The organism is Nocardia sp. NPDC058499 (assembly GCF_042719915.1).
Taxonomy (GTDB): domain Bacteria; phylum Actinomycetota; class Actinomycetes; order Mycobacteriales; family Mycobacteriaceae; genus Nocardia.
Genome location: NZ_JBHXMZ010000004.1, coordinates 228,057 through 270,527 on the forward strand (window position 1 = coordinate 228,057; position 42,471 = coordinate 270,527).

47 protein-coding genes and 1 riboswitch (1 of these 48 cut by a window edge) are annotated in these 42,471 nt (G+C 67.0%); of the genes, 25 read left to right on the forward strand and 22 right to left on the reverse strand.

Annotation, left to right across the window (positions count from 1 at the left end; genetic code table 11):
• The 3 genes from ACFWPH_RS14670 to ACFWPH_RS14680 form a co-directional block, all read right to left on the reverse strand.
• On the reverse strand, positions 1-233 hold the 5' portion of the coding sequence (locus tag ACFWPH_RS14670) for an XRE family transcriptional regulator (protein ID WP_378751125.1). The gene continues 91 nt to the left of window position 1, outside the view; only the first 233 of its 324 coding nucleotides appear in the window; the start codon lies at positions 231-233; its stop codon lies off the left edge, out of view.
• Positions 230-580 (reverse strand): type II toxin-antitoxin system RelE/ParE family toxin, encoded by a 351-nt coding sequence (locus ACFWPH_RS14675; protein ID WP_378751756.1) that lies wholly within the window; start codon positions 578-580, stop codon positions 230-232. Before ACFWPH_RS14675 ends, ACFWPH_RS14670 begins: the two co-directional genes overlap by 4 nt.
• 135 nt (positions 581-715) lie before the next feature.
• Positions 716-1,144 carry a pyridoxamine 5'-phosphate oxidase family protein gene (locus ACFWPH_RS14680; protein WP_378751127.1) on the reverse strand — a complete coding sequence of 143 codons (429 nt, stop codon included), beginning with the start codon at positions 1,142-1,144 and terminating at the stop codon, positions 716-718.
• 143 nt (positions 1,145-1,287) lie between these two features.
• Between ACFWPH_RS14680 and ACFWPH_RS14685 the strand changes: the two genes are divergently transcribed.
• The 3 genes from ACFWPH_RS14685 to ACFWPH_RS14695 all read left to right on the forward strand — a co-directional run bounded on the left by ACFWPH_RS14685 (position 1,288) and on the right by ACFWPH_RS14695 (position 3,225).
• Entirely contained in the window at positions 1,288-2,088 is an 801-nt protein-coding gene (locus ACFWPH_RS14685) for a class I SAM-dependent methyltransferase (RefSeq protein ID WP_378751129.1), read from the forward strand.
• An 89-nt stretch (positions 2,089-2,177) separates the two neighbouring features.
• Positions 2,178-2,666, forward strand: coding sequence for a cupin domain-containing protein (locus ACFWPH_RS14690; protein WP_378751131.1), 489 nt, complete (start codon positions 2,178-2,180; stop codon positions 2,664-2,666).
• 88 nt (positions 2,667-2,754) lie between these two features.
• Entirely contained in the window at positions 2,755-3,225 is a 471-nt protein-coding gene (locus ACFWPH_RS14695; RefSeq protein WP_378751133.1) for a PPOX class F420-dependent oxidoreductase, read from the forward strand.
• Between the two features lie 16 nt (positions 3,226-3,241).
• Here the strand turns inward: ACFWPH_RS14695 and ACFWPH_RS14700 are convergent, their stop codons facing one another.
• The 3 genes from ACFWPH_RS14700 to ACFWPH_RS14710 all read right to left on the reverse strand — a co-directional run bounded on the left by ACFWPH_RS14700 (position 3,242) and on the right by ACFWPH_RS14710 (position 5,795).
• Positions 3,242-3,991, reverse strand: coding sequence for a DUF2332 domain-containing protein (locus ACFWPH_RS14700; protein ID WP_378751135.1), 750 nt, complete (start codon positions 3,989-3,991; stop codon positions 3,242-3,244).
• 267 nt (positions 3,992-4,258) lie between these two features.
• The gene (locus ACFWPH_RS14705) at positions 4,259-4,843 is read right to left on the reverse strand and encodes a hypothetical protein (RefSeq protein WP_378751137.1); all 585 of its coding nucleotides are present in this window, start codon (positions 4,841-4,843) and stop codon (positions 4,259-4,261) included.
• 238 nt (positions 4,844-5,081) lie between these two features.
• Positions 5,082-5,795, reverse strand: coding sequence for a GntR family transcriptional regulator (locus tag ACFWPH_RS14710; RefSeq protein ID WP_378751139.1), 714 nt, complete (start codon positions 5,793-5,795; stop codon positions 5,082-5,084).
• Positions 5,796-5,894: 99 nt separating this feature from the next.
• Here ACFWPH_RS14710 and ACFWPH_RS14715 point away from each other — a divergent pair, with 99 nt between their 5' ends.
• Genes ACFWPH_RS14715 through ACFWPH_RS14735 form a run of 5 tightly spaced genes read left to right on the forward strand, consistent with a single transcriptional unit; the run spans position 5,895 to position 10,976 of the window.
• Positions 5,895-6,581 (forward strand): phosphonatase-like hydrolase, encoded by a 687-nt coding sequence (locus ACFWPH_RS14715; protein WP_378751141.1) that lies wholly within the window; start codon positions 5,895-5,897, stop codon positions 6,579-6,581.
• 34 nt (positions 6,582-6,615) lie between these two features.
• Positions 6,616-7,575: a phosphate/phosphite/phosphonate ABC transporter substrate-binding protein gene (locus ACFWPH_RS14720; RefSeq protein WP_378751143.1), complete on the forward strand. Its 960-nt coding sequence runs from the start codon at positions 6,616-6,618 to the stop codon at positions 7,573-7,575.
• A gap of 4 nt (positions 7,576-7,579) precedes the next feature.
• The gene (gene phnC / locus ACFWPH_RS14725; protein WP_378751145.1) at positions 7,580-8,398 is read left to right on the forward strand and encodes a phosphonate ABC transporter ATP-binding protein; all 819 of its coding nucleotides are present in this window, start codon (positions 7,580-7,582) and stop codon (positions 8,396-8,398) included.
• Positions 8,395-9,987 (forward strand): phosphonate ABC transporter, permease protein PhnE, encoded by a 1,593-nt coding sequence (gene phnE, locus ACFWPH_RS14730; RefSeq protein ID WP_378751147.1) that lies wholly within the window; start codon positions 8,395-8,397, stop codon positions 9,985-9,987. The genes phnC and phnE overlap by 4 nt, the downstream gene beginning before the upstream one ends.
• Complete coding sequence (locus tag ACFWPH_RS14735) at positions 9,963-10,976, forward strand: zinc-binding dehydrogenase (RefSeq protein ID WP_378751149.1); 1,014 nt, start codon at positions 9,963-9,965, stop codon at positions 10,974-10,976. Before phnE ends, ACFWPH_RS14735 begins: the two co-directional genes overlap by 25 nt.
• Positions 10,977-10,983: 7 nt before the next feature.
• Here ACFWPH_RS14735 and ACFWPH_RS14740 read toward each other — a convergent pair whose 3' ends face one another.
• On the reverse strand, positions 10,984-11,280 hold the full coding sequence (locus ACFWPH_RS14740) for a HigA family addiction module antitoxin (RefSeq protein WP_378751151.1): 297 nt from the start codon (positions 11,278-11,280) through the stop codon (positions 10,984-10,986).
• Between the two features lie 110 nt (positions 11,281-11,390).
• Complete coding sequence (locus ACFWPH_RS14745) at positions 11,391-13,067, reverse strand: bifunctional metallophosphatase/5'-nucleotidase (RefSeq protein ID WP_378751153.1); 1,677 nt, start codon at positions 13,065-13,067, stop codon at positions 11,391-11,393.
• Positions 13,068-13,256: 189 nt separating this feature from the next.
• Between ACFWPH_RS14745 and ACFWPH_RS14750 the strand changes: the two genes are divergently transcribed.
• Complete coding sequence (locus ACFWPH_RS14750; RefSeq protein WP_378751155.1) at positions 13,257-13,811, forward strand: dihydrofolate reductase family protein; 555 nt, start codon at positions 13,257-13,259, stop codon at positions 13,809-13,811.
• Positions 13,812-14,003: 192 nt separating this feature from the next.
• Positions 14,004-14,387, forward strand: a complete 384-nt coding sequence (locus ACFWPH_RS14755) for a nuclear transport factor 2 family protein (protein WP_378751157.1) — start codon at positions 14,004-14,006, stop codon at positions 14,385-14,387.
• Positions 14,388-14,444: 57 nt separating this feature from the next.
• On the opposite strand, the gene ACFWPH_RS14760 is transcribed toward ACFWPH_RS14755, so the two are convergent.
• Together ACFWPH_RS14760 and ACFWPH_RS14765 are read right to left on the reverse strand one after the other, a co-directional pair.
• Entirely contained in the window at positions 14,445-16,613 is a 2,169-nt protein-coding gene (locus tag ACFWPH_RS14760; RefSeq protein WP_378751159.1) for a glycosyltransferase family 39 protein, read from the reverse strand.
• Positions 16,610-17,863 (reverse strand): glycosyltransferase, encoded by a 1,254-nt coding sequence (locus ACFWPH_RS14765; RefSeq protein ID WP_378751161.1) that lies wholly within the window; start codon positions 17,861-17,863, stop codon positions 16,610-16,612. The genes ACFWPH_RS14760 and ACFWPH_RS14765 overlap by 4 nt, the downstream gene beginning before the upstream one ends.
• 92 nt (positions 17,864-17,955) lie before the next feature.
• Here ACFWPH_RS14765 and ACFWPH_RS14770 point away from each other — a divergent pair, with 92 nt between their 5' ends.
• Genes ACFWPH_RS14770 through ACFWPH_RS14780 form a run of 3 tightly spaced genes read left to right on the forward strand, consistent with a single transcriptional unit; the run spans position 17,956 to position 19,358 of the window.
• Complete coding sequence (locus ACFWPH_RS14770; RefSeq protein WP_280414760.1) at positions 17,956-18,108, forward strand: CopG family transcriptional regulator; 153 nt, start codon at positions 17,956-17,958, stop codon at positions 18,106-18,108.
• Positions 18,109-18,136: 28 nt separating this feature from the next.
• Positions 18,137-18,511, forward strand: a complete 375-nt coding sequence (locus ACFWPH_RS14775) for a VOC family protein (protein WP_378751164.1) — start codon at positions 18,137-18,139, stop codon at positions 18,509-18,511.
• Entirely contained in the window at positions 18,501-19,358 is an 858-nt protein-coding gene (locus ACFWPH_RS14780; protein WP_378751166.1) for a class I SAM-dependent methyltransferase, read from the forward strand. Before ACFWPH_RS14775 ends, ACFWPH_RS14780 begins: the two co-directional genes overlap by 11 nt.
• A gap of 81 nt (positions 19,359-19,439) precedes the next feature.
• Here the strand turns inward: ACFWPH_RS14780 and ACFWPH_RS14785 are convergent, their stop codons facing one another.
• Positions 19,440-20,429: an isopenicillin N synthase family dioxygenase gene (locus tag ACFWPH_RS14785; protein WP_378751168.1), complete on the reverse strand. Its 990-nt coding sequence runs from the start codon at positions 20,427-20,429 to the stop codon at positions 19,440-19,442.
• A 33-nt stretch (positions 20,430-20,462) separates the two neighbouring features.
• Positions 20,463-21,944 carry an MFS transporter gene (locus ACFWPH_RS14790; protein WP_378751170.1) on the reverse strand — a complete coding sequence of 494 codons (1,482 nt, stop codon included), beginning with the start codon at positions 21,942-21,944 and terminating at the stop codon, positions 20,463-20,465.
• A gap of 73 nt (positions 21,945-22,017) precedes the next feature.
• Here ACFWPH_RS14790 and ACFWPH_RS14795 point away from each other — a divergent pair, with 73 nt between their 5' ends.
• The gene (locus ACFWPH_RS14795) at positions 22,018-22,755 is read left to right on the forward strand and encodes a TetR/AcrR family transcriptional regulator C-terminal domain-containing protein (RefSeq protein WP_378751172.1); all 738 of its coding nucleotides are present in this window, start codon (positions 22,018-22,020) and stop codon (positions 22,753-22,755) included.
• A gap of 303 nt (positions 22,756-23,058) precedes the next feature.
• On the opposite strand, the gene thiD is transcribed toward ACFWPH_RS14795, so the two are convergent.
• The 3 genes from thiD to ACFWPH_RS14810 all read right to left on the reverse strand — a co-directional run bounded on the left by thiD (position 23,059) and on the right by ACFWPH_RS14810 (position 24,824).
• Positions 23,059-23,898, reverse strand: coding sequence for a bifunctional hydroxymethylpyrimidine kinase/phosphomethylpyrimidine kinase (gene thiD / locus ACFWPH_RS14800; RefSeq protein ID WP_378751174.1), 840 nt, complete (start codon positions 23,896-23,898; stop codon positions 23,059-23,061).
• 119 nt (positions 23,899-24,017) lie between these two features.
• Complete coding sequence (locus ACFWPH_RS14805) at positions 24,018-24,206, reverse strand: hypothetical protein (protein ID WP_378751176.1); 189 nt, start codon at positions 24,204-24,206, stop codon at positions 24,018-24,020.
• 60 nt (positions 24,207-24,266) lie between these two features.
• A complete protein-coding gene (locus ACFWPH_RS14810; protein ID WP_378751178.1) occupies positions 24,267-24,824 on the reverse strand; it encodes a TetR/AcrR family transcriptional regulator in 558 nt (185 codons plus the stop codon).
• A gap of 31 nt (positions 24,825-24,855) precedes the next feature.
• On the opposite strand from ACFWPH_RS14810, the gene ACFWPH_RS14815 reads away from it, so the two are divergent.
• From ACFWPH_RS14815 to ACFWPH_RS14825, 3 genes are all read left to right on the forward strand, one after another.
• Entirely contained in the window at positions 24,856-26,112 is a 1,257-nt protein-coding gene (locus tag ACFWPH_RS14815) for a KasA/KasB family beta-ketoacyl-ACP synthase (protein ID WP_378751181.1), read from the forward strand.
• A gap of 127 nt (positions 26,113-26,239) precedes the next feature.
• Positions 26,240-26,632, forward strand: coding sequence for a YciI family protein (locus tag ACFWPH_RS14820; protein ID WP_378751183.1), 393 nt, complete (start codon positions 26,240-26,242; stop codon positions 26,630-26,632).
• Entirely contained in the window at positions 26,629-27,879 is a 1,251-nt protein-coding gene (locus ACFWPH_RS14825; RefSeq protein WP_378751185.1) for an RNA polymerase sigma factor, read from the forward strand. Before ACFWPH_RS14820 ends, ACFWPH_RS14825 begins: the two co-directional genes overlap by 4 nt.
• Before the next feature lie 163 nt (positions 27,880-28,042).
• On the opposite strand, the gene ACFWPH_RS14830 is transcribed toward ACFWPH_RS14825, so the two are convergent.
• A complete protein-coding gene (locus tag ACFWPH_RS14830; RefSeq protein WP_378751187.1) occupies positions 28,043-28,396 on the reverse strand; it encodes a nuclear transport factor 2 family protein in 354 nt (117 codons plus the stop codon).
• A gap of 117 nt (positions 28,397-28,513) precedes the next feature.
• Here ACFWPH_RS14830 and ACFWPH_RS14835 point away from each other — a divergent pair, with 117 nt between their 5' ends.
• Together ACFWPH_RS14835 and ACFWPH_RS14840 are read left to right on the forward strand one after the other, a co-directional pair.
• Positions 28,514-29,293 carry a helix-turn-helix domain-containing protein gene (locus ACFWPH_RS14835; RefSeq protein ID WP_378751189.1) on the forward strand — a complete coding sequence of 260 codons (780 nt, stop codon included), beginning with the start codon at positions 28,514-28,516 and terminating at the stop codon, positions 29,291-29,293.
• A gap of 114 nt (positions 29,294-29,407) precedes the next feature.
• Positions 29,408-30,031, forward strand: coding sequence for an NAD(P)-dependent oxidoreductase (locus ACFWPH_RS14840; protein WP_378751191.1), 624 nt, complete (start codon positions 29,408-29,410; stop codon positions 30,029-30,031).
• Between the two features lie 48 nt (positions 30,032-30,079).
• Here ACFWPH_RS14840 and ACFWPH_RS14845 read toward each other — a convergent pair whose 3' ends face one another.
• The 3 genes from ACFWPH_RS14845 to thiC all read right to left on the reverse strand — a co-directional run bounded on the left by ACFWPH_RS14845 (position 30,080) and on the right by thiC (position 33,580).
• Positions 30,080-31,228 carry a GTP-binding protein gene (locus ACFWPH_RS14845; protein WP_378751193.1) on the reverse strand — a complete coding sequence of 383 codons (1,149 nt, stop codon included), beginning with the start codon at positions 31,226-31,228 and terminating at the stop codon, positions 30,080-30,082.
• Between the two features lie 23 nt (positions 31,229-31,251).
• The gene (locus tag ACFWPH_RS14850) at positions 31,252-31,848 is read right to left on the reverse strand and encodes a hypothetical protein (RefSeq protein WP_378751195.1); all 597 of its coding nucleotides are present in this window, start codon (positions 31,846-31,848) and stop codon (positions 31,252-31,254) included.
• A gap of 103 nt (positions 31,849-31,951) precedes the next feature.
• Entirely contained in the window at positions 31,952-33,580 is a 1,629-nt protein-coding gene (gene thiC, locus ACFWPH_RS14855) for a phosphomethylpyrimidine synthase ThiC (protein WP_378751197.1), read from the reverse strand.
• Positions 33,570-33,695, reverse strand: a riboswitch (TPP riboswitch). It overlaps the preceding gene by 11 nt.
• Positions 33,696-33,927: 232 nt before the next feature.
• Between thiC and ACFWPH_RS14860 the strand changes: the two genes are divergently transcribed.
• Complete coding sequence (locus ACFWPH_RS14860; protein WP_378751199.1) at positions 33,928-34,506, forward strand: Uma2 family endonuclease; 579 nt, start codon at positions 33,928-33,930, stop codon at positions 34,504-34,506.
• Here ACFWPH_RS14860 and ACFWPH_RS14865 read toward each other — a convergent pair.
• The 3 genes from ACFWPH_RS14865 to ACFWPH_RS14875 are packed head-to-tail and all read right to left on the reverse strand — an operon-like array spanning position 34,489 to position 36,961.
• Complete coding sequence (locus ACFWPH_RS14865) at positions 34,489-35,340, reverse strand: exodeoxyribonuclease III (protein WP_378751201.1); 852 nt, start codon at positions 35,338-35,340, stop codon at positions 34,489-34,491. The genes ACFWPH_RS14860 and ACFWPH_RS14865 overlap by 18 nt on opposite strands.
• A 33-nt stretch (positions 35,341-35,373) precedes the next feature.
• The gene (locus ACFWPH_RS14870; RefSeq protein ID WP_378751203.1) at positions 35,374-36,381 is read right to left on the reverse strand and encodes a GNAT family N-acetyltransferase; all 1,008 of its coding nucleotides are present in this window, start codon (positions 36,379-36,381) and stop codon (positions 35,374-35,376) included.
• Positions 36,371-36,961, reverse strand: a complete 591-nt coding sequence (locus ACFWPH_RS14875; RefSeq protein ID WP_378751205.1) for a peptide deformylase — start codon at positions 36,959-36,961, stop codon at positions 36,371-36,373. Before ACFWPH_RS14875 ends, ACFWPH_RS14870 begins: the two co-directional genes overlap by 11 nt.
• 243 nt (positions 36,962-37,204) lie before the next feature.
• On the opposite strand from ACFWPH_RS14875, the gene ACFWPH_RS14880 reads away from it, so the two are divergent.
• The 5 genes from ACFWPH_RS14880 to ACFWPH_RS14900 all read left to right on the forward strand — a co-directional run bounded on the left by ACFWPH_RS14880 (position 37,205) and on the right by ACFWPH_RS14900 (position 42,327).
• On the forward strand, positions 37,205-37,549 hold the full coding sequence (locus tag ACFWPH_RS14880) for a DUF3263 domain-containing protein (protein ID WP_280414477.1): 345 nt from the start codon (positions 37,205-37,207) through the stop codon (positions 37,547-37,549).
• A 90-nt stretch (positions 37,550-37,639) separates the two neighbouring features.
• Positions 37,640-38,224: a LytR C-terminal domain-containing protein gene (locus tag ACFWPH_RS14885; RefSeq protein WP_378751207.1), complete on the forward strand. Its 585-nt coding sequence runs from the start codon at positions 37,640-37,642 to the stop codon at positions 38,222-38,224.
• Between the two features lie 125 nt (positions 38,225-38,349).
• On the forward strand, positions 38,350-39,042 hold the full coding sequence (locus tag ACFWPH_RS14890) for a superoxide dismutase family protein (protein ID WP_378751209.1): 693 nt from the start codon (positions 38,350-38,352) through the stop codon (positions 39,040-39,042).
• A gap of 25 nt (positions 39,043-39,067) precedes the next feature.
• Positions 39,068-40,237 carry a glutamate--cysteine ligase gene (locus ACFWPH_RS14895; RefSeq protein WP_378751211.1) on the forward strand — a complete coding sequence of 390 codons (1,170 nt, stop codon included), beginning with the start codon at positions 39,068-39,070 and terminating at the stop codon, positions 40,235-40,237.
• Between the two features lie 650 nt (positions 40,238-40,887).
• On the forward strand, positions 40,888-42,327 hold the full coding sequence (locus tag ACFWPH_RS14900; RefSeq protein WP_378751213.1) for a DUF5933 domain-containing protein: 1,440 nt from the start codon (positions 40,888-40,890) through the stop codon (positions 42,325-42,327).
• Positions 42,328-42,471: the final 144 nt, after the last annotated feature.

A 42,471-nucleotide genomic window follows, 5' to 3' on the forward strand; every position in this document is an offset into this window, starting at 1 on the left:
TCGCTGGCAGTGATATCCGCGCGTTCTAATGCGGAAACCCGTTCCTGGCGAACGTGCATTCGGTCCGCGATTTGGGCTTGGGTGAGTCCCAGGCGTTTACGCATTTCCGCGAGCCGGGTGGCGCGGCTGAGTGCGACCATGTGCTGAGCGCCTTCTTCGACCTCGACTCGATCGTTCTCGTCGGGGAAGAACTCGGCCAGGAAGCTCGCCTTGTCATAAGAATGTGTGCTCATGAGCGTTTCCTATCTTCCAAGTACTCGGCGTACCGGAGCTCGGCTTCCGGTATTGCCTCTCGGTACCAGTTCGTCCATCGTCCAGCCTTATCGCCTGCTACTAGCAGTACGGCATTGCGGTCCGGGTCGAAGACGAAAAGAATTCTGATCTCGCTGGCACCGGTCGATCCCGGACGCAATTCTTTGAGGTTGTGCAGCAGTGGGGAGCCCTTGATCCGGTCCACCAGTGGCCGACCCAGTGCAGGACCTTCGTCCAGTAGAGCGGCTAGTGCCTGGCCTACAAGAAGGGCGCTTGCTCGGTCTTCGTGTCTCAGTCGATGTAACCATTCGCGCACGTCATCGACCATCTCCAGTCGAAAGCTCACTTATCCATCCTACACCGGGCAGTATATACGCGTACTATCTCGGCTCGTGTGGGCCGCCTGGTTTGTCGCTGAGTCGACGGCGGTGATCTTGATTCCTCTGGTCGGGCAGGTGCGTGGTCAGAGCGCGTAACGGTGCACTTTATCGGGGTGGATGACCACGCGGAGCAGGTCGCCTGCGAGTATCTCGGCGAGTGTGCCGGCTCGGGACTGGTCGTTGAGGTCCCAATAGCGCTGGGCGAGCCGGGAACACAGGTCGTGCGCGCCGCCGGGCTCTACGGTGGCGCTGCCGGAGATGGACACCCAGCGTTCGAGCTCGCCTACCGGTGCCGCGACGACGATCGAGGCGCGGGGGTCGCGGCGCAGCCGGCGCACCTTCAGCGAGTCCGGTTCCGTGAAGAGCTGGATAGTTCCCTCGGTGGTGGCCTCGAACCATACGGGCCGGGGTTGCGGCGGCTGGGTGGCCCCGGCGACGGACAGGAAACCGTGCAGGGGGCGTGCGAGGAATTCGAGATCGGCGGCGGTGAGGTGGCCGGAGTCGTCGCTCATGGCAGCGAGTCAACGGCATTTGCCGGCCTGAATCCATAGGTGGAACGCCAGACGATCTGTGTGATCGTCCATGCGCGGGGGTGCGCACGGTCCGCTGCTGCGGGGTGTAGCCGGAATAGTTGAAAACCATTATCGTTACGGCTATGTCTGTCAACGACCGCTCCACTCGGGCCTTCGATACCGCCGCCACCGATTTCGACCGCCTCGGTGAGTATCTGTGGCAGCCGATTGCCGCGGCGACGTTGGAGAACACCGCCCCGGCGTCCGGTGAGCGTGTGCTCGACGCCTGCTGCGGTACCGGTGCGTCGGCGCTGCCCACCGCGGAGCGCGTCGGGACGGCCGGACAGGTGGACGCGGTCGATTTGTCCGCAGCGTTGATCGATGTCCTGCGGCAGCGGGCGTCCGGCTATCCCCAGCTGCACCCGCATATCGGTGACGTCACCGCCTGGCCGCACGACGGCTACGACCTGGTGCAGGTCGTGCTGGGGATTTTCTTCTTCCCGGATATGACCGCCGGAACCGAATACCTGATCGGCCGGGTGCGTCCCGGTGGCCGGGCCGGGTTCACGATCTGGCGTCGTGGTGCTGTCGAATCCGCGGGTAAGCATCTGGGTGCGGCGGTTGCCGCGGTCACCGGCGCGACACCGCCACCGCCGCGGCCACCGCATCTCGTCGACGAGCTCAACCAACCGGACCCGTTCCGCGACTGGCTCGACGCCCGCGGACTCACCGAGGTCACCGTCACCGAGCACGAACTCCGGCTTCCGATGACGCCCGAGATCGCCTGGCTGCTCGTCACCGGCTCCGGATACGCCGGTGCCCTGGCCGAACTCGACGAGGGGCAACGAGCTGCGGTCCGCGATGCCTACCTGTCCTCTCTCGACGCCGCCGGAATTCGCGAACTCGACGCCACCACCCTGACCGGCGTCGGCACTCGTCGGTAGCTGCGTTCGCCTGCCGCGTCGCCGACGGCCCGTTAAAGTCGGTGGGGCCGGCGGAATCGCCGGTGCGGCAAGACGAAAGAGGGCTGATCATGACAGCGATCGGTCGTGGTGGCGTCCGTAATCCGTGGACGCAGCCGACATACGGTTACTACAACACCCGATTCGAGCAGTCGCTCACAGTGCAGGACACCGCCGGGCAACTGACCATGATGCGGATGACCCTCAACCCCGAATCCGCGCCACCGCTGCATTTCCACACCCGGGAAGACGAATTCTGGACGGTGGTATCGGGACGGGTGCGGTTCTGGCTCGGCGGATCGACCTTGGAGAGCTGCGCGGTGCAGGAAGCCGACCCCGGCGCCTTCGTATTCGGTCCACGCAATGTCCCGCACACGTTTCAGACGATCACCGAAACCGCCGAGGTGCTGATCGGTAATACCCCGGGCGCGCTGGAGGGGTACTTCACCGGCGTCGGTTCGGCGGACGCCCGTCACGACGACGCGAACACCAACGTCCTGGAGGACTACGGTGTTTTCTTCATCGGCCCGGCACCGGTGTGGAGCGACTGGAACAGCTGATCTCGGTTACCTGTCGGTGGCTCGGGTGAGAATCCGTCCATGCCCGCCGGACGGAACTCGTCCGGTCCATGACAGTGAGGAGTGGATGATGGCCGAGATCATTCGCGATGCCGATCAGGATGTCGACAGCATAAAAAGGCTGACCGGGAGCGGCAGGGGTCGTACTGCCGAAATCCCCGACAGCCATATCGATCTGCTCGACAAGGTGAGCTTCGCTCACCTCTCTACGCTCGGTCCGGACGGGGCGCCACAGTCACACCCGGTGTGGTACGACGCCGCGGACGGACAGCTGCTCATATCCACCGGCACCGACCGGCAGAAATACCGCAATATCCGGCGCGACCCACGAGTCTCGGTCTCGATCCTCGATCCCGACGATCCCTACCGCTACCTGGAAGTGCGCGGCCGGGTGGTCGATATCGAGCCGGACCCGCAGAAGGCTTTCCTCGACAGGTTGGCGCGTAAGTACCTGGATCGGGACACCTACCCGTATGCGGAGCGGCGCGGCGTCGAGCGGGTGATCCTCCACATCCGGCCCGACCACGTAGTGGCCGGTTGAGTCAGGAGTCCGTCAGCTAGCTCAGCATGCGGCCGCGGGACCAGCAACGGCCGATGGCCTCGGTGTGCAGGGTCGAACCGTCGAAGATCGCCAGGCCGATGATGCTGTGGCCGGAAGCGTGCCGATCGCCGAGTGTCGGGACGGCCGGGGCCACGCCGACGCCTTCGGCCGAAACCCAGGCCACCGCGCGACCGGTGGCCGATTCGTCCAGTCGGTGCAGGAAGCGCAGGCGGCGTTCCCGCGGGAAGCGGGACAGGCTCCATGTCGTGGTGACGACGGGCAGGGTGTTCGCAGGTATCCGGGCGATGGCGTCGGGTAGCAGGTCGATGGGGTCGCCGTGCAGGAGTAGCGGAGTGGTCGCGGTGGTCAACGCGATATCGGCGTCCAGCCGAGCCAGATGTTCGGGCCGGTCCGGCGAGACGGAGTTTCGAAGCTGATGCGCTACAACCGGGTCGGTCACGTCGATCGGATCGTTGTCGATACCGATCCGGGTGCGGACCGGAGGCATGGTCTGCATGGGGACGAGGCGTCGGCCGACGACCGCGGACGACAGTTGGACAGGAGAATGCGGGTGGCCCAGCAGGTGGCCGTTGCGGTATGTGATGCCCACGCGATCTACGGTCAGGTCGAAACCGGCACCGCAACCCACGCTTATGAGCCCGACAGTGCTCGCGCTCACCCGGCGGGCCGCTTCGGTGACGGCCGGATACAACACGGCTCGGGCCTCGGTCGACGTGGGCGCGGTCTTGCTTGCGGTTCGACTCATGTATGTGAATCGTATCCTTGAAACAACGGTTGAGACCTGAGCGGAGAAACTCGGCGGAATCTCCGGTCAAGTCTCCAACTCATGGTGGTTACCGAGTCGAACCGCCGGCGCCGATATGTCGGGCATCCGGATCCTGGCGTGGGGTCCGATCACTCTCGGCGTCGGTTTCTGTGGGGCTTCGGCCGGGCCCACGGTCGGCAGACCCGGCCGTACTCCAAAGAGTCATCACAAGACGAACCGTTGAATAACGGCGCGATATCTAAGGCGTTAGAACGCGCTGCCGGTGCCCGGCAGGCCCGGCAGCCCGGCCATCGGCAGGGGCAGGTGCGGCAGCGACGGCAAGTGCAGCGCGGGGATCGCCGGCAGCAGAGCCGGCGGGGGCGGCGGGATATACGGGTTGGGCATGTTCCAGGTCTGGTTCTGGGTGCCGCCGCCGTTGTTGTGTCCATGGCCGGCCGGCCCGTCGTGGTCGCGTCCCCCGTCGTACCCGGCGTGCGAATCGCGGTTGCCGCGGTCGGTGTGGCCGCTGTTGAACTGGTCGTTCCAGCCGTCGTAGTTCTGCCGGTTGTGGTCGCGGTATCCATAGTGGCCGTTGTCGTCCCAGCCGAAGTCGTTATCGCCGATGCCGTAGTCGCCGGGTGTGCTGTCGCCCAGCCGGTTGTCGCCGAAGTTGTGGCCGCCGTCGTTGTCGCGACCGCCGGAACTATGGGAATCGCGGTCGCTGATCTGTGCCGCGCCTGCCGGGTCCGCGAGGGCGGTGCCGGTGACGGCCAGGGGTGCGAGGGCGATAACCGCGATCGCGGCGATCCGGGCGGCGATGCGGCGGGTGCGCTGTTCGGGGTTTCGGTTCATCGGTGGTGTCCTCACTCGTCGCGCCCCGTGTGCCTCGGGCGGTTACACCTTCGGGCGCGGTTATCGATACATTCAGTACCGTACCGCTAGATAACGGCACATTCAATAGGCGCGTGTGGGCGGGCTGGTAAGCGGGGTTGTCAACGGCTTCGGCCGTGCCGATATGGGCAGTCGACCGGCCCATATCGGCCCACCGGGCATCAAGGGCAATGCCGTGGATCGCTCGTGCTGGGCCGGTTCAGGGGGTTTGGATGGCGGTGAAGGTCATGCGGTCGCCGCGGTAGAGGGAGCGGCGGTGTTCGATGGGGATCCCGGCCGGGTCGTAGGAGACGCGTTTGAGCAGGAACATCGGGGTACGGGTGTCGACGGTGAGCAGGGCGGCTTCCCGGGCGTCGGGCAGGGTTGTTTCGATGCTGTCCACCGCTTTGGCGAAAGCGATTCCGCGGCTGGCGATCTCGGCGTACAGCGACTGGGTGTAATCGAAGGTGTCGATCAGCCCGGGGTAGCGGTAGGCGGGGAGCCGGGTGGTTTCGAGACCGAGGTGTACACCGTCGGTGGTGAGGACACGTTCGAGCTGGATCACCGGATCGCCCGGGGCGATGGCGAGTTGGCCGGCGAGATCCGCGTCGGCGGTGAGCCGGGTCCAGCCGACGAGGATTCGGGTGGCGGTGCGGCCTTCGGCGCGGGCGGCTTCGGTGTAGGAGCCCAGAGCAAGGGGGAGAACGAGTTTCGGGCCGGCCACCAGGGTGGTTCTACCCTGGCGTTCGATCCGTCCGGCGACGAGTAGTTCGCGCAGCGCCTGCCGCACCGTTTCCCGGGCCACATCGAAGCGCACCGCGAGATCGCGTTCGGAGGGGACCGTGTCGCCGACGTCCAGCCCGTCGAGCAGCTCTTCGATGCTCGCGCGCACGATCTGGTGTTTGAGAACCCGGGGTTCGACGGTCGACGTCACGGTCCAACCCTACCGCGATGGTGGTCTATACCAGCTGTTAACCCAAGGTTCGCTCAACGGCAGCCCTCTGGTCTATACCAGCATGGCATTCTCGGTCCCGTGCAAGACAACAGCGATATCGCCCTGGCAGTACTGGATATGGCCGGCACCACGGTCGCCGACGACGGCGCCGTGATCGCGGCCTTCGACGATGCCGCCACCGCGGTGGGCCTGCCGGCGACCGGCCCCGAGCGCGACCACGCCCGCCGCTACGTGCTCGACACAATGGGGCAATCCAAAATCGTGGTGTTTCGTGCACTTTTCGGCTCCGAGCACAAGGCAGCCGAAGCCAACGCGGCCTTCGAATCCGCCTACGAACGCTACGTCGACGAAGGCGCGATCACGCCGATTCCTGGTGCCGCAGAAGCCATCGCGAAATTGCGCGCGGGCGGTATCAAAGTAGCGTTGACAACCGGATTCAGCCGTTCCACCCAGCGCCGCATCCTCACCTCCCTCGACTGGACCGAAGTAGCCGACCTGGTGCTGGCCCCCGCCGACGCCGGCCGCGGCCGCCCCTACCCCGACCTGGTGCTCACCGCATTGCTCCGCGCCGAGGTCGACGATGTCCGCCGAGTGGCAGTCGTCGGCGACACCGCCAGCGATATCACCTCCGGCCTCCGCGCCGGCGCCGCCATCGTGGCGGGCACCCTCACCGGCGCGCACAACGCGCAGACCCTGCGCGAGGCCGGGGCCACCCACCTCCTCGACACCGTTGCCGAACTTCCCGACCTGCTCTTATCCGCCTGATCCCGTTCGACCCCGACTCCTCCGAGGACGTTCCATGTTCTTCCGCCGCAGTCATACCGTGGCCGCCGTACTCGCCGGCCTGGCACTCACGTTGTCCGCCTGTTCCGGCTCCGATTCCGAGGCGCTGAACGAACAGGGCTATCCCGAAACCCTGACGCTCGCCGCCATCCCGGCCGAGAACTCCACCGACCTGAAGGCCAGCTACGAACCGGTGATCGCCCTGCTGGAGCGCGAAACCGGCTCGGAGATCGACTTCGTGCAGGCCTCCGACTACGCGGGGGTGGTCGAGGGACTTATCGCCGGCAATGTCGACCTCGCGTTCTTCGGCCCGTTCGCCTACGTCGTGGCCGGGGTGAACGGCGCGGAGATGACCCCGCTGGGTGCGGTCGTGCAGGACAAGGGCACACCGCCCGGCTATCAGTCCTACGGCCTCGCCCGCGCCGACAACGACCAGGTCAACGAACTCGGCGACTTCAAGGACAAGAAGGTCTGCTTCGTCGACCCGAGTTCGACGTCCGGATTCCTCTATCCCACAGCCGGGCTGATCGAGAACAAGGTGATCGAGTCCGGGGCGGAGGCGGATCTTTCCGCCGGTCTGCAGCCGATCTACGCCGGCGGCCACGACGCCTCCGCGCTCGCCATCGCGGCCGGTGACTGCGATGCCGGGTTCGCGTTCGACACCATGGTCGACAAAACCTTGATCGAGAAGGGCGACCTGAAACCGGATCAGCTGAAGACGGTCTGGAAATCGGAAACCATCGCCGGCTCCCTGTTCGCCGCGAACAACGATCTGGGCACCGAAACCGTCGACAAACTGCGCACCATCTTCACCGAGAAGGTCAATGCCGACTACATGCTCGGCGAAGGTCTGTGCACCGGCGATTGCCGGATCACCGACGAACGGGTGTGGGGCGTCGTCCCCGCCACCGACGCCGACTACAACGGCGTACGCCACGTCTGTGAAGTAACCGGCTCCGAGAAGTGCAAGGGCTGATTCGATGCCTCCCGCGCCGCACCGTCCGACCGTCGCCGGCGACGACACCGTCATCTCCGCGCAATCGGTCACCAAGAAATTCGGCGAAACCACCGCGCTCGACGAGGTGTCGTTCGAGGTGCATCGCAGCGAAATGGTTGTTCTACTGGGACTTTCCGGCTCCGGTAAATCGACCCTGCTGCGCTGCCTGAACGGCCTGCACCCGGTGAGCTCGGGCCGGGTCGAGGTCGGCGGGACCCGCGTCGACCTCGCCTCCGGGGCCCGCCTGCGCGCACTCCGGCGCGACGTGGGATTCGTCTTCCAGCAATTCAACCTGGTCGGGCGGCTCAGCTGCCTGGAGAACGTGCTCATCGGCGGGCTCGGCCGGATCGCGCTGCCCCGCTACGGTGCGCTCACCTACCCGAAACGGATGCGGGCCGAGGCGCTCCAGCATCTGGACCGGGTCGGGCTGGCCGATCTCGCCGAACGCCGTGCCGATACGCTCTCCGGCGGCCAGCAGCAGCGGGTCGCGATCGCCCGCACCCTCATGCAGCAACCCAAGGTGCTGCTCGCCGACGAACCCGTGGCCTCCCTCGACCCCGAGAACGCGGGTGTGGTGATGGATCTGCTGTTCCGGGTGTGCATCGAGGAGAAGCTGACGGTGCTGTGCACCCTGCACCAGGTGGATCTGGCGATGGGCTGGGCGCACCGGCTGATCGGGTTACGAGGCGGGGCGAAGGTGCTCGACCGCCCCGCGGTGGGTCTGTCCCGGGACGAGGTCATGGAGATCTATCAGCGGGTCGAACCGGCGGTGGCCGGGGCGAACGCGGTCGAACCGCGATGAATGCGCTGCTCGCCCCGACCCGGCCGGCCGCGAAACCACCGGTACCGAACACCATTCGCACCGTGCTGCTGCGGGCCTGCGCCGCGGCCGCGGTCCTGGCCACCCTGGCCGGTGCCTGGTACATCGATTTCGCGCCGGCCACCCTGATCGACGGTCTCGACGAGATTGCCGCGCTCCTGGAACGGATGCTGCCGCCGCGGCTCGACGACCCCGGCCGCATCTCCTCCCTCGCCGTCGAAACCCTGCTGATGGCGATACTCGGCACCGTACTGGCCGCGCTGGTCTCGGTGCCGCTGGCGTTCCTCGCCGCCCGTAACACCACTCCTCATCCCGTGGTCTACGGTGCGGCGAGGGCCGTCATCACGTTCTGCCGGGCCATGCCGGATCTGCTGTTCGCGGCGCTGTTCGTCCGCGCGCTCGGAATCGGTGTGCTGCCCGGCATTCTCGCGCTGGCGCTGCATTCGATCGGGATGCTCGGCAAACTGTTCGCCGATGCCATCGAGCAGACCGACCCGGGCCCGCGCGAAGCGGTCCGTGCGACCGGCGCCGGATACTTCCGGGAAATGCTGAACGCCGTGGTCCCGCAGGCGATTCCCTCCTGGATCAGCACTTTCGTCTACCGCATCGATATCAATCTGCGGATGTCGGTGGTACTCGGTTTCGTCGGCGCGGGCGGTATCGGTTTCGCCCTCCAGGACGCGCTGCGCGGCCTGATCTACCCGCGCGCGCTCGGCATCGTCGCCGTGATCCTGGTGATCATCGCGGCCATGGAAGTCCTCACCATCGTCATTCGCCGCACCCTGTTGACCCCGTCGAAGGCGGGTCCGCGCCGAGACCGGCAGACACGCTGCGCCTTCGGTGCGCTCCTCGCATTCACCTGCCTGGCGTCGCTGGTCGTCCTCGATATCGACCCGTTCGCGCTGTTCACCTGGCCGTGGCCGTCGTTCGAGGTATTCGGCCGGATGATCCCACCGGATTTCGGCGCGCTCGGCGCCGACCTGTTCGACGCCGCCCTCCAGACCATCGCCATCGGCCTGGTGGCGACCGCGATCGGGGTGGTGCTCTCGATCCCGCTCGGGATTCTCGGTGCCGCCAATGTCGCACCGCATCCAGCGCTGTACTGGCTGGCCCGAACCTGGATCCTGGTGGTGCGGGCGGTACCGGAACTGATCATCGCCGTGGTGTTCGTGGCGGCGCTCGGCCTCGGCCCGATCGCCGGAACCTGCGCGCTGGCCATCGGATCCATCGGTTTCCTGGGCAAACTCGTCGCCGACGCGGTCGAGGAGATCGACCCCGGGCCTATGGAGGCGGTACGCGCGGTCGGTGGCGGCTGGTGGAAAACCCTGTTCGCCGCGGTCGTCCCGCAGGCCGTCCCGGCGTTGATCGGTTCCAGCCTCTATCTGCTCGACGTCAATATCCGCACCTCGACAGTGCTGGGCATCGTCGGCGCGGGCGGTATCGGATACCTGCTGTTCGAAGCCATCCGGACACTGAACTTCGATATCGCGGGCGCGATCGTCCTGGTCGTCTTCGTCATCGTCTACACCATCGAAAGGCTTTCCGGATGGATACGCTCACTCGTCGTCTGACCCGCGCCGCCGTCTGGTCCGCCGACGGGGTCCGGGTCCGCGACGTCGAGCTACCCACTCCCGGCCCGGGGGAATTACTGGTCCGGGTGGACCTGGCCACCGTCTGCGGTAGCGATTTGCACACCGTTTCCGGGCGCCGCCCGGCGCCGTCACCGTCGATCCTCGGACACGAAGCGGTCGGACACGTGGCGGCCGCGGGCCCCGGAGCCGAACGGGAGATCGGTGAGCGGATCGTCTGGTCGGTCACCGCAACCTGCGGCCGGTGCGGGCGCTGCCGGCGCGGCTTCACCGCCAAATGCGAGCAGGTGCGCAAGGTCGGGCACGAGGCGTTCACGGGTGATTGGCCGCTGTCCGGCGGATACGCCGAACACATCCTGCTCCCCGCCGGAGTCAGCACGGTCACGGTTCCGGAGCAGGTTCCCGACGCGGTCGCCGCACCCGCGGGATGCGCGACCGCGACCGTCATGGCCGTGCTCGAGGCGGCCGGCGATATGGAAGGTCGCCGCGTCCTGATCTGTGGTGCGGGCATGCTCGGTATCACCGCTGTCGGAGCCTGTACGGAACGGGGTGCAGAGGTGCTGATCAGTGACCCGCACCCGCAGCGACAGCAACTTGCGGCGCGATTCGGCGCGACCCCGGACCCTGGCGGGACGGTGGATATCGCACTGGACTTCTCCGGTTCACCCGACGCCGTGGCAGGCGCTCTCACCCGTCTCGACCTCGGCGGACGGCTGGCGCTGGCCGGCTCGGTGACCCCCGGCCCCGCCGTCGCGTTCGACCCGGAGGCTGTGGTCCGCGGCTGGCTGACCATCACCGGTGTGCACAACTACGAACCCCGCCATCTCATCCGGGCCGTCGAATTCCTGGCCCGGACACACGGCGCCATGCCCTGGAACGAGCTGGTCGCCGACCCGGTCGCCCTGGATGCGATCGGCGCGGTTCTGGAACCCACACCGCGGGGAGTGCTGCGCGCATCGATCACCCCGTGAATGGGTATCAGGCCGACAGTGGAACGATCCGATCCAGGGAATCCCCGAGCTTGTCGGCGGTTACGTCGAGATCGTAGCGATCCTGCAGGTTGAGCCAGAATCGAGCGCTGTTACCGAACACTTTCCCGGGCCTCAGCGCGGTATCGGCAGTGATGGAACGCTTGCCGTGCACGATCTCGTTGATCCGCCGGGGCGGAACTCCGGTGATGACGGCCGGCCGGTGCTCGGTGATCCCGAACGGCTCCAGGAAATCTGCGACCAGGATCTCGCCGGGGTGGATGGGCGAAGCCAGTGGATTGTTCATCTCGTGTACCTCATGGGGTGGGTGCGGTCAGTGGTAGTCGGTTATTTCGACACGATGTGCAGCGCCGGTATGCCGGGCGAAACAGATCCTGTACTGGTATCCCGGCCGGGTCAGCGGCGCTGGATCCGGGGTTCGGGGGGTGACACCGGCCCGCGGTCCCGAAGATAGGTTTGCAGGGCATCGAGGTCGGTCGGGCCGACCGTGGTGTCGGTTCCGTGGGTGAAGGTCGTGAAACCGTCGCCGCCAGAGGCGAGGAAATTGTTGGTGCTCACCCGGTAGACCGCGACTTCATTCAGCGGGTTGCCGCCGATGCGGACCGAATCATCGATCACCTTTTCGCCGGGCGGTGCGGTGTCGTTGTAGGTGTAGGAGAGACCGGATACGGAGAGCACTGCGGGTTTGCTCGCGTTGGCCCACTGCTGTTCGAGCAGGTCGAGGATCTGACGGCCGGTGAGGGTGAGGGTGACTACCTGGTTGCCGAAAGGCTGAGTTTCGTAGATGTTTCCGTAGGTGATGGGGCCGGGGTCGATATCGGCGCGGACGCCGCCCGGGTTCATGAATGCCGCCACGGCCCGGGCGGATTCGCCGGTGACTGCGAGCATGGCGTCGGCGATCACTGCGCCCAGTGGGGATTCACCGGTCGCGCTCGCGCGGGCCAGGGGTGCGGTGGCGGTGCCGACCACTCGTCCGGCGCGATGAGCCGCCTGGCTCGCGAAGAAATCGATCAGTCCGGTGACCGCGGGGTCGGGTTCGATATCGCGGGTGACCACGCGGTTCACGGCGTCGGCGGTGACTCGGCCGTCGTCGAAACGCAGGGTGATATCAGTGATGAGCCGACCGTAGGAGGAGCCCTGGGTCACCACCTTGCCGTCGAATTCGCAGACGTAGGGCTGATGACTGTGGGCGGTGAGGATGACCTGCACGGCCGGGTCGGTGCGGGCGGCGAGCGCGGGGACGTCCGGGCTGATCTCGGCGCATCCGTTGTAGTCGGTGGTTCTCGCCGGGGTGCCCTGGCTGCCACCGTCGTGGACCAGCGCGACCACGGTTTCCGCGCCGGCAGCCTTCATTTCCGGGACGTAGCTGTTGATGGCTTCGGCCTGGTCACCGAAGGTGTAACCACGGATACCCTCCGGGAAGACGAGGTTCACCGTATCCGGAGTTACCGTGCCCACCACGCCGATCTTGTGCCCGCCGACCTCCAGCATGGTCCAGGCCCGGACCTCCGGCGGCGGCTCGCCGCGGGCGTCGGTCAGGTTGGCGGCCAGGAAATCGAAATCCGCGCCGGTGAACGGTGCACCGGGAGAGCAGCCATCCAGGGCGCAACCACCCTTGCTCAGCCGCGCCAATTCGAGCACGCCGTGGTCGAGTTCGTGATTGCCCACCGCCGAAACCTCGGTTCCGATCTCGTTCAGGAACGCGATGGTCGGTTCGTCATGGAAGAGCGAGGACACCAGCGGACTGGCGCCGATGTTGTCGCCGGCCGACAGGACGGCGCTGTCCGGATAGGTCGCACGCAACCGGTCCAAGTGGGTAGCGAGGTAGGCAGCCCCGCCTGCGGTGTATTCGCCGATCGAGCCGTTGCTCGCCTCCGGCGGTGCCAGATGCCCGTGCAGGTCGTTGAAACCGAACAGATGCACTTCGCCCGGTCGGGCCGCGGGGAGGTCACCGGTCGAAACCAGCGGTACGGCGCCGGGCGGCGCGGGTTCACCGTTCCCGGAACACCCGGCCAGCAGGACGACACTCAACGCGACAGCGCACCCGGACGCGGCCCGACGCAGAACGCTCATATCGCCCCACTCTGACAGCGCAGTTCGGCCATCGGACAACGCCACGGTGAACTCCTGCCGCCGCCGCGTCGATAAGTGGCTGCCGTCCGGCGATGATTTCCGTCCTCCGGCCTCGTCGGCATTGGATGGAGGCAATCGGTGAGCCCGGTTGCCCTGATGTCCGATGTACGACCGTTGCCAGGAGGTGTCATGCGCACGCTCGCGATCACCCAGAATATCACCGTGGACGGTGCGATCGAAATGCTCGATGACTGGTTCGACCCGCAGGAACAGGGGGACGACAAGGAGCTACTCGACGAGACCCACCGCCAGGATCGGGCGGCCGACGGATTTCTGGTCGGCCGGCAGACCTTCGAGGACCTGCGTGGTTACTGGCCGCAGCAGACCGAAGATCCCACCGGCATCACCGAATACCTGAACACAGTGCAGAAGTATGTGGTCAGTTCGACTCTCACCGACCCGGGCTGGGAGAACTCGACGATTCTGACCGGCGATGCGGTCACCGAGGTCGCCGCGCTCAAACAGCGTCCGGGGGCCGATATCGTTGTCACCGGCAGTATCACGCTATGCCATACGCTGATCACGGCCGGGCTGGTGGACGAGTATCGGCTGTTCACCTATCCCGTGGTTCAGGGCCGGGGGCGCAGACTCTTTCCGGACGGGTACTCGACCCCGGCGTTGCGGCTCACCGACAGCAAATCCTTCCGGTCCGGGATCACCTACACCTGCTACGCCGCGCGCTGAATTCGGGAGCCACTCCGCGCCTCGAGGTCGGGGCGTGTCCAATCCACAGATTCTTACGGGCGTTTTCATCAGCAGTTGGAGAGCGGGTTCCGAGTTGCGCTCATCCGGCGCGCGGGACGCGATGTTGGACTACCCTGGGCACGCATTACGGAAAAGCGTTACCCACGTGGGTAACTCGGCAAGGAGTGGTTGATGGCGGTACGGAAACTGGCGGAGGAATACTACGAGCTCATCGACTCCGGGCGGCTCGACGAGGCGGCCGCGCTGATGACCGATGATGTGAAGCTGACCTTTGCGAACGCCGAACCGGTGACCGGCCGGGATGCGGCGACCGCGTCCATCCAGTACGTACTCGACCAGACCACGAAGATCGAACACAAGGTGGTGCACTGGATCGAACCGCATCCGGCGACCGACGGTGTCACCGAGGTGATGTTCGAGATCCGGATCCACTACTGGCTGAAGAGCGGTAAAGAGGTCGATATCCCGGGCGCGGTGTACGCGACGGTGAACGCGGACAACAAGATCACCGAACAGCGCCTCTACGGTGATCTCACCGAGGTTTTCGCCGGCTGATCCCAGCCCCGGCACAGGCGGCCCCGGGCGAATATGCCCGGGGCCGCCTGTCGTTGCCTACTTCGGTGCGGTCAGGTCGTAGACGGTTATGCCGTCGACCTCCTGTGCGGTGAAATGCTCCTGCACCCACTGCGTGATGTCCGCACCCGTCCCGGTCCGGCCGCCGGGTCCGCCGCCGCTACCGGCGAGGAAGTAGTGGATCTGCCCGGATTCGACGTAGTGCCGGAACTGTTCCAGGGTGGGCGAGGGGTCGCTGCCGTTGAAACCGCCGATCGGCATGACCGGCTCTTCGGTGGCCAGCTGGTATCCGGCCGCGCTGTTGGCGGATACGGTGGCCGCGGCCCAGGTGTAGGCCTCGGCGTTGTCCGTCAGCAAGGCGACCAGGGCGTCGCTCGGTTCGCTCGCCCCCATCACGCCGCCGCCGGGGCTACCGCCCATCCCGCCGGGCCGGCTCATTCCGCCGTTGCGTGAGGTCCCGTCGCCCGCGGGCGCGCCGTCGCCGCGGGCCGCGCCGGTGATCCCATCGGTCGGGTCGGCAGCGCCGTCGCCGGTGCTACCCGCAGTCCCGGAATCCCCGGTCCCGGTGCCGTGGGTTCCGCCGGGCACAGCGGGCAGGCCGGCCGCCCCGCCCGGCCCGCCGTCGGTTCCGTCCGCCGCACCGGGTGTTCCGTCGGGTATACCCGGCACCCCGCCCGGTCCGGTACCGCCGTTCGGCATACCCGGTGGCCGCATACCCCCGAACATCCCGGTGCTCGGGCCGGCAGTCGGGATCGGACCGCTGTGGGTGGAATTCAGTGTGTCGACGGTATAGGCGGTCGGGCCGGCCAACCCCACCGCCGCGGCGAGCAGGGCTGCCGCCACAGCAGCGCGCCGGGGGAGCGGTAGCAGGAGCACGAGGGTCGCGATGATGCCGCCCACCAGGATCGTCCAGCGCAGCCACGGCAGGAAATCCGCACTGCGCGACAGCAGCAGCCACGCGGTCGCAGTGGTCGCCCCGACCGCAGCGGCCGCCGCCGTACGCACCCACCAGCGCGACCGGTTGCGCCAGAACAACACCGCACCGATACCCACCAGCGCAGCGAGCGCGGGCGCCAGTGCCACCGTGTAGTACTGGTGGAAAATTCCCGCCATGAAGCTGAACACCAGTCCGGTGATCAGCAGCCACCCGCCCCACAGCAGCACCTGGGCCCGCGCGGCGTCGGTACGTGCCGCCCGGCCGCGCAGCAGCAGACCCGTGACCAGCGCGATCAGTGCCGCGGGGAGTAGCCAGGCGATCTGCCCGCCCTGGGCGTGATCGAACATCCGGGTTATCCCGGTCTGCCCCCACATTCCGTTTCCGCCCGGCGGTAATTCGCCGCCCGGGCCCACGCTGCCGGTCTCGTTACCGTTCAACCGGCCCAGCCCGTTGTAGCCCAGGGTCAGCTCGATAATCGAATTGTTCTGCGAGCCACCGATATACGGCCGGGAATCGGCCGGCCACAGCTCCACCGTCAGCAGCCACCACCCGGCCGCGACCACCATGGCCGCGCCCGCGGCGAACAATTGCGCGACCCGCTTACCGAGTTTCGGCGGGCCCGCGAACAGGTAAACCAGCGCGAGCACCGGCACCACCAGCATGACCTGCAACTGTTTGGCCAGGAAACCGAAACCGATACAGGTGCCGGTGAGCACCAGCCAGCGCCAGCGGCCGTCGTCCAGTGCGCGCGTCATCGCCCACACCGCGGCGACCATCAGCAACACCAGCAGGGCATCGGGATTGTTGAACCGGAACATGAGGGCGAACACCGGTGTCACTGCCATGACGAGACCGGCGATGAGTCCCGCGGCGGGGCCGAACGAACGCCGGACGGTCGCCCAGAGCAGCGCGACCGTCGCCAGGCCCAGCAGGACCTGCGGCACCAGCATGCTCCAGCTGTTCATGCCGAACAGCCGGACCGACAGTTCCATCACCCACAGCGAGGCCGGTGGTTTGTCCACGGTGATGGAATTCGCGGCATCGGAGGAGCCGAAGAAGAACGCCTTCCACGACTGCGAACCGGCCTGGACGGCCGCGGAATAGAAGGAGTTCGCCCAGCCGTTCGCGCCCAGGTTGTAGAGGTAGGAGAGTCCTGTGGCGAGCAGCAGCACCGCCAGCGCCGGATACTCCCAGCGGGCGGCGCGGGAGGGCCCGGTGTTGCGGGCGGGGACAGATTCTGTGGTCGAAGGGGGCACGACGGTGAGAGTCATCGGCCGGCCCCCACCGCGTGCTGTGCTGACCGGGTGGTGTCGCGGAACACCCAGCGCAGTCCGACGAAACGCATGAGGGTCGCGATCAGGTTCGCCACGACCAGCACGAACAGTTCCAGCTGGACCGGTGCCGCGGGGGCCCAGTGATGCAGCGCGAACAGCGATCCGCTGGTCACCAACAGCCCGAATCCGAATATCAGCAGGCCCTGGAACTGATGCGATACCATCCCGCGCTGTCCGCGCACCCCGAAGGTGAATGCGCGATTGGCGGCGGTATTCGCCAGCGCGGTGATCAGCAGGGCCGCGAAGTTCGCGATCTGCGCGCCGGTCACCGGTTGTATCAGCAGATAGAGCAGCACGTACGCGAGCGTGGAACCGGCACCCACCAGCGCGAACCGGATCAACTGACCGACCATGCCCAACGGCACACCCGGGACCAGCGGCTCCCGGCCCACCGCGCGGCGCAGCTCGGCCAGCGGTAGTGATCCGGTGGTCAATGCCCGGCCCATCCGCCAGATCCCCCGCAGGTCCTTGCGGGCGGTATCGACGATATCCACTCGGCTGTCGGGATCGTCGATCCAATCCACCGGGATCTCGTGGATCCGCAGCCCGGCGCGTTCGGCCAGTACCAGCAGTTCGGTGTCGAAGAACCACTCACCGTCCTCGACAAGCGGCAACAGGGTGCGCGCCACCTCGGTGCGCATCGCTTTGAACCCGCATTGGGCATCGGAGAAACGGGCCCGCAGCGAAGCCTTCAACAGCAGGTTGTAGCTGCGGGAGATGAATTCGCGTTTGGGTCCGCGCACGACCCGGGAGCCGGGGCTCAGCCGGGTGCCGATCGCCAGATCGGAATGGCCCGAAACGAGCGGCGCGACCAGCGGGAGCAGGGCATCGAGATCGGTCGACAGATCGACATCCATATAGGCGACGACCTGCGCATCCGACTCCTGCCACACAGTTCGCAACGCCCGGCCGCGGCCCTTGGCCTCGAGATGCACCACACGGATATCGCCGAGTTCGGCGGCGAGCAGTTCGGCCACCGCGAGCGTGGCATCGGTGCTGGCGTTATCGGCGACGGTGATGCGGGCCGGGAACGGGAATCCGCTACCCAGATATTCGTGCAGGCGGCGTACACAGACGCCGAGGTCGGTCTCTTCGTTGTACACGGGGACGACCACATCCAGCACTGGGGGCGATGATGGGCCGTCGACTTGTTCCGCCGGTCCGGCGACGGTCACGGTCTCGGTCATATCGACCAGACTCGACCGGCGAGCTGGGGCCGGGCTCCAGCCAACCTGGGAGGTTCCTGTGTCCCCGTCAGCTAGTATGCTAGCATACTAGGGTGGGCGATGAAGACGTCAAACAGTTCAACGTGTACCTGCCGGTCGGATTGATCAAGCAGGTCAAATACCGCGCCATCGAGTCCGAGCAGTCCCTGTCCGCATTGGTGGCCGACGCGTTACGCGCCTACCTCGAGACCGAAGAAGAGCAATGACGTCCGGGTCCGGAGAAGGGAAAGAGATATGTCGATCGAAGGCATCGAAGCTGTATTCCTGGAGACACACAACTGGGGCCGAGCGGCCAAGTTCTTCCAGGCATTGGGCTACACCCTGGAATTCGAAACCGACCATGCATCCGGGCAATTCCGGAGCAGCACCGGGCCTTATGTATTCATCGCCGAGGTGCCCGCAGACAAACAGCCCCGGACGCAGCTCGTACTGAAGGTGCCCGATGCCGATGCGCTCCGGCTCGACCCCGCTGTCGAGGTGGTCACACCATTCGAGAACACCCACTTCGGAACACGCGAGATGACCGTGCGTGACCCCGACGGACGCCTCTGGAGCCTGCAGGCTCCGCCCGGCGAAGCACCCGACGAGGGAGAACATCATGCCGGCTGATCAGGTCGAGGCACCGGAGAACACCGCCGAACGGGTCGCCCTCTGGCGGGCGATGCACCTGCAGGTCGACCCACCGCCGCATGTGCTCGCCGATGAGATAGGCCTGCAACTGCTCGCACCCGATGGCGGATGGCGTTCCCGTCCCGATATGAACCCGCAGGCCACCAGTACCTTCCGGGCAGCCATTGTGGCCCGGGCACGGTTCATCGAGGATCTCGTTGCCGGGCAAGTGGACAAGGGCGTTGCGCAGTACGTCATCCTGGGCGCCGGCCTGGACACTTTTGCCCAGCGCAGACCCGAGCTGGTCGGCCGCCTCCAGGTATTCGAGGTCGATCAGCCCGGCCCGCAAGCCTGGAAGCGCCGCCGGCTACTCGAACTCGGCTATGGGATTACCGACGGGCTCCACCTGGTGCCGGTTGATTTCGAGGCGAGTGAGAACTGGTGGAACGAACTCCCCGCCGCGGGTTTCGACCCGCATCGGCCCGCGGTCGTCGTCTCCGCCGGTGTTTCGCACTACCTCACCGAAGAGGCCAATGCGGCGACGTTGCGTCAGATCGCCGGACTCGCCCCCGGATCGATATTCGCGATGACCTTCCTCCTGCCCCCCGAACTCCTCGACGATGCGGACCGTCCAGGGCTCCGGACCAGCGAAGAAGGCGCCAAAAGCTCCGGAACGCCGTTCATCAGCTTCTACACCCCCGCGGAAATGACGGCACTCGGCCGCGCGGCCGGGCTCACCGAAACCCGCCACGTTTCGGGCGCTTCACTTGCCGGCCGCTACTTCTCCGGCCGGACCGACGGCCTGCGCCCGTCGAGCGGTGAAGATCTCCTGCTGGCCACCCTCTGACCAGTTCGGCGTGGAACCCGAGGGGCCGCCGATCTACTCGCCGCGGCGGCGGTGGGTAGATCGACGGCCCGGCAGTTCGTATCAGGAATAGATCGCCGCCATCTTGTCCTGGTACCACTGCCCGGTCGTGGTGCCCGACCCTTGGTGGAGCGACCCGAGCCGCGGCAGCGGTTCGATCCATGCGTCGTGGTTGGGCAGGTGGAAGAACGGGATGGATACGCGCGCGCCGGAACCGGCCTGCGCGGGGTTGACCACCCGGTGCGGCGTGGAAACCCAGGCGCCGCCGGTCCAGAACGCCATCATGTCGCCGATATTGATGACGAAAGCACCCGGGACGAACGGTACGTCCCGCCAGGTATCGCCGCGGCGTACCTGCAGGCCGCCGATATCGTCCTGGTAGAGGATGGTGAGGCTACCCCAGTCGGTGTGCTCTCCCTTGCGTAGCTGCCCGGGAAGCGGAGTACGCGTCTGCGGATAGTAGTAGTTCGCGACGATGGTCGAGATGTGCCGGTCGATCTTGTCGGCGAAGAAATGCCGATCCAGGCCGAGGGTCAGGGCGAACAGTTCCATCAGGTCCGCCGCCAAACCCTCCATGGCAGATATGTATTCGAACCAGGTCTCGCGGAACCCGGCCGGTTCGTGCGGCCAGAGATTGGACCTCGCCCACGGCGCGGCGTCGTCGAACTGTGCCCGGAACTCGGGGCTGCCATCGCCGAGAACATTGCAGCTGAAGATCTCGCAGAGGTCGGCGGGCGTATCGAGGCCGCTGCTCTTCGCGGCGCTGCCTGCCTGATACCGCAGCCCTCCTGTTTCGGCTGTGGCCAGGACACGGTCCTTTTCCTCGCGGGGGAGCTGGAAGAATTCCAGTGTGGTCGTGTACATGCGGTCGATGAGTGCGGTGGTCACGCCGTGTTCGACGACGACGAAGAACCCGGAGGTCGCACACGCGGTCCCGATGGCCCGGGCTATGGCCGCCCGGCCTTCGGGAGTGTCCCTGGTGGACAGGTCGATTACTGGAACGTAGTCGTCGACGAGGGTGATCGGCGATGAGTGGTCGAAATCGGTGGGCACTGATGTCTCCTTGTGGTCGTAGCCGGCAATGGATCAGTTCGGCAGTGTGTTCAGCTCCCTTTTGTCGAGGTCGGTTGTGGTTCGGGGACGGTCGTTGCCGATGACCAGCCACCCGATCAGCGCAGCTGCCAGCAGCACACCGGCGGCGACGGTCAGTGCCACCGAAAAACCTTGTACCGTAGCGGAATCCGCCGACACGCCCTTGGCGACTATCGCGGCAGCGGCGACCGAGGCTGCCAGGGTGTTGAGCAGCGCTGTCCCGAGCGCTCCACCGAGTTGCTGGACGGCGTTGTATGCCGCGGAGGCGATACCGGCGTCGGTGGTCGAGACCTGGGCGGTGGCCAGGCTCGTCGCGGGCGTCATAACGCAGCCGAGTCCGAGGCCGATCAGCAGTTGCGCGGGCAGCAGGTACAACGCGAAGACATTGTCCGTATCGGCGGTCAGGCGAGTGAGGATCAGCATCCCCGCGGCGGTGATTGCCAGTCCGGCGACGATCAGCAGACGCGGGGTGATCCTGGGCAGCAGCGTTCCCGCGACCCCGGTCGCGCCGACCGCGATACCGGCCGCGGTGAGCAGGAATACGACCCCTGCCTGTACGGGCGAATACCGCAGCACTCCCTGCATGTAATAGGTCATGAACAGGTAGAAGCCGAACATGGCCACCTGGGTGAGACCGATGGTGAGCAGGGCGCCACCGCGTATGCGGTGGGTGATGATCCGCAGTGGCAGAAGTGGAAGCGATATGCGTGACTCGACCAGAACGAACAATCCCAGCAGCGCCGCTCCCGCCGTGAGGAGCAGCAGTACGACCTGATCACCCCAGCCCCGTCCCTCCGCGAGGGTGAACGCGTACACCAAGGCGACAAGGCCGGCGGCGCTAGTGATCACGCCGGGTATATCGAAGCTCCGCAGACCCGGCCGCGCAGTACCCCGCGGCAGAAAAAAGGCTCCGAGCAGCGCCGCTGCCGCGATGGGAATATTGACGTACAAGCACCACCGCCAGTTGGCGTGTTCAGTGAGGATCCCGCCGGCGACCATGCCGACCGCCGACCCGCCCGCGCCGACAGCCGCGAACACCCCGAAAGCCCGGCTCCGTTCGCGCGCCTCGACGAATGTCACGGTCAGCAACGACAGTGCCGCGGGCGCGAGCAGTGCCGCGAAAACTCCTTGGCCGGCCCGGGCGGTGAACAGCAATCCGGCGCCCTCGGCCGCCCCGCCGAGCGCCGACGCCACGGCGAACCCCGCCAGGCCGATCACGAAGGCGCGCCGGTGGCCTATCGCCCCACTGATCCGGCCTCCGAGAAGCAGCAACCCACCGAAGGCCAGGGCATACGCGGTGACCACCCACTGGCGGTTCGCGTCGGACAGGCCCAGTTCGGCCTGCACCGACGGGAGCGCGATATTCACGATCGTCGCGTCCAGCACCACCATCAGCTGTGCGGTGGCGATCACGGCCAGTGCCCACCAGCGATGGTTGCCAGGCGCCGGGCTGTCCGGACTTTCTGTCGAACTCATACTCTCGCTCCCGAACGTTGGTCTAGGTCTAGAACATTGATCTAGTGATTGATCACCGTACTAGAGTGAGGCCATGAGTGCGGCCGACGAAGAGACGCAGATCACACGTACTGCCGGAAAGGGGGGTCTGAAGTCGGGTAAGGGCGCGCGCAACGTCTGGCTCAAGGCCGCCCGCGCACCGCGAGAGGAACCGACGCTCAATCGCGCCCGGATCGTCGATGAAGCCATCGCGCTACTCGACAGCGAAGGCATCGAGCGATTGACCATGCGGCGGCTGGCCGAACGTCTCGGGCACGGTTCGACAACTCTGTACTGGCACGTCGACACCAAAGACGATGTTCTCGACCTGTGCCTCGATGCCATCTACGACGAGGTGCCGCTACCCGATCCGGCCGGGAACTGGCGCGATGAGATCACCGAGATGCTCACCGGCTGGCGCACGGTGATGCTGCGGCACCGGTGGTCGACCGCGTTGGTGGGCCGGCCGATGATCGGACCGAACATTTTGGCGCGCATGGAGTTCCTGCAGGCGTCCCTGTTGCGTGCCGGGCTCACCGATACTCGCCTCGCCGCGGCGACCTGGGGGCTGTACAACCACGTCATGGGCTCGGTGGTGACACGTGCCGGATGGTATATGCCCGCCGATGAGCGGGTGCAGGCGCAACAGCACCTGTCCGAACACGGCGACAGTTACCCGACCCTCGCCGCGCACGGCTATATGCTCGCCGACGACTGGGACGGCACATTCAACCGGAGTCTGGACTATCTGCTCGACGGTATCCATGCGCATGTGACCGGCGGCGAAGACTGAGGACCCGGCCGCCCCGGCCACATCCCGCACCGGGTGCACATTCCGCGTCGGGGGTGCACATTCCGCGCCGGGCGGCTCGACCCGTTGTCGCGCTCACCGGCGCGGGAACAACGGAGCTTCGGCCGGCCGCGACTCCTACGACCGGACCGAACTCGTGCCGCGCGGGGGGCATTTCAGTTGTCGGAGGGCCGATGCATCGGCGAATCGGCTACGGATCAGGTGGAACCTCGTTGTTCTCGCCACACCGTTGTGGTTCTGCTCCGTAACGCCCTCAGTATGCGCGCGGGCACCGACAGGTTCGGGTCAGTGCAGCCGCCACAGCGGGGACACCGGACCGTGCCCTTTGCCCAGGTCGTAGGCGGCGTCGAGGCAGCGGCGGGTCCATTCCTTGGCGAATTCGAAGGCGTCGGGTACCGAGTAGCCGTTGGCCAGTGCACAGGCCAGGGCGGCGGCGAGGGTGTCGCCGCCGCCGTGGTCGTTGCCGGTGGCGATGCGGGGTGCCCGGAATTCCAGGAAGCGTTCACCGTCGAACAGCAGGTCGGTGCTGTCGGGGGAGGTGCGCAGATGCCCGCCCTTCACCACCACCCATTGCGGGCCGAGCGCATGCAAGGCCTCGGCCGCCGTCCGTGCCGAGGCCGTATCGGTGACCTGCACCCCTGTCAGCAGCCGGATCTCGTCCAGGTTCGGCGTCACGATCGTGGCCAGCGGAAACAGTGTGTAGCGCACCGCGTCCAGGGCCTCGGTGTGCAAGAGCGGGTCGCCGTGCATCGACGCCGCGACGGGGTCCACCACCAGCGGCGCCGAGCCGTCGCGCCCGATCCCGACCTCCCGGCAGACCGCGGCCACCGCTTCGATGATGGCGCTGGAGGCCAGCATTCCCGTCTTGGCGGCATCGATGCCGATATCGCCGGCCACCGACCGCACCTGATCGGCCACCACCTGCGGCGGGACCTCGTGGAACCCGCTCACCCCCACCGAGTTCTGCACGGTCACCGCGGCAACCGCCACCAGCGCATGCACTCCACACAGCGCCATGGTGCGGGTATCGGCCTGGATCCCGGCACCGCCACCCGAATCGGTCCCGGCGATGGTGAGCACCCGCACCGGGGTCTGTCCCGGCGGGGTCAACGGCAACAAATTCACGCAGTCACCCTACGTGGGCCTGGTCGCGGCCGGGCTCGGTGCCGACGGCCCACCCGAGCCGGTGGCCGGAACGAGCTGATCGCAGTGCGGTTGGTGACCGGCCTCGTCCCCGGTAGCTGTCAGACCCAGGCCTTGATCGGTTCGGTGTCGAGGGTGAGTCCGACCGGGGCGGCCCATTCGCCCTGTCCGACGAATGCGTCGGCATCGGCGAGGACACCGTCCGGCCGGGCCCTGCCTTTGCGGTATGCCTCGACCTGCAAGCCCTGCTCGATGCTGAGGAACAGTTCGGGCCGAGCCAGGATGAACACAGACCGGCCAACCGGGCGAGTTCCTCGAACTCCTCGGTAGTCATGATTTCCTCCTTCCCGTCAGCGGATGGTCTGGTCGATGAGGCGGCGGGCCGCGCGGTCGGTGCGTTCGGTATCGCCGGTGATGTGGCGGTCCTGGAGGATGCCGCGGAGGCCGGAGATCAGCAGGGTGGCGACGACTTCTGGGTCGTCCAGCGAAACGAGTTCGCGCAGCCGGGTGGTCAGGGTGGAGGTGAAGGTCGCGATGGCTTGGTCGGCATAGCGGGCGTACGGGGCCGAGGGGGCGCAGGCTGCACCGAGGACTTGCAGCATCACGGTGTTGCTGACGGCTTCGGGACCGGCGGCGTTGGAGCGATAGAAGCCCCACAGGCGTTCGCGGAGCGCGGTGGCGTCGTGGATATCGGCGAATACGGCGTTGAGGTCGGGGCGGTGCGTGGACAGGGCCTGGACCAGTAGTTCTTCTTTGGTGCCGAAGTAGTAGATCAGCATGCGGGAGCTGGTGCCGAGCGCGGCGGCCAGGGGGCGGAGGGAGAGGTCCGCGAGGCCGTGTTCGGCGATATAGCGGACCACGGCGTCGAGGAGTTCGGCGCGTTTGGCGTGGTCGAGGGGGCGGGCCATGGGTTGACTGTAGCGAACGCTACAGGTATTGATGAACCCCGTGAATGTACCGATCGCTTCAGGAACTCGGCCGGTTTCCGACCACGTGGTTGTCACCGCCTATGCGGGAGCCACCTCGCTGGCCGACGATATGGACGACACCTGGGCCGCGCTGCTACGCGGCGAAACCGGTATCACCACCCTCGACGACGATTTCGTCGCCGAATACGACCTGCCGGTACGTATCGGCGGCAAACTGAAATCGCATCCCGGCGCCGAGCTCACCCGGGTCGAACAGCGGCGGCACTCGTATGTCGAGCAGCTCGCCCTGGTACTGGGCCGGCGGGTCTGGGCCGCGGCGGGCCACCCCGAGGTGGAGGGTGAGCGGCTCGCGGTCTGTATCGGCACCGGGCTGGGTGGCGGCGATGCGCTCATCGACGCGGTCGATGCCATGCGGGCGGGCGGGTATCGCAAGGTTTCACCGATGTCGGTACCGATGGTCATGCCGAACGGTCCCGCGGCGACCGTGAGCCTCGAAATCGGCGCGAAAGCAGGGGTTTTCGCCCCCGTCTCCGCGTGTTCCTCGGGAACCGAGGCGATCGCTCATGCATGGCGGCTGATCGTCACCGGAGAGGCCGATGTCGTGGTCGCGGGCGGTGTGGAAGGCCATATCCACGCCGTGCCGATCGCGAGTTTCGCCATGATGCGCGCGATGAGCACACGTAACGGCGAACCGGAGCGGGCCTCCCGCCCGTTCGACCGGGACCGCGACGGTTTCGTGTTCGGTGAGGCCGGCGCCCTGATGGTCCTCGAATCGGAGCGGCACGCCCGCGCCCGCGGCGCCCGTATCCACGCCCGGATTCTCGGGGCGGGTATCACCTCCGACGCGTACCACATCGTGGCCTCCGACCCGGCCGGCGTGGGCGCGGCCCGGGCCATGCGTAAAGCGATCGCGACAGCGGGATTGCAGCCCACCGATATCCGGCATGTGAACGCCCACGCCACCTCGACCTCGATCGGCGACGCGTCCGAGGCCGCGGCGATTGCCGCGGTGACACCGGAAGCTTCCGTCTATGCACCCAAATCGGCGCTGGGCCATTCCATCGGTGCGGTCGGTGCGCTGGAAACGATCCTGACCGCGCTCACAGTGCGCGAACAGGTCGTCCCGCCCACGCTCAACCTCGACAATTCCGACGCCGACCTCGATATCGTGCACGGCTCCGCGCGCCCGCAGGCTTGCGAGTACGCGCTGACGAACTCTTTCGGATTCGGCGGGCACAACGTCACCCTCGCCCTCGGCCGGGCCTGATACGGCGTTGCCGGGCCAGTAGGTCGAAATCGGCGCCGGATCGATGTCGACTACGCGAGCCCGGCTCCGACGTTCCCGGGGAGGATGGATCGGACGGGTCCGTCCACCACCGAGTGAGGAGTAGGTCGTGAAATACGTGATCCTGATCCATTCGAACCCGCAGCCGTGGGGCCACCCGACCGGTGACTACCTGGCCGAATTCCAGGCGCTTCCGCAGGCCGAGCAGGACCGTATCAGCGGTGATTTCGAACGTTTGCTCACCGAGATGCAGGAGAAGGGGGAGTTGCTGGGCGGTGAGGCGCTGGGCTCGCCGGATGCCGCGCAGTTGTACCGGTGGGATGCCGGCCGGGCGGTGGCCGGTGACGGCCCCTACTCCGAGGCCAAGGAGCATCTGGCCGGGTTCTTTCTCATCGATGTGGAGGATCACGCGCGGGCCGAGGAGATCGCGGCAGTGTTCGCGGGACCCGGCGAGACCGTGGAACTGCGGCCCACGATGTGGCCGGGAGGCGACGACAGGTGACCGCCGATACCCTGGCGGTGGCCGAGGTGTGGCGCCGGGAGGCGCCGCATATCCTCACCGCGCTGCTGCGCCGCCACGGCGACCTCGGTGAATGCGAGGACGCCGCGCAGGAGGCGGCCGAGGCGGCCACGGTGCAGTGGGCCCGGGACGGGGCACCGGACAATCCGCGGGGCTGGCTGATCCGGGTGGCATCGCGGCGTCTCATCGACCGGGTACGCGCCGAGCATGCGCGGGCCGGCCGCGAAGTGACAGCGGCCGTGGTGCAGCCGGCCGATACCGGTTTCGCGCCCGCCGCCGACCTTCCCGGATCCGAATCCGCTGACGATACGCTGCGGCTTTTCCTGCTGTGCTGCCATCCGAGCCTCACCCGGTCGTCCCAGGTGGCGCTGACGCTGCACGCGGTGGCCGGGATACCGGCCGATCGGATCGCGGCCGCCTATCTGGTCCCCGAACGCACGATGGCGCAGCGACTCACCCGGGCGCGAGCGATATTGCGCCGAGCGGGCGCCCGGTTCGAACTACCCGGTCCGGCGGATCTGCCGGACCGGGTAGCCGCGGTGCTCGACACCTGCCATTTGATGTTCACGGCCGGACATACCCTCAGCGCCGGTGCGTCCGTGCATGATCCGGGCCTGGCGGCGGAGGCGATACGGCTGACCCGGATTCTGCACCGGGCGGTCCCCGATCATGACGAGGTTGCGGGCGCGCTGGCGCTCATGCTGCTCACCCACGCCCGCGCCGCCGCACGAACCGATGCGCGCGGTGAACTTGTGCCGCTGGCGGAGCAGGACCGTGGCCGGTGGAACGGCAAGGCGATCGCGGAGGGGGTCGGCATTCTCGAACGGGTACTGCCCCGCGGGCATATCGGTCGCTACCAGCTCGAGGCTGCGATCGCTGCCGTCCATGCTGAAGCTCTCACCTGGAAGAGCACCGACTGGCGGCAGATCGTCGTGCTCTACGCCATGCTCGACCGCGTGGCGCCGAGCCCTGCGGTAACCCTCAACCGGGCAGTCGCGGTCGCGATGGTGGCGGGCCCGGAAGCCGGGCTGCGGCTGACCGAGCCGCTGCTCGACGAACCTGCCATGCGACGCCATCATCGCACCTACGCGGTCCGTGGTCACCTGCTCGAAATGGCCGGCGACCCGGAGGCGGCACGGGTGAGTTACCGTCGTGCCGCCGCGCTTACGGCAAGCCTGCCGGAACAGCGTTATCTCAACGCCCGTCTGTGTCGCCTCGACCTGCCCTGAGTTCGTCCTGCCCCGTGGGGGCCGGAACAGGGTTATGTGCGCCGGCCCGTGCCGGGCGGTGGAACGGACGCAGGAGCCGGTCGGCAGAACCTGGAGCGGAGGCCGTCCGAATGCCCGTGTCCGCCGACCCGGCACCCGTCAAACCGGCGGCCGCCCCGGCATCTCAGCCCGGAACCTTGTCCAGGAACCCGAGCACTGTGTCGATACGACCCTGTTCGTCGGTGACCAGGACGTCGAATCCGATGATCACGGGTTCCGCGCCGGCCGGCCCCAGACCCCACTGGAAACGGACCTGGCGGTGGTGGTTGTCCGGTTCGCCGACCTGGGTGAAGACGAATCCCGGGAACTGTTCGTGCACGGCGCCGATGGTGGTGGCGATGGCGTCACGGCCGGCCGCGTCGGCAAGCGGATCGGTGTAGGTGGCCTCCGGTGCCCAGTGTTCGGTGAGCAGAGCGGTCCGGGCCTGCGGGTCGGTGCTGTTCCAGGTCTGCAGGTAGGTGCGGACGATGTCGTTCATCGGGTGATCCTTCCGGGTCGGGGTGATGTTGTGTTCACAGCATCGCCACGAACCGGCGTGCTGACGATTACCTCGGAGGTAATGGGATCGGCTACCGGAACGGCTAGCCTTTGAAGTGTGGCGACAGTGGACACCGAATCCCAGGTAGGCGGCCTGATCCGCGCATGGCGGGAGCGGCGCCGGCTGAGCCAGTTACAGCTGGCCGCGCAGGCGGAGGTGTCCACGCGGCATCTGAGTTTTGTGGAGACCGGCCGGTCGCGACCCACCCGCGAGATGATCGAGCGGCTCGCGGCGCATCTGGACGTACCACTGCGGGAACGCAATGAACTGCTGCTCTCGGCGGGTTATGCGCCGCGCTACGGCCAGCGTGATCCGGACGCACCCGAATTGCGCGCGGTGATGGATGCCTTCCGCACTTTGCTCGACGCGCACCTGCCGCATCCGGCGCTGGTGCTGGACCGCTGCTGGGACGTGGTCGATCGCAATACCGCCACCGATGTGCTGCTCGAGGGGTGTGCGCCGGAGCTGCTGGAACCGCCGGTCAATGCGATCCGGATCTCCCTGCATCCGGACGGCCTGGCGCCGCGGATCCGTAACCTGGGCCAGTGGCGGGGGCATCTGCTGAGTCAGATCCGGTCCCGGCTGGCGGCGACCGGGGATCCGCGCTTGCGGTCACTGCTGGCGGAGGTGTCGGCCTACCCCTGCCGGGATACGGGGACAGCGGCGCGGGCGGATGTGGTGGTGCCGCTGCGGTTGAGCATGGGCGATACGGAGTTCTCCTTCTTCAGTGTCACCACATCGGCGATGTCGGCCACCGATGTGACGATCGATGAGTTGCATATCGAGGCCTTCTACCCGGCGGACGAGGCGACGGCGCGGGCCTTCCGCGCGCCGTAGGACCGATGTAGACGCTCGCTTATGTAGGAGAGCGTTCGAGCGATGTTCCGTCTCGCTGCTGTCGGTTGTACTGGATTCAGTCATCAGCCAACAGTTTTCGACCAGGAGCGGAATATGCGAATCGCGATCTTCGGAGCCACCGGCACTGTCGGGCGGCATATCGTCGACCAGGCGCTCGAACGCGGGTACGAGGTCACCGCGCTCACCCGGGATGCCGCCCGGATCAGCCGGGTACACGAACGACTGCACATCGTCGAAGGCGATGTGCTCGACCCCGGCGCGGTGGAACGAGCCGTCACCGGCCAGGACGCGGTCCTGGTGGCGCTCGGTAACGGCCGTAAGGGCGTGGTGCGGGCCGAGGGCACCCGGACGGTGATCGAGGCGATGAACCGGGCCGGGGTGAAACGGCTCATCTGCCAGTCCACCCTCGGCGCCGGCGACAGCCGCGGAAACCTGAACTTCGTGTGGAAATACATCATGTTCGGCCTGCTGCTGCGACCCGCGTACGCCGACCATCAGCAGCAGGAGAGCTACGTGCGGGCCAGTGACCTGGATTGGACCATCGTGCGCCCCAGCGCTTTCACCGACGGCCCCCGCACCGGTACCTACCGCCACGGATTCGGCCCGGACGTAACCGGACTCGACCTGAAGATCGCGCGGGCCGATATCGCGGACTTCTTGCTGGATCAGGTCACCGACCGCACCTATGTGCACCGGGCTCCGGGGCTGTCCAACTGAACTCGGCCGGAGTGCACCGCAGCCGGGCAGTAGGACTTGTACGGGGTTTCAGGAGTGTTCGTGGACGGTGTCCCACGCGGGGAACGGGTCCGGATAGGTGCTCCAAACCCCCGGCCCGGCCGCGTATTCGGTGTCGGTGAGAAGTGCACCGTCCAGCATGTCCCGCAGGGCGGCGCGATCGAGCCGTACTCCGATGAAAACGATTTCCTGACCTGCCGGGATCTCCAGCGACGACCACCAGGCGGCGGGTTCGAAGGTGAGGTTCGGGCCGGCCTGCGACCAGATGGCGGCAAGTCCGGGACGGCTGGCTATCCAGCAGAACCCCTTGCTGCGCAACAGCCGGCGCACCTGGGTCAGCGCGTCGGCCAGGCGCTGCGGGTGGAACGGCCGGGCGGCGCGGTAGGTCATACTGCTGATTCCGTATTCCTCGGTTTCCGGTATGTGCCCGCCTGTCAGCTCGTCCGCCCAGCCCTCGGTGTTCGCCGCGGTCACCGGATCGTAGCGGCCGGTGCCGAGTACCTCGCTCAGGTCCACGATGCCGTTGCTGGTGCGGATCAGTTCGGCCCGCGGGTTCATCCGCCGCACGGCCGCTTCCACGGCGCCCACGATCTGCGGGCTCACCAGGTCGGTCTTGTTGATCAACAGTACATCGGCGAATTCCACCTGGTCGGCGAGTAGATCGGCGATACCGCGTTCGTCGCCCACGCCGGCTTCCAGGTTGCGGGCGGCCAGGGTTTCGCCGCGGGTGATCTCGGTGAGGAAGGTGGAGGCGTCCACCACGGTCACCATGGTGTCGAGGCGGGCGAGTTCGCCGAGGGAGAAGCCGTCCTCGAATTCCCATTCGAAGGTCGCTGCCACCGGCATCGGTTCGGAGATACCGGTGGATTCGATCACCAGCTGGTCGAAGCGGCCCTCGCGGGCGAGTTTTCCCACCGCCTCGATCAGGTCCTCACGCAGGGTGCAGCAGATACAGCCGTTGCTGAGTTCTACCAGCTTTTCCCGGGTCCGGTCCAGATGTCCTTGGCCGGCGACGAGGGCTGCGTCGATGTTGACCTCGCTCATATCGTTGACGATGACCGCGACCCGGCGTCCTTCGCGGTTGGCGAGTATGTGGTTCAGCAGGGTGGTCTTACCGGCGCCGAGAAATCCGGACAGCACGGTCACCGGCAGCGGGCGGGGAAGCGCAGAACGAGTCACTGGGAAATGATAACCATTTTCATTTAGGTGACGCTGTCCGGGCTCCGGACCATGCGCTGCCGGAGCCCGATGATCAGGCAGAGGCCGACCCCCAACGTGGTCGCGTAGACCGGGAAGGCCCATACCGCGGGCTCCCACACGGTGATCGTGAGCAAGGTGATGATCCCGTTCACCGCCACAAGCCCGAAAACGAGCGGATTCTCGGTACCGGGCGCCGACCAGGCCTTACGGAAGGTCGGGATGGCCGCGGCCAGATCGCCGAGCACGGCGAAGATCACCGCCGTCTGCGGATCGTCCCACGCCAGCCAGATGGCCAGCGCCATCACCGAAGCGGCACCGCAGAGCAGATCGGCGAAAGACAACCGCCAATAGCTCGACCTGTTCGCGAACGACGCGAGGAACACCACTGCCGGGCCGGCGCCCATCGAGAAGGTGAGAACCGCGGGCAGGCCCACACCGTCGTCGAGCTGGGCGCCGAACCCGGTCAGCGACGCGGCGGCCCACAGGAACCATGAGAGCCTGTTCGGTTTCACCGCGCCACGCACGGTGAGCAGGGCGTAACTGAGCGTTCCTACCATGCTGAGGGCAGCGCCGAGAAAGACGAACCTTGGATCGATCACCGGTCCACGAGAACACCGGGATCACCGGCCCGGCAAGCAGAGCGCCCGGACCGCGGAGACAGGCGGCGCCCACACCCAACCCAGGTGCGGGCGCCGGCCCTTGTCAGCTGGTGATCGGCAGGTACACCCGGTTTCCGGAATCGGCGAATTCGGCGGATTTCTCGGCCATCCCCGCCTCGATGGCCGCTATATCGGTCAGATTGTTCCGCTCCGCGTACTCGCGGACATCCGCGGATATACGCATCGAGCAGAACTTCGGACCGCACATCGAGCAGAAATGCGCGGTTTTCGCCGGCTCCGCGGGCATCGTCTCGTCGTGGTATTCGCGGGCGGTATCGGGGTCCAGTGACAATGCAAACTGGTCGCGCCACCGGAATTCGAAACGGGCCTTCGACAATTCGTCGTCCCGTCGCTGCGCGTGCGGATGCCCCTTGGCGAGATCGGCGGAATGCGCGGCGATCTTGTAGGTGATCACGCCGGTCTTCACATCGTCGCGGTTCGGCAGGCCCAGATGTTCCTTGGGCGTGACATAACACAGCATCGCCGTCCCGGCCTGCGCGATCATCGCGGCACCGATGGCCGAGGTGATGTGGTCGTAGGCGGGCGCGATATCGGTGGCCAGCGGGCCGAGCGTGTAGAAGGGGGCCTCCTCGCACAGCTCTTCTTCCAGCCGGACGTTCTCCACGATCTTGTGCATCGGCACATGCCCCGGACCCTCGATCATCACCTGCACACCGTGCGATTTCGCGACCTTGGTCAGCTCGCCGAGTGTACGGAGTTCGGCGAACTGCGCCTCGTCGTTCGCATCGGCGATGGAACCCGGCCGTAAACCGTCGCCGAGCGAGAATGTCACGTCGTAACGCGCCAGGATTTCGCACAGTTCCTCGAAATGCGTGTACAGGAACGATTCCCGGTGATGGGCCAGGCACCACGCGGCCATGATCGACCCGCCGCGCGAGACGATCCCGGTGACCCGTTTCGCCGTGAGCGGCACGTACCGCAGCAGCACACCGGCGTGCACGGTCATATAGTCGACGCCCTGCTCGCACTGTTCGATCACGGTATCGCGGTAGAGTTCCCAGGTGAGCGCGGCCGGATCACCGTGGCATTTCTCCAGCGCCTGATAGATCGGCACCGTCCCCACCGGGACCGGTGAGTTCCGCAGAATCCATTCGCGGGTTTCGTGAATGTTCTTACCGGTGGACAGATCCATGATGGTGTCGGCGCCCCAGCGGGTGGCCCACACCATTTTCTCGACCTCTTCGGCGATCGACGACGACACCGCGGAATTACCGATATTGGCATTGATCTTCACCAGGAATTTCTTGCCGATAACGGTCGGTTCCAGCTCCGGATGCCGGTGATTGGCCGGGATCACCGCGCGTCCGGCGGCGACCTCCGCACGCACCACTTCCGCCTCGACGCCCTCACGCGCGGCGATGAAACGCATCTCGTCGGTGACGACCCCGGCCCGGGCCCACGCCAACTGGGTGCGCGGGCCGGCGACATCCGGTTTCGCCCAGGTATCGCGCAACTTCGGTAGTCCGGCCTCGAGATCGATGGTCGCCGAAGTATCGGTATACGGCCCAGATGTGTCGTACACATCGAAATTCTCGCCGTTGGTCAGCGCGATCCGGCGAACCGGTATCCGCAGACCGTCCACGTCCCGGTAGTGCTTGACGCTGCCCTCGATCGGACCCGTGGTCACGGAATCGACAGATGTAACCGTCATTTTTGCTCCCTACGCCGGCATTACCCGGTCAGGTTCATACGGTCGACGGCCCTGAACGCCCGGATGGGCTAGCCGTCCTCTCAGCCCGCTGGTGCGAGCCCCCGTGGGTGTGTAATTTTCCACCGCCGACCATACTGCATTTATGGCGTCGCTGTATTTATGGCGTCGCCTCCGGCGCCGCGGGGTCGGGGCCCTTTTGGCCCGGTTCTTCACTCCCGCCGGTCGGTCGCTGCGCTCCCTCCCTCTGGTCGCTCCAGAACCGGGCGGGCCGCGACCGGCCGGTGGCGAACTCTTCGCGCCCGGGTGTTCGTGCGGGTTTCAGCGGATGTGGGCGATAGGGTCGAACGGTGACGCTCTCGCATGGATCGCTGATGACCGTGGACGAGTTCGAAGAACTCGACGCCGCGGCTCAGCGCATATCCGAGGGACTGCGGCTGGAATACCTCAACGGCCTGCTCGCGGCGAAGGCGCGCCCGGACGCGAACCACAGCCGGGTCATCCAGTGGCTGGCCCGGTTCCTCGTACCGCGCAGATCGGAACTGTGGCTTTTCGCCGACCGCGGCCTGCGGGCCGGGCGCGGCGGGGGCAGCCGCGTCCGCCCGGACGCGATTCTCGCGCCCGCCTCGGCGTTCGCCGGCGATGGCGAATGGTCGGATCCGCAACCGGTGCTGATGACCATCGAGGTCACCTCCCGGGCGCAGCACACCGAACTCCGGGACCGCCTGGACAAACCGTTCCTGTACGCCGCGACCGGTATCCCGCTCTACCTGCTCATCGACCGCGGTTCCGCGGAGATCAATATCCTCAGCGAACCCGACGACGGGCGGTACGCCTCCCGGGTAACCCTCCCGTTCGGCACCGATATCGAAATCCCCGAGCCACTGAACGTCATCCTCGCCACCGACGCCCTACTCGACTGGACCTGAGTCGCCCAACTGCTCGCGTCGAATATCGAACTCCGCGATCACCGGCGCGTGATCACTCGCACCCTTGCCCTTGCGTTCCTCCCGGTCCACTCCCGCGTCCACCACGGTCGCCGACAGGGCCGGGGAGGCGAGGACGAAATCGATACGCATACCTTCTTTACGAGGAAAACGCAGCTGCGTGTAATCCCAGTACGTGTACACCCCGGGCCCGGGTGCGAAGGGCCGCATCACATCGGTGAAACCGGTCGCGGTAATGGCCGTGAACGCATCTCGTTCCGGTTGGGAGGTATGGGTTTTACCGCTGAAGAACTCGGTGGACCACACATCGTCGTCGGTGGGTGCGATATTCCAGTCGCCGACGAGGGCGGTCTCGGTTCCCGGGTTCTCGGCCAGCCAGCGGGCGGCGTTGTCGCGCAGGGCGGCGAGCCAGGCGAGTTTGTACTCGTAATGCGGATCGTTCAGAGCGCGGCCGTTGGGCACATAGAGGCTCCACACCCGGACACCACCGCAGGTGGCCCCGAGCGCACGTGCTTCGACCGTGGGCGTGCTGATCAGCGCCTCCGCGGCATCCCGGTCGAATCCGGGCTGATCCGGGAAGCCGATCTCCACATCCTCCAGCCCGACCCGCGACGCTATCGCCACCCCGTTCCACTGGTTGAGCCCCACATGCGCGACCTCGTAACCGGCCTCGGTGAACCGTTCGAACGGGAACTGGTCGTCGCGGCATTTGGTTTCCTGTAATGCCACGACATCGATGTCCTGGCGGTCCAGCCAGGCCAGCACGCGATCCTGCCGGGAGCGGATCGAATTGACATTCCAGGTGGCCAGTCGCAACTGAATTCCCGTCTGTGTTGAGATGTGCCGCGGCTACGGCGCCGGTACGGAACCGCCGGGCACGGCGTAGCGGTAGCTGTGATGGTCGAGGAAACCCAGCTCGCCGAAAAGTTCCAGTGCCTCCACATTACCGGCCTCGACCTGCACGTACGCGTGCGTTGCGCCACGGTCGCGGCCCCAGCGCAGTAGTTCTCCGCAGACCAGTGCGGCCAGTCCGTGGCGGCGGTGCGCGGCCAGTACGGCCACACAGGACAGCCCGACCCAGTGCCGGCCGTCCGAGGCGGTGGTGAGGGCGCCGCGGGCGATGGCGATGGGGCTGGGCAGGCCCAGTGACGCGAATCCCAGTTGCCCTTCGTGCACCGCGCACAGCACCTCCGGCAGGGGAACGGTGGCGGTGTGACCGCTGGGTTCGTCGCCGCGGTGGCGGTGGATCTCGAGCCAGGCGATATCGGGTTCGGTGGCGATCCGGACCATGGACGGACCCTGCGGGAGGACGAAATTCTCCAGATCTATGCCCAGTACCTGGGTTTCGCCCCAGCTGTTCCAGCCCGGCGGTACGGTCGCCAGCCGGTCCGGGAGCGCGAGTTGCAGCGGTAGCCCCTTGGCCGCGTACCAGGCGCCGATGCGGTGCAGTGTTCCCGCCTCGACCCGCGCCGGTCCGTTCGAATCACCGATGGGAACAGCGGAATTGGCGCGGCGGGTATAGCCGTGTCCGGCGCGCAGCAGCCAGCCGTCCACCCAGGCGTACTCGGTGCCCGGCCAGCCGTAGGCCGCCGCGGATTCCAGCGCGCGGATCTCGGAACTGCGGATCGGCCGGGGGCTCAGCGTTTTCAATGCGACCACCCGGGCGGCCGGAATCAGCACCGGATGGCCGTCGGCGCCCATGACCGTGAGCGGGTTGGTCGAAACCACCTCGCCGATCACATCGGTCAGCGGCGGTTCGCTGCCCTCCGGTAGCCGGTACCGGACAACGACCCGCTCACCGACCGGGATATTCGGTTCGGCCGGGTGTTGTCCGGGTTCCGGCGGTTCAGTCGTCATATCCGAACGGATCCGGATCGGTACCGGGTAGCCAGTTGAGGCCGGGAACACCCCAGCCGTTGCGTTTCACCGATTTCTTCGCCGCCCGCGCGTGCCGGCCGATGAGCACATCGATGTAGAGGTAGCCGTCCAGATGCCCGACCTCGTGCTGCAGCATCCGGGCGAAGAAACCGGTGCCCTCGATCTCGACCGGTTCGCCGTGTTCGTCGGTGCCGGTGACCTTGGCCCAGTCGGCGCGACCGGTGGGGAACTGTTCGCCGGGTACGGACAGGCAGCCCTCCTCGTCGTCATCGGGGTCCGGCATGGTCTCCGGGATCGCCGAGGTCTCGAGTACGGGGTTGATCACGGCCCCGCGGCGTCGTGCCACCGTGCCGTCCGCCGCCGGGTCGGGGCAGTCGTAGACGAAGAGCCGCTTGGACACTCCGACCTGGTTGGCGGCCAGGCCCACGCCGTTGGCGGCGTCCAGCGTTTCGTACATATCGGTGATCAGCCCGGCCAGTTCGGCCGGCGTTTCGGTGACCGGCTCGGTCGGGCGATGCAGTACGGGATCACCGACGATCACGATGGGCAGGATTGACATGGTTATGAGCTTATGGGGACGCGTGTCGCGGCCGGAAAAGGGCCTGTCCGTGGCCGACGCGGGCGCGATGGCGGCCGGACCACCGGTCGATGCCAGTATTTCTGGTACTGGTGTACCGGACACGCCCGGGCGGACTCGGCAGCGGCCGACCGGGTGTCATGGTTGAATATCGCAAGGCAGTAACACGGTGACGCGTTCGGTCACGATTCGATCGCATCCGGTGGTAACTCGGCGAGGAGCAAGATGGACGGCGCAGCAGCGCGGGAGCTTTCCGCAATCCAGGGCAGTCCTCCGGCCAATACGAATACATTCCCCGAACCGGCCCATGATCCCGAGAGCGGCCTGAGCCGCCGCGAACACGAGATCCTGGCCTTCGAGCGGCAGTGGTGGAAATACGCGGGCGCCAAAGAGGAGGCGATCCGCGAACTCTTCGCGCTTTCGCCCACCCGCTACTACCAGGTCCTCAACACCCTCATCGACCGGCCCGAGGCCCTGGCCGCCGACCCCATGCTGGTGAAACGCCTGCGCCGGCTACGCGCCGGCCGCCAGAAATCCCGGGCCGCCCGCCGCCTCGGCTTCCAGGTGTAAACCCCACTCACGCACCTGCGTGCTGTTCGCGAGGCGCCGAACCCGCGCGCCGGAAGCGCGCGGTAGCCGCCTCCCGCTAGGCTCGGGCGGGTGAGCAATTCGAACCCTGGCTCCGGTGGTCCGCCGCTGCGTGCGACCGCAATGGTTCTGATCGCCCTGGCGATCGTTTTCGCCGGTCTGGGCGCGATGTCGCTGTCGAGTGCGGATTCCGACACCAGTGACAACGCCGAGGGTGCCGGCACCACGTCGGCATCCGCCGCGCCGACCACCCCGCGTGCCACGACCACCGCGGCAGCGCCCACCACAGCCGCCGTCGGCGCACCCTCCGCGGGCGCCACCACCAGCGCCGGCGCGACCACAACGCCGGGCGCGACCACCACGTCCCCCGCCGGTGCGGTCGACCGCGCCACCCCGGTCCGCGTGCTCAACAACAGCTTGGTCGCCGGTCTGGCCGCCACCACGGCCGACGAACTCGCGGCCCGCGGCTGGACCAACACCTCGACCGGTAACTACGCCGCCAACACCCTCGCGGCCACCACGGTCTACTACGGTTCCGCCCCGGCCGACGAGGCCGCCGCGGCCGCGGTCGCCGCCGATCTCGGTGCCACCACCGCGCCCATGCCGCCCGGTCTGGGCGAACGCGCGGGCGTGGTCGTCGTGGTCACCGGCCGGTGACCCGGACGGCCGGAGGTCGGGGGCGTCCCGGGCGGATGCGACGGGCGTGGCATCATCATCTGCGTCGAATGATCGTTGTCGAAACGCTCTACCCGTAAACTCGGTACTCGTAAAGGAGTTCCCTGATGGCACCGTCCACATCTCGTCGCCCGTCTTGGCGGAGCGTGACCCCGGTGCTGGCTGTCGCGGCTTTCGGCCTCGTTGCCTGCACGAACAGTCAGGAATCCAGCGACGCGCCGGGAACGACCCCACCGGTCTTCACCTCGTCACCCGCCCCGGCCGGTGAAGGCGAGCACGGTGGGCACGGCGAAGAGCAGGACACCCCGGCCGGTTCCGGTACGGAGGTCGAGCTGAAGTCGCCGGACGGCGCGAAGATCGGCACCGCGAACTTCACCGAGGACGGCAACCATCTGCGCGTCACGGTCGAGGCCACCGGCCTGACGCCGGGCTTCCACGGGCTGCACATCCACCAGCAAGGCAAATGCGAGGCCAATTCCGCGCCGCCCGCCGGTGGCGCGCCCGGCGACTTCCTGTCCGCCGGTGGGCATCTGCAGGTCGGCGGTGCCACCGGGCATCCGGCCAGTGGCGATCTGTCCTCGCTGCAGGTGCGCGAGGACGGCCACGGCTACCTGGTGACCACCACCGACAAGGTCACCATGTCCGATATCCAGGGCAAGGCCATCATCATCCATGCCGGCTCGGACAACTTCGCCAATATCCCGGACCGCTACTCCCGCGAGGGTGGCACCGGCCCGGACGAGCAGACGATGAGCACCGGTGACGCGGGTGGCCGCGTCGGCTGCGGCGTCATCGGGTAGCTGTCGACCCGCGACGGAGGCGTGTATGGGTGGGGCACGGATCGACCCGGTACCTTTCCGTGGCTCACCCCGGCCGACCATCGGGATCGAATGGGAGATAGCGCTCGTCGACAAGGCGAGCCGTGACCTATCCAATACCGCGGCCGCCGTCTTCGACGCCGTCGGTGAACTCCGCGCCCACGACGGCACCCCGCAGGTAACCAAGGAACTGCTGCGCAACACCGTGGAATTGGTCACCGGGGTGCACGAAACCGTCGGGGCGGCAGTGCAGGACCTGTCCGTCACCATGGATACCGTGCGCCGGGCCGCCGACGAGCTCGGTGTGGATCTGTTCTGCGCCGGCACCCACCCGTTCGCGCAGTGGTCGACCCAACAGCTCACGCGTTCCGTGCATTACGACGAGCTGATCGAACGCACCCAGTGGTGGGGCCGGCAGATGCTGATCTGGGGTGTGCACGTGCACGTCGGAGTATCGCATCGGGAGAAGGTTTTCCCGATCCTGAACTCGCTGCTGCTGTCCTACCCGCATCTGCTGGCACTGTCGGCGTCCTCGCCGATGTGGTCCGGTTCGGATACCGGCTACGCGAGCAACCGGGCCCTGATGTTCCAGCAGTTGCCGACGGCGGGCCTGCCGTTCCAGTTCGAGAACTGGACCCAGTTCGAGCATTACGTACACGACGAGATGAAAACCGGTGTGTTCGAACAGCTCGGCGGTATGCACTGGGATATCCGGCCCGCACCGAAATGGGGAACCATCGAGGTGCGGATCTGCGACGGGATCTCCAACCGCGGCGAACTCGCCGCGCTGGCCGCGCTGATCCACTGTCTTATCGTGCATCTCGACGAACGGGTGGAACGCGGCGAAGATCTGCCGACCCTGCCGCCCTGGCATGTGCAGGAGAACAAGTGGCGGGCGGCCCGCTACGGGTTGGACGCCATTGTCATCGTCGGCTCGGACAACACCGAACGCCTGGTCACCGACGATCTCGACGATCTGCTGAACCGGCTGGAACCGACCGCGCGGCGGCTGGATTGCGCCGACGAGCTCGCGGCTGTGGCGGAAATCCCACGCCGCGGCGCGAACTATCAACGCCAGCGCCAAACCGCCGCCGCGGCACAGGGAGACCTGGTTGCCGTAGTAGATGCCCTTGTGCGAGAACTGAACGGTTCGGGGCCGTTCTCGGATCTGGACTGATCCCGGCTGTAATTTTGGAGCCGCTCCGCGGCTCGAGGGCGGGGCCCTGGAGCCGCTCCGCGGCTCGAGGGCGGGGCCCTACGGGCCCCTGGTCTTCCCTCCTCCGCTCCTCCGCTTCGCTCCCCCGCTCCGTCAGTCCAGACCAGGGGCGGGCCCCGCCCATGGGAGGTGACTTGTCAAAAGGACATATGCGGGACGCCGAGTGCGTGTGGTTTCCGGTTGTGTTCTGGAGCAACTGGCGTAGCGGCATCGGCACCCGGCCCGTATGTACCTGCAGATGCCTGAAGTCCTAAGTGCGGCCCACCTCAAAGGTATTGCTCAGTGCGGCCCACCTCAAAGGTTCGGGGCCCGTCTCGTTCTGGAGCGACGGAGCGGGGGAGCGCAGCGGAGGAGCGGAGGAGTGAAGAACGAGACCTACAGGGCTCCGAACCCGCGACGCCGTAGGCGGCGCCATGGACACAGCCCCCGCGCCGCCGGAGGCGGCGCCATAGATACAGCACCTGCTGTTCAATAGTCCGTGGGTGCTCTGTTCACGTGCCGTTTACGATGAGCGGGTGCTAGTCGAAAACCCGAATATGGGAGCTGGAGCCGCGGCGCGAAGACCTGCGCCGCATCGGGGGGTTCGGGTGTTCGCGCACCGCCGTGTTCGGTTGTTCGCTGTGCTTGCGGTGCCGGTTCTTCTGGTGGTGTTGCAGGGGGTGGCGTTGTGGCGGGGTTTCGAGGGCCCGCTGGAGAGTTTGTTCCGTGATTACGCCGGGACTCCCAAGTCGATGACCGTGCCCTGGGCGGGTCTGGTTCTTGCGCTGGTCGGGATCGGGATCAGGCACCGGGTGTTCGCGCTCGCGGCGGCCGTGGCGATCGATCTCGTCTACGCGGGGGTGCGGTTGGCGCTGGGTGGGCCGTTCACCGTCGGTAACGGCCCCGTACTGGTTCTCACCGGGCTGGCGGTGCTGGCCTGGTGGCGCTGGTCGGGCGAGCGGCGGCGTACCGCATTGCATGCGGCGGCGCTGGGTGCGCTGCTGATCCTGGCGACCAAGGTCGGCGATGTCTGGTTGCATATCACCGTCGACCTGCGGCCGCGCGTGCTCGACCAGTATGTGATGCTCGCCGACCATGCGCTCGGCGACCCGGCCTGGGTGATGGGCCGGGCGCTGGAGGTATTGGGCCCGATCCCCGAGGCCGTTCTGCACTGGGTGTACATCGAACTGCCCGCGGCGGCGATCGTGGTGGCGGTATGGCAACTGCGGGCGGTGGCGCGTGGTGGCCGGTGGCCGAACCACTATTTGGTGCGTACCTTCCTGGTGCTGGGTCTGGTGGGTCCGCTGGTGTACATCCTGTTCCCGGTGGTCGGGCCCATGTTCGTCTACGGCGTGGACGGTAACGGTTTCCAGGTGGGCAATTTCTGGCCCGGGGTGGTGCCGCCGCTGGACCGCAGTCCGGAGGCCCTGCTGTTCTCCGATCTGGCCCCGCGCAACTGCATGCCCTCGATGCATACCGCTTGGGCGCTGGCACTGTTCCTGCACACGCGCCGCCGGGCCGACGGCACCCTGGCCCCCACCTGGCTGCGCTGGGGCGGCACGTTCTGGCTGTTGTGCACCCTGGCCGCGACCCTCGGTTTCGGCTACCACTACGGAGTCGATCTGGTCGCCGGTGCGGTGCTCTGCCTGACGGTCGAATCGGCGCTGCGCGAACCCGAACGCGGTTGGGGCTGGTTCCGGGTGCGCCTGGTCGGCGGCGGCGTACTGGTCCTGCTGACGCTGCTGCTCGGGTACCGATATCTGGCGGTGCAGATGGCTGACCATCCGGTGGTGGCGGGGTCGATCGTGCTTGCCCTGCTGGCGGCGGTGGCCGCCGGTTTCCACGCGACCTGGTTCGCCCGCCGCCGTGCGGGTCTACCCTTGGCCGCCGGCTCCGACGCGGCCGGAACGGACCGGTTCCTGACCGCCTCGGGCGACACCTGGATCTCCCGACCGAGCGCGGTATCCATGCGGAAGCAAACCTCGGTTGTCCGGGGGGATCCTCCGGGAATGCCGCCGGACGCCTCCGCTGTCGACCCGGTTTCGCCGGTCGAGCCGGTCGAATCACGATAACGCTGTAATTTTTTGCGGCGCCTGCGGCGCCGCGGGTTTCGGCCCCTTTGGCGTGGGTGGGTTGTGCCCCCCGCCCTCCGCCTTCCCCCCCCCCCCCCCCAGATTCCCAACCCCCCCCAACACAACCCCCCCCCACCCCCCCCC

Coding starts and splice junctions, on each gene's coding strand:
- ACFWPH_RS14680 (WP_378751127.1), bottom strand. CDS start 1,144: ATGAGCGACGACTCCGGCCACCTCACCGCCGCCGATCTCGAATTCCTC.
- ACFWPH_RS14870 (WP_378751203.1), bottom strand. CDS start 36,381: ATGACGACTGAACCGCCGGAACCCGGACAACACCCGGCCGAACCGAAT.
- ACFWPH_RS14750 (WP_378751155.1), top strand. CDS start 13,257: ATGCGCACGCTCGCGATCACCCAGAATATCACCGTGGACGGTGCGATC.
- ACFWPH_RS14755 (WP_378751157.1), top strand. CDS start 14,004: ATGGCGGTACGGAAACTGGCGGAGGAATACTACGAGCTCATCGACTCC.
- ACFWPH_RS14745 (WP_378751153.1), bottom strand. CDS start 13,067: ATGAGCGTTCTGCGTCGGGCCGCGTCCGGGTGCGCTGTCGCGTTGAGT.
- ACFWPH_RS14720 (WP_378751143.1), top strand. CDS start 6,616: ATGTTCTTCCGCCGCAGTCATACCGTGGCCGCCGTACTCGCCGGCCTG.
- ACFWPH_RS14735 (WP_378751149.1), top strand. CDS start 9,963: ATGGATACGCTCACTCGTCGTCTGACCCGCGCCGCCGTCTGGTCCGCC.
- ACFWPH_RS14685 (WP_378751129.1), top strand. CDS start 1,288: ATGTCTGTCAACGACCGCTCCACTCGGGCCTTCGATACCGCCGCCACC.
- ACFWPH_RS14765 (WP_378751161.1), bottom strand. CDS start 17,863: ATGACCGAGACCGTGACCGTCGCCGGACCGGCGGAACAAGTCGACGGC.
- ACFWPH_RS14880 (WP_280414477.1), top strand. CDS start 37,205: ATGGACGGCGCAGCAGCGCGGGAGCTTTCCGCAATCCAGGGCAGTCCT.
- ACFWPH_RS14790 (WP_378751170.1), bottom strand. CDS start 21,944: ATGAGTTCGACAGAAAGTCCGGACAGCCCGGCGCCTGGCAACCATCGC.
- ACFWPH_RS14890 (WP_378751209.1), top strand. CDS start 38,350: ATGGCACCGTCCACATCTCGTCGCCCGTCTTGGCGGAGCGTGACCCCG.
- phnE (WP_378751147.1), top strand. CDS start 8,395: ATGAATGCGCTGCTCGCCCCGACCCGGCCGGCCGCGAAACCACCGGTA.
- ACFWPH_RS14830 (WP_378751187.1), bottom strand. CDS start 28,396: ATGAACGACATCGTCCGCACCTACCTGCAGACCTGGAACAGCACCGAC.
- ACFWPH_RS14795 (WP_378751172.1), top strand. CDS start 22,018: ATGAGTGCGGCCGACGAAGAGACGCAGATCACACGTACTGCCGGAAAG.
- ACFWPH_RS14775 (WP_378751164.1), top strand. CDS start 18,137: ATGTCGATCGAAGGCATCGAAGCTGTATTCCTGGAGACACACAACTGG.
- ACFWPH_RS14760 (WP_378751159.1), bottom strand. CDS start 16,613: ATGACTCTCACCGTCGTGCCCCCTTCGACCACAGAATCTGTCCCCGCC.
- ACFWPH_RS14810 (WP_378751178.1), bottom strand. CDS start 24,824: ATGGCCCGCCCCCTCGACCACGCCAAACGCGCCGAACTCCTCGACGCC.
- ACFWPH_RS14690 (WP_378751131.1), top strand. CDS start 2,178: ATGACAGCGATCGGTCGTGGTGGCGTCCGTAATCCGTGGACGCAGCCG.
- ACFWPH_RS14895 (WP_378751211.1), top strand. CDS start 39,068: ATGGGTGGGGCACGGATCGACCCGGTACCTTTCCGTGGCTCACCCCGG.
- ACFWPH_RS14705 (WP_378751137.1), bottom strand. CDS start 4,843: ATGAACCGAAACCCCGAACAGCGCACCCGCCGCATCGCCGCCCGGATC.
- ACFWPH_RS14840 (WP_378751191.1), top strand. CDS start 29,408: ATGCGAATCGCGATCTTCGGAGCCACCGGCACTGTCGGGCGGCATATC.
- ACFWPH_RS14700 (WP_378751135.1), bottom strand. CDS start 3,991: ATGAGTCGAACCGCAAGCAAGACCGCGCCCACGTCGACCGAGGCCCGA.
- ACFWPH_RS14740 (WP_378751151.1), bottom strand. CDS start 11,280: ATGAACAATCCACTGGCTTCGCCCATCCACCCCGGCGAGATCCTGGTC.
- ACFWPH_RS14675 (WP_378751756.1), bottom strand. CDS start 580: ATGGTCGATGACGTGCGCGAATGGTTACATCGACTGAGACACGAAGAC.
- phnC (WP_378751145.1), top strand. CDS start 7,580: ATGCCTCCCGCGCCGCACCGTCCGACCGTCGCCGGCGACGACACCGTC.
- ACFWPH_RS14815 (WP_378751181.1), top strand. CDS start 24,856: ATGAACCCCGTGAATGTACCGATCGCTTCAGGAACTCGGCCGGTTTCC.
- ACFWPH_RS14780 (WP_378751166.1), top strand. CDS start 18,501: ATGCCGGCTGATCAGGTCGAGGCACCGGAGAACACCGCCGAACGGGTC.
- thiC (WP_378751197.1), bottom strand. CDS start 33,580: ATGACGGTTACATCTGTCGATTCCGTGACCACGGGTCCGATCGAGGGC.
- ACFWPH_RS14875 (WP_378751205.1), bottom strand. CDS start 36,961: ATGTCAATCCTGCCCATCGTGATCGTCGGTGATCCCGTACTGCATCGC.
- ACFWPH_RS14695 (WP_378751133.1), top strand. CDS start 2,755: ATGGCCGAGATCATTCGCGATGCCGATCAGGATGTCGACAGCATAAAA.